We start from the raw sequence: 57,671 nt of genomic DNA on the forward strand, positions 1-57,671 counted from the left end.
TTTTTTGGTTATGTTCTGGCTTTGCCTTAGTGTTACTTATTTTAGTCAAAATAGCCGATCCAGCTAAAACAGCAACCACAGATGTTGTCGACCAAATGGGACTAAATAAACCTGAACCATTTAATTTAAAACTTGCGGTTAATTTACTTAAAATGCCTAAAACTTGGTATTTTATGCTCTACATTATTGGTGTGGCTTGTACTTATGATGTATTTGATCAGCAATTTGCTAACTTCTTCACCTCATTTTTCTCAAGTGAACAAGTTGGTCGTGAAGCATTTGGCTACGTCACAACACTGGGTGAATTTTTAAATGCGACTGTAATGTTTTTTGCTCCAATTATTGTCATGAAAATCGGAAGTAAAAATACTTTACTCGTTGCTGGTGCAATTATGTCAATTCGTATTACAGGTTCAGCATTTGCTAGTAGCGCAGTTGAAGTTATTATTTTAAAAACCTTACATATGTTCGAAGCACCTTTATTGTTAGTTGGTGCATTTAAATATATTACAAAACATTTCCCAATTCGATTATCAGCAACGGTTTACTTAATTGCTTTTTGTTTTGCAAAACAATTATCTATAATGTTTATGTCCACCTTTGCTGGCTTAATGTATGTTAAAATTGGATTTGAAGGAGCATATTTAGTGCTTGGCTTAATTGCATTAAGTTTTACACTTATTTCTGCTTTCACCTTATCAGGACGTGGACCTTTGGATCTTTTCAAAAAGAAAAGCAACGTTGAAATTGAAGAATAGTTAAATAATAACAATTCAAAAAATTAAGGTATCAAAATGAAAATATTAGTAACAGGTGGTTGTGGGTATATAGGCAGTCACACTTGTGTTCAATTAATTCTTGCTGGCTATACTCCTATTATTATTGATAATTTATTTAATAGTAAAGCCTCAGTATTAGAAAGAATAAAAACCATCACAGGAAAATCAGTCGATTTCTATCATGGTGATGTTTGTGATGGAAATTTGCTTGCAAGAATTTTTAAAGAACACGATATTAAAGCTGTTATTCATTTTGCAGGATTGAAAGCCGTTGGTGAATCAGTATATAAACCACTTGAATACTATGAAAATAATGTTTATGGCAGTATTGTTTTAATGAAAGCAATGCGTGATGCTGGCGTTAAACAATTAGTCTTTAGTTCTTCAGCTACCGTATATGGTGAGCTAGCGCCAGTTCCTTACGTCGAAACATTACCACAAGGTTTACCAACTAGTCCGTATGGAAAAAGTAAGCTTATGGTTGAACAATGTATGATGGATTTAGCTATTGCTGAACCTGATTGGTCCTTAACTTTACTGCGATATTTCAATCCTGTAGGTGCTCATCCTAGCGGTTTAATGGGAGAAGATCCGCTTGGCGTGCCCAATAATCTGATGCCTTTCATTACCCAAGTTGCGATAGGTAAACGAGAATCACTATCTGTATTTGGTAATGATTACCCAACAGTTGATGGCACATGTGTGCGTGACTTTATTCACGTTGTGGATTTAGCAGATGGTCATATTGCAGCACTTAAAACTGATAGAAATAAAGCTGGAGTTCATATCTATAATTTAGGTTCTGGTGTAGGCTTCAGTGTACTGCAAGTGATTAAAGCCTTTGAAAAGGCATCAGGAAAATCACTTAATTGGCATTTCGCACCAAGGCGAGCCGGTGATCTACCTGCATTTTGGGCTGACGCTAAAAAAGCTGAACAACAATTAGGTTGGAAAACAAAGTTAACCCTTGATGATATGGTAAAAGATTCATGGAATTGGCAATCAAAGAATCCGCAAGGTTATCCTGATTAAAGTAATGTTTACACCAAAATCGCAGTAAAACTATAATTAAAGAGGCAAATATGGATATTTTTAACCCAGTTGATCATCCTCATCGCCGATATAACCCATTGACCGCACAATGGGTGTTAGTTTCGCCCCACAGAGCAAAACGCCCTTGGCAAGGTCAACAAGAAACCTTAAATGAAGAACAGAAACCCCATTATGATCCTAATTGTTATTTATGTCCGGGCAATAAACGTGTCACTGGCGATATAAATCCTAACTACACTGGAACGTACGTTTTCACGAATGATTTTGCTGCATTAATGGAAGATACGCCTAATTCACCCGATAGTAACGATCCTCTATTTCAAATCCAAAGTGCCAGAGGAACAAGCCGAGTTATCTGTTTTTCACCAGATCACAGTAAAACTCTACCTGAACTTGATTTACCTGCAATTGAAACAGTGATAAAAACTTGGATCACCCAACAACAAGAGCTAGGAAAAAAGTACCCTTGGGTACAAGTTTTTGAAAACAAAGGGGCAGCAATGGGCTGTTCAAACCCTCATCCGCACGGACAAGTTTGGGCTAATAGTTTTATCCCTAATGAAATAGCGCGAGAAGATCTCAATATGCGCAACTATTTTCAAAAAAATGGACGAAATTTATTAGTAGACTATGTAGAAAAAGAGTTGACCAATAAAGAACGTATTGTGGTAGAAACAGAACATTGGTTAGCCGTCGTTCCTTTTTGGGCTATTTGGCCATTTGAAACCCTACTATTGCCAAAGAAACATATTGCTAGATTAACAATGCTTAACCAATCTGAGCAAAAAGATTTGGCCTTAGCATTAAAAAAACTGACCTGTCATTATGATAATTTATTCAATTGCTCTTTCCCCTACTCTATGGGATGGCATGGTGCACCGTTTGTGGAAGGAAATACTGATTATTGGCAAGTACACGCCCATTTTTATCCTCCGCTATTACGTTCAGCTACCGTAAAAAAATTCATGGTAGGTTATGAAATGTTAGCTGAAGTGCAAAGAGATTTAACGCCAGAGCAAGCAGCCGAAAGACTGCGCAACGTTAGTGATATGCATTATAAAGATAAGAAGGATAAATAAATGAAAGCATTAATCAATAAAACCGCGCAAGCATTTGAGGATCAATTTGGTTATAAACCCGATACAATTGTACAAGCACCGGGCAGAGTAAACCTGATAGGCGAGCACACAGATTACAATGATGGTTTTGTATTACCTTGTGCCATCAATTATGAAACTGTAATTAGCTGTCACAAACGTTCTGACAACTTAGTTAGGGTAATAGCGGTTGATTATAATAATGAACAGGATCAATTTTTACTTAATCCTTCAATTGAAAAACATCCAAATTACCAATGGGCGAATTATGTCCGAGGTGTAATTCAATATATCGTAAAATATTCAGAAAATATTAGAGGTGTTGATTTAGCTATCAGTGGTAACGTGCCACAAGGTGCAGGATTAAGTTCATCCGCTTCACTTGAAGTTGCAATTGGTAAAATGTTTCAGGTGCTTTACGATTTACCTTTTGATGGCAAAAAAATAGCCTTAATCGGTCAAGAAGCAGAAAACAAATATGTTGGTTGCAACTGTGGCATAATGGATCAATTAATATCCGCGCTTGGCCAAGCACAACATGCTTTATTAATTGATTGCCGATCATTAGAAGCATTACCTATTTCTATCCCCAAAGATCTAGCAGTTGTAATCATTAATTCCAACATTAAACGTGGATTAGTTGATAGCGAATATAATACTCGTCGTAAGCAATGCGAAGCCGCAGCCAAAGCGCTAGGTGTAAATGCCCTTCGTGATGCATCATTGGTTGATTTACTACAGATCAAATCCTCACTCGATCCGCTAGTATTTAAACGTGCTCATCATGTCATTACCGAAAATGAACGTACACTTAAAGCCGCTTATGCGCTTGCTAATGAAGAGTATCCATTACTCTCAAAATTAATGGCTGAAAGCCACAATTCGATGCGCGATGATTTTGAAATCACAGTACCTGCAATAGACTACCTGGTTAAAATTATACAAGACGTTATTGGAAATGAAGGTGGTGTACGGATGACTGGTGGTGGTTTTGGTGGTTGTGTTGTTGCCTTAGTTCCTAAGAACAAAGTTGATGAGGTAAAAGATGTGGTTAGCCAAAACTATCATAAGAAATTTAATATTAAGGAAGATTTTTATATCTGTCAGCCAAGTGAAGGGGCTCATAAATTATGTCTGTAAAACAAATTATTACCCTTAAAAATAGCCAAGGCATGAAAATTAAATTGTCCAATTGGGGCGCAACTTGGCTTTCTTGTACCATGCAAGTTGAAGGAAAAAACCGAGAACTAATACTTGGTTGCCAATCATTCGAACAATACGAACAACAAGATGCATATTTAGGTGCTACTGTTGGACGATATGCCAATCGCATTGCGAATGCTGAAATAGATATAGCAGGAAAACATTATCAGCTTATTGCCAATCAAGGCGTTAATCAGTTACATGGTGGCAAATCAGGCTTTGATAAAAAAATATGGAAAATTGAATCACAATCGGAACAACAAGTTACATTTGGATTAATTTCTCCAGATGGTGACCAAGGCTTTCCTGGCGAACTTAAAGTTACCGCTAGTTATACATTAACTGACGATAATCAAGTCATCGTCGAATATAATGCGAGCACAACTAAATGTACGCCAGTTAACTTAACTAACCATGCCTATTTTAATTTAGATGGTGAAACTAATGATATACTTGCACACAGTTTAAAAGTAAATGCTAACTATTACTTACCTGTCGATGCCAATGGTATTCCATGCAATGATTTGCTTGATGTTACTCAAGATGATATGGATTTAAGACAGTTACGAGTTCTATCCGATAATTTGCTAACTAGCCCAGCACGAAAAATCACAGGCGGTTATGACCACGCTTACTTATTAGATAAATCAAAACCAGTTGCAGCTCAACTTGTATCATCAGACAAAAAAGTGACAATGGACGTAACAACGTCTTATCCTGCCCTACAAGTCTATACTGGTAACTTTTTAGCCAACACACCAAATCGTCACAATGGTAAATATGCTAATTTTGCAGGAATAGCATTAGAAGCTCAGTTTTTACCCGATAGCCCTCATCATCTAACATGGCCACAACCAAGCTGCTTCTTAGAACCGGGACAAACTTACCATCACCAAATTACCTATCAGTTTTTTATAAGCTGATAAATTTCTCTTTTTATTATTGATGAAAAATAAATAACTTCATCAATAATAAAAATTCAACAAGTTTAACCATACCTCAAATAGATTTATGATAATAAAAAAAGTTGAGGAACGGGGTTTTTGAACATAAAAAACGAAGATTTTGTACGGTTAAACTAACAATCCAAGTCAAAATTAGGTATCATATTCTCCTATTCGCTAATGGATAAGATAAATGAAAAGTAAAAATCTCACGGCTATTTTTCCGGGAACATTCGATCCAATTACTAATGGTCACATTGATCTGATTACCCGTGCATCCCAACTTTTTCCTCGTTTGATTGTCGCAATAGCGGAAAGCCCTAATAAAAAAACGCTATTTACTTTAGAAGAAAGAGTTAACTTAGCCTCAACACCAGTGGAACATTTACTGAATGTTGAAGTGATTGGCTTTGATAATCTTATGGCTGACTTTGCCCAGAAACACGGAGCAACAGTTATTGTTAGAGGTGTGAGAACAACTCATGATTTTGAATATGAAAGACAACTCGCAGAAATGAATCGAGCATTAAAACCAGATTTAGACACCATCTTTTTAATGCCTTCAATTGCAATGGGATTTATTTCATCTACCATCGTTAAAGACGTTGCTTACCATGGTGGTGATATATCCAATTTAGTACCCTTGCATGTTAAAAAAGAGTTATTGAAACGGTTAACATAATATCGATTTATTAATATGGTCAATTTTTATACTCCTCCGAAAAAAAAACTAGCCTCTCAAAAACTGACAGTTACAGTTACAAAATTAGATGCCTTTGGACAAGGGGTAGCAAATCATAAAGGTAAAACAATCTTTATTAAATCAGCCTTGCCGGACGAGACCGTCGATATTCAATTAACCGAAGATAAAAAAAATTACGCTAAAGCCAAAGTAATAAAGTACCATAATTACAGTCAATATCGGGTTAAACCACAATGTAAGTATTTTACCCAATGCGGTGGCTGTGAATTACAACATATTTCGCCAGATCTACAACAACAAGCAAAATATGAAGCACTAATTAAGCTAATACAAAAAGAAACTGGGGCTTTGTTGGAAGATAACACACCTAATATCATTGCTGATCAACCCTATCATTATCGTAGACGTGCTCGGTTATCAATTAATTTCTTCAAAGGTGAATTACTTATTGGTTTCAGACAATCCGAATCGAACAAAATTATAAATATTGACCACTGCCCAGTATTAGTTGAACAGCTAGATGATTTACTCATTCCATTACAATCTTGCTTAAGACAAATCAAACAGAAAAAAGCACTTGGTCATATTGAATTAATTGCAGTTGATAGTGGAATAATTATAGTGTTAAGGCATACTGAGCTATTGACTGAGCAAGATAGTCATTTATTAAAACAGTTTGCTGAAATTCATAACATATCACTCTATTTACATGGTTATAATCTGGTTCATGTTTTTGGCAATAAAGAACATTACTACCTTATCGATCAATTAAAACTAACCTTTAGCCCACTCGATTTTATTCAGGTAAATAACCAGATTAATCAAAAGATGGTAAATAAAGCACTTGAATGGTTAGATATATCATCAAATGACAAAATACTTGACCTATTTTGCGGCATGGGCAACTTTTCATTACCTATAGCAAAATATTGCCAATCTATTACCGGTGTTGAAGGCGTAGAGGAATTAGTCGAAAAAGCTAAACTTAATGCCAACTTAAATCAAGATAAAATTCAGGCTAAAACCCAATTTTTTACCTGTAATTTAGAAGATAAACAACAATTTTCGATATGGAATCAAACAGTATTTGACAAAGTATTATTAGATCCTGCAAGAGCAGGCGCTTATAATGCTACAGCAGAAATTGTTAAATTATCACCATCAAAAATAGTTTATATTTCATGTAATCCTGCTACATTAGCTAGGGACTGTAAACTTTTTATTGAGGAAGGATACAATATTGCAAAGATTGCTATTTTGGATATGTTTCCACAAACTAAGCATATTGAATCAATGTTGATGTTAACCAGATCAGGGTAATAATTATGGTATCAATTAGAGGCGCCCATCAACAAAATGACGAGCATTATACTCTAACACAGTTTGATGTTGAACAATGGGCTAAACATGAACTTTTATTAACCAATTTTGAATCCTATCAAAAGTTTAAGGATATCTGGGATTTTTGTTTTGAACACAGTGCTGGTGCGCCTGAACAAACCTACTGCTTCCAAAATGCAATTGAGATGGTTGAGATTTTATCAACCTTGAACATGGACATTAACAGTTTATGTACAGCCCTTTTACTGCCATTCCTTGATACTAAAATTATCCGCCGTGAAGATCTGCCTGAAAATTTCGATCGCGACATTATTCACATCCTTTCCAGTGTTATCAAAATGAAGGATATCAGGCAACTACGAGCCATCCGTAATGGACATGCAACTACTGAGCAAATTGACAGTATTCGTCGTATGTTATTGGCTATGGTAAATGATTTCCGTAGTGTGGTAATAAAATTAGCAGAGCGTATTACTTATTTACGTAATCTAATGAATGCCCCAAAAGAAGATCAAGTCCTCGCAGCTAAAGAGTGCTTTAATATCTATGCTCCTCTAGCCAATCGATTAGGAATTGGGCAATTAAAATGGGAACTTGAAGATTTTTGTTTCCGTTATTTACATCCAGATCAATATCGTTTCATTGCTCATAAGTTACATGAAAAACGATTGGATCGTGAATCATACATTAATCAATTTGTTAAGAATTTACAGGATATGATGAATAAAGATCATATTCGTGCTGAAGTTTACGGTCGTCCAAAACATATCTATAGTATATGGCGAAAAATGGAACGCAAACATCTACAATTTGAAGAATTATATGATATTCGAGCTGTGCGTATAATTTGTGACCGAATTGAAGATTGCTACAATGCATTAGGGATTGTGCATAGCCATTATAAACATATAGCTAAAGAATTTGATGACTATGTGGCTAACCCCAAACCCAATGGTTATCAATCGATCCATACGGTTGTTTATGGCCCACAAGATAAAACTATTGAAATTCAAATCCGTACTGAACAAATGCACAATGATGCTGAATTAGGTGTAGCCGCACACTGGAAATATAAAGAAGGCAGCACGGATAAAATGACGGCTTACGATCAACGAATTTCTTGGTTGCGTAAACTATTAACATGGCAACAAGAAATGTCCGAAAGTGGCGAAATTCAAGAAACCGTCCGTAGCCAAATTTTTGATGACAGGGTTTATGTATTTACGCCTAAAGGTGATGTAGTCGATTTACCAACTGGTTCAACCCCTTTAGATTTTGCATATCATATTCATAGTGATGTTGGACATCGTTGTATTGGCGCCAAAGTGGGTGGTCGTATAGTTCCGTTCACTTATATTTTGAAAACTGGCGATCAAGTTGAAATTATTACTCAGAAACAACCAAATCCAAGTCGTGACTGGTTAAATCCTAATACGGGGTTTGTTAATAGCAGTCGCGCTCGAGCAAAAATACAAGCTTGGTTCAAAAAGCAAGATAGAGATAAAAATATTGCTGCCGGACAACAAATTTTAGAAAACGAGCTAGAGCCATTAAATATTAGCTTAAAAAGTGTCGAAAAAATTCTTATTAGTAAATACAATGCCCACTCTTTTGATGAGGTACTCGCTGGGATAGGTAGTGGTGATGTTAGGATTAATCAACTAGTTAACTTCATTAACGCCCAATTTAATAAACCGACAGCAGAAGAAGAAGATGAAGCTGTTCTAAAACAAATTACCCAAAAATCAACATCTCAGGCTAAAAATACAGGAAAATCGACCGCTATAAAAGGTGGTGAAATTATTATTGAAGGTGTCGACAACTTACTTTACACCATTGCTAATTGCTGTCGACCTATTCCTGGCGATCCGATTGTTGGCTTTGTAACACAAGGACGAGGTATTTCTATTCATCGAGCTGACTGTGAACAATTGCAAGAGTTAAAAAATCATGCTCCAGAGCGCATTACTAGCGCTATATGGAGTGGCAATCACAATTCAAGTTATACAATGGTTGTTAGAATCATAGCTAACGACAGGAGTGGTTTATTGCGAGATATCACCACTATATTGGCTAACGAGAAAGTAAATGTTTTAGGTGTCTCAAGCCGAATTGAAATGAAACAACAAATTGCGACTATTGATATGGATATGCAAATTTTTGATCAAGATTCACTTGAAAGAGTATTAAACAAAATTAAACAACTTCCAGATGTAATTGAGGCAAAACGGTTTCAAGGGTAGCTATTGATTAAGTTGCCACTAATTCTAGGTGGCAACTCATTTATTTTAATTGATTCGTTTTTTCTAGAATCTCAAATTGATAATCATATTGATTTTTTTCATCAGCTTTATGTTGTTCTGAGTGAATTTGTCGCCATGCTATTTGAGAATAATCTGGAAAATAAGTATCACCTTGTAATTGAGCATCAATATGAGTTAAGTAAAGACGATTCACTAAAGGTAATACCTGACTATATATATTACCCCCACCTATAAAAAATGCCTCTTCAACCGACTGTTTATCGATCAACGATATTGCTTCATCAACCGATTGAACCCAGCTAACATCAGAGTTTATTGAAGCTTTGTTATCAGCTTGACGACTAATGACAATGTTATGGCGATTAGGCAATGGTCTACCAATAGACTCAAACGTTTTTCGCCCCATAATAACTGGCTTATTTAATGTATTTTTTTTAAACCATGCTAAATCTGCTGGCATATGCCACGGCATTTGATTATTTAACCCAATAACTTGATTATCCGCCATGGCAACAATAATACTTAATATCATATTAGTTCCTTTACACATACCCTAAGGATTTTATACGCTCATTCACATTGTCAGGGAATATAGTCTGCTGCCAAAGTCTTTGACTTAAAGATAGTAATGATTCTTTTTGACCTGAAACAATCCAATTAGCTAACTCGGTCGCCACATCTGGATAAACAACTGGTTTCGGAGAAGGCAAGCTAACCCAATATTTAAGCTTCATGCTATTTAGATTTTCCATCACAGTTGCCATATCCAAAGATTGCAAACATTGAGCATTATAAACTTGTTCAAATTGACCTGCTACTGGCTTAGTTAGAATCTTCTTCCCTAAAGATAACGCTTCAGATATTAATGCAAATCCAGTATTTGAAATAATCCCAGAACAACTAAGCAAAGCTTGCGTAAAATTATCTCGGCTTAACGGTTGTAATAATAAATTCTTACGCTCTGTAACTTGTTTTACATCGGGATGGAAACAACAAAATTGATATTGTGGAAATTGAGTAACTAATTCTGCAATTTCATTTAAATCTTCAAAAGGTAAATACACAACAATTTTACCATCTTCAGTTGGTACAGTTTCAAATGAATCAATCATTGGTGGAATTAGTTTATGACCAAAGTGAAACCAATGTAAGCCAATTGGTTTTGTAACAGGTGCATAATATTTCATAATAACATTGGCTATCATGCCGTATTCTTTTGGCTTAAGGTAATGGCAGACAGATTGGTTACTAATCCCTAAACATTCTCGATTTTGATAATGTGCAGCCCATGCACTTACTGGCTCAAAATCACTAATAATGCAATCATATTTTGATAAATCGAGATCACGAACATCTTTAATTAACCTAAAGGCGCGAATTTTTTGGATAGTTTTTCGATAATTAATTTTTCCATTAAGTGTTGCAAAAGATAGACCGCTAAATGTTCGATAATTGCCAAAGGCCTGCATATCAAAATAATCTTTAGGATCACGACCACTGAAAATGTAATCAACATCAGCACCAGCCTTTTTTAAAGCTTTCGCTAAAGTTCTACTACGACTGATGTGGCCATTTCCTGTTCCTTGAACTCCGTAAAGAATTTTCATATCGTTTTTAATCAGAATATTATTTTTATGCAAATATGATACCAGAACCATTTATATTTGGCTTATTTATTTTATGATTATAACAAATAAATGAGTAAGTGATATTTATCATTAAACGTTTGAACAGCTTTAATTCATTGGTATTAAAATCAAATTTTTATATCAAGAGTTAAAACTGTATAAATTTGCTGCTATTTTTAGTAAAATGGATTCGAGGAGATTAATTGTGTGATGAATAATGTCGCAAATCATTAACAAGAAGCAATTTTATATTTTAATTATATTGGCAATATTTTTGCTTTTTTCTTCTATTGGGCATTTTTCTCTAATTATATCTAAACCTTGTTCAGATCATCATTCACCAAATTTAATATCATCTCAGGTGAACGCAAATCTTAATTATGCAAATACAGATTTGCCGACTTCTAAATCAACAAAATCTTTTATTGGTAAATCGGTTAATCATTGTGCCACTTGCAGTACAATTATAACTAATTATATTGTTAATTTTGATTATCCGATTCATAGTGAACAATATCTACTTACTAAATTTATTCCTGAATATAAAGAATTTATTCCTGAGTTAAAGCCACCAAAATTTATCTAATTTACGCAGTTAAATATTAGTAATAAGTACTGGAAATCAATAACACAATCTCACTTTTTATAGTCTTGACGGTTGTATGCAGGTTATTGTTTAACGTAATAAATAATTATAGGAATACTATGAAACGCCGAAATTTTATAATGAATATTACCGCTGCTGTCGGTGGTTTAATTGCAACTAAAGCCATAGCCAAATTGGATAATTCACCAATGTCTGACATGGTTTGTGATGTTAAATCTGATAATTGTGATAAGGGGGACAACATGCACGATCATATGAATATGAATATGAATATGAACATGAATAACAACATGCCACAAAAACTGTTATCGACTACAGCGCTACCACACGGTAAAAACTTACCCGAGTTAACTAATTTAAAAAATACCAGCACCCAAGCTGGCGTATTTGAAGCAACGCTACATTTAAAACCGGTTAAAATAGCCTTAACACCGGAAATTACCACCGAATTTTGGGCATATAATGGCATGATTCCTGGTCCGAAAATCGAAGTATTTGAAGGCGATCATGTTAAAATAACCGTTAAAAATGATCTCTCACAGCCAACAACCGTTCATTGGCATGGTTTGCTGATTCCTTCAGATCAAGACGGCAACCCGCAAGATGCTATTCCGGCAGGTGGCAGCAGAGTTTATGAATTTACCATACCGGAAGGCACTGCCGGAACCTATTGGTATCACCCACATGGACATAATACCGTTGCAGAGCAAGTCTTTCGTGGTTTAGCCGGTACCTTTATTGTGCGCAGTAAAAATGATCCACTTGCTTCGCTACCGGAGCAACATTGGTTCTTTTCTGACTTAAAATTAACTGAAAACGGCGAAATCGCCGAAAATTCCATGACCGACTGGATGAATGGTCGGGAAGGACAATTTGTGTTGATCAATGGCGCTTACCAACCCAATATAAAAGTAGAAGGTGCAACACGAGTCAGAATCTGGAATGCGTGTTCTGGCCGATATTTAAACCTATCAATACCGGATTGTGATGTCTTTTTAGTTGCTACCGACGGCGGTTTCATTGCCGAGCCGCATCAACTCAATAAACCGTTATTACTTACTCCGGCAGAACGGGCTGAAGTGGTTATCGTTCCGAAAAAAACCGCCAGTCTTTATCTGCAAAACATCGGCTACGATCGTGGCAAAATGGGAAATGTACCGCCGGAACCAAACATCATTCTTTCACAGCTCCAGTTAACTCAAACGGCCAGTACAGTTCTACCAACGCATCTAAAACAAGTACCCACTTTAGGCGAAGCCGTCGCCAAAAAATCACTTGAATATACTGAAGTAATGGATAAAAGTGAGCCTCGAGGTGGTATGCTATTTTTAATTAATGGCAAACGGCATGATATGTCACGAATCGACTTGGAAAGTAAACTTCACGATGTTGAAGAGTGGACAATTGTTAATAACTCACATATGGATCACAATTTCCATATACATGGAGCGCAATTTATTGTGCAATCTCGTGAATTAAATGGCACTAAAACTACACCCGAGTTTGTTGCTTTGAAAGATACCACTAACTTACGCCCGCACGAAACGCTTGTTATTAAAATTCAGCAAAATATGCCGGGACTACGTATGTATCACTGTCATATTGTAGAGCATGAAACGCTGGGTATGATGGGGCAATTAATGGTTAAAGAATAAACATTCATTTTTTATTGGATGAAAAAAATTATTAATAAAAAATGAGGAAAATACTATATTTAATACAATGGAGATTGCAATTTTTACTCATGCAATCTCCTTTTTATAATTATGAATGACTTTAGAAATTTTTAATCCAGAAAAAATTAACTATCTGATTAACATAAAATCACATTAGTCTGTTTTTGTAATTCGGCTACTTTAATAACATCAGCTGCATCGTTAGTAATTAAAGCGGTTATCTCATCCCAATTACAAATTTTAAACAGGCTTTTTCGGCTAAATTTAGTATAGTCACCCAAAATATAGCGTTTATCTGCATGGGCAATAATTGCTTTATCAATACAGGCATCAGATGAAGATGGACTTGAAGGACCAGCTAAATTAGCAAAACCGTCAGTACCTAAAAAACAGACATCAACTTGAATTTCACTGATCATCGAAAGCGCCCACCCACCAAATACCGATGAGCTTTTATTACGCAGTTCACCGCCAAATAAAAACACTTGGTTATCTGAGGCAATCAAGGTATTAGCAACAGGCAAAGAATCGGTAAAAATCTTATAACCAGAACGAAAACATAAAAGCTTAGCTAGCTCTAATGTTGTACTTCCTGTGCCAATAATCATCGAACAATTATCCGGGAGCAAGCTCAAAGCTTTTTGTGCAATACTCTTTTTTAAACTGGCATTTTCTTTTTCTCGAATCTGAAATGGATGTTCAATCGCACCTTGCTTTAGTGTTGCTCCGCCATGGCATTTCACTAAAAAGCCTTTTTCTTCTAATTGCGATAGATCTTTTCGAATAGTCTCATAACTTACATCATATTTGCGTGCTAATTCACTAACATATACGGTGCCGGCTGTAATCAAATCTTCTAAAATTAATTCTCTTCTCTCATTCATTAATTGCATAGTTAGCTATCTCTAAGTGTCAAATTCCGGTCGCAATATTAACACTAATCATACTCAATTATTATCGACATTCTACAATAATGTTGCATTTATGCCTCATTAATATCGCATCATTTACTAAAAAAAGTAAATAAAAGCCATAAAACAACAAATGCAATATTGGTTTATATTGGTTTTTATTTTATTTAAAAACAATGTCTTATTAATTATGTGATCTCGATCACATTGACTTACCAACAAAAACCAATTATAAAATTGGTTATCAATTAATTAACACAAGGAAAACCAATGAAAACCAAAATTGCAATTGCTAGCGACGATCTTGGATTTGAATATAAACAAGCGCTTAAAAATTATCTCATTGAGGAAAAAAATGCCGAAGTGGTATATGACCCTGTCAAAGTCAAAGAAGATGGGATTAACACATTTGCCAAATTGGCAGATGAGATGTCGATACTTATTCAAAAAGATGTTTGCCGTCTAGGTGTATACATTTGTGGTACAGGAATTGGATTTACTTGTCAGGCAAACAAACATTGGGGAATACGGGCAACTGCTGTCACTAACCCTTATTCTGCTAAACGTGCAAGGCTTAGTAATAATGCACAAATAATTGGACTGGGATGTCGTGTTAATGGGTTGGAATATACAAAAATGATACTCGATGCTTGGTTTGATGAACCTTTTGATTTTGCCACTGCTCGTGAAAATTCGAAAAAAAACCTATTGCAAGCTGAACGCAATGACAATGCCTTATTAGTTAAACCAGCCCATATCGCTTGGAATATGGGTTTTAGAGCCGATGAATAAGCATCAAAGGAGTAACACATGGAATTAATCACACAATTTATCAACGATTTAGGTAATTTTATTTTTATCCCTATCATCTTTCTTATACTAATGGCCGCACTTGGGCGGCCTATTTCAGAATGTATATCCTCAGCCATGAAAGTGGGTATTGGCTTTATTGCTTTAAGTATGACAATAAAGTTTATGTTGGATAAAATGGCGCCCGCTGTCACCGGACTTGCTGAAAGTACCGGCTCTTCACTGAGCGCAATCGATGTTGGCGGTGCGGCAACAGCGGTAATGGGATTTGGATCGAGTATGGGACCAATAATTATTCCATTATGTGTTGCAGTCAATGTTTTATTGTTGATTTTAAAAATCACCGATTGTGTCAATGTCGATGTATTTAATCTACATCAAAATGCATCAATGGGGGCAATTGTTGGCGTCTATTCAGGCAGTTTTTTATATGGCGTACTAACAGCCGCACTATTTCATGTTTGGGCATTAATTGCCGCAGACCTTGGCGCTAAAAATAATGAAAAATTCTATAATTTACCGGAAGGTGTTTCCATTTCACACCCTGTCGCAAATACTTATCTGATATTTGCTTATCCATTCAATTGGATTTATGACCGAATACCTGGTTTTAGAAATATCAGTATCACGGCTGAAACTATCCAAAAACGCTTTGGCGTATTAGGTGATCCAACTATTGTTGGTTTTATTATTGGCGTTTTGCTTGGTTTTTGTGGTTATTCTTGGCAAAGTCCATATCATACAATCATATCCAGCCTTCAACTTGGCATGTATTTGGCAGCAGTCATGCTTCTACTACCAAGAATGACATCAATAATGATGGAAGGTTTAGTCCCTTTATCCAACGTCGCTCGCAAGAAATTAGTTAAACGATTTCCAAACCGTGATATTACCGTCGGTATGGATACCGCATTGATTGTTGGAAATCCCGCCGTTATCGCTCCTGCTTTATTACTCATTCCGGTTATTGTGATTTTAGCCGTTATTTTACCGGGAAATAAAGTGATGCCGTTAGGCGATTTATCACAATTCGTGTTCTTTATTGCCTGTATGGTGCCTGTATTTAAAGGCAATATTATCCGAACTTGGGTGACATCTATCTTCCTGTTTGGTGGTGGTTTATATATTGCATCATGGATGACGCCTGCAACTAATGAAGTATTTCAGGAATTTGGTAGCAATCCGGATGCATCAGTTATGTACACCTCATTAAATCCGTCAGCAAATCCATTCACAGGGCTATTTGCCGCAACCAGCCATATAGGCGTTCTGGGTTATGTATTAATTGGTTTAATCCTGCTCTCTGTAGGTTACCTATTAAAGAAAAAAGAGAAAAATTCAACTATCAATAGCGAGGTATCAAAATGAAAAAAGTATTAGTTGTTTGTGGAAACGGGATTGCTTCATCATCAATCATGGTGTCAATTTTACAAGACTATCTTAAAGAACAAAAGATTGATGCACAAGTCGATAAATCATCACTTATGGCATGTTCTACCGATACATTCAACAGTTACGATTTAGTGGTGTCTTCCACCAAAATCGATAATCCGGATATTACAACTAAAGTGATTGTTGGTGCCGGTTTATTAACGGGAATCGGTGAAGATGCAATCTTTGAAGCCGTAAAACAAGAACTGACAAAATAAGAGGTAGGTTATGCATATTTTAGTTCATGATCTCGATGAAGGCATCGTTACCTATCAAGATGCTATTAACGCATCAGGCTCTTACTTATTAGAAAAAGATTATATTCAAATTGAATATATTGCAGCATGTATAAATCGGGAGAAATCGTATCCCACCGGATTACTTATGAGCAATGGTATAGGCATTGCCATACCCCATGCAAATTATCAATTAGTAAAAAGTGATGCAATCAGTTTAGTACGCTCAAGGAAAGGGGTTGAATTTCAGCAAATGGAAGATTCTGATTTAAACGTCACTTGCCAATTAATCTTTAACCTCGCTTTATCGACTAGCAATCAGCATTTAACCATATTGCAGCGGTTATTTACGTTATTTCAAAACAAGGAGTTTACTGAAAACTGTCAAAACTTAAGTTGTCAGCAAGTAGAACTATTAATTAGTCAACAAATAACAAAATGAATGACTTAAACAATTATTACAGCTTTTTTATTCTTCATTTATCCCCTAAAGGGTAATGAATAAAAAATGAAGGAACAAATTATGTCCAAACAAATAAATATCATCGTTGCCTGTGGTAGTGGCGTTGCAACATCAACAGTTGCAGTAGATGCAGTAAAAAAGATTTTAGAAAGTGCCTCAATACCCGCAAAAATTAGTAAATGTACTTTAGGAGAATTAGAAGGGAAACAGCAAGATTTTGATTTAGCCCTTACAACTGCTAACTATAAAAAAACGCTAACAATTCCGCATATGAGTGTTTTTGGTCTTATTTCCGGCGTTAATGTTGATTTAGTAACAATCAAGCTGGTGCAACTATGCCAAGAGATTATATCTAAAGCATAAGGAGCATAATTATGATTGAATTATTACAAAATTTTTTTGAAACGGTATCAAAACTAGGCGCAGTCGTATTACTCCCCATAGTGATAATGTTATTAGGGCTTTTTTTCCGCATGAGGATTGGTGCGGCAATTAAATCAGGTTTATTGGTTGGAATTGGTTTTCAGGGGTTAGTGCTGGTATTAAACCTACTAATGGCAACCATAAATCCTGTTATAGCCTATTATGAAAAGCTTGGTTCAGGCTTTACCACAATTGATGTTGGATTTGCAGCAATTGGTGGGGCGGCTTGGTCTATTCCTGCTGTGGTGCTATGTATCCCACTAATTATCCTTTTAAACATTGTGTTAATTAAAATAAAAGTGGTGAATGTCATTAATGTTGACGTGTGGAACTTTATTCATTTTATGATTCCCGGCGCTTTAGCCATTGCGCTTTTTAACAATATAGTTATTGGTGTTTTAGTCACAATTGGCTTATCAGTGATTACCTTATTTTGTGCAAAATGGGTAGCACCAAAATGGGAAAACTATTTTGGATTAGAAGGCACTACCTGTACCACCTTAGCTTTTGTCGCTTTAATTTATCCAATTGCTGTTGTGTTAAATAAAGTGATTGATTTTATCCCTTTTATTAAAAACCTTGAGATAAATATGGATAAAATCGAAAGTAAGTTAGGGATCTTTGGGGATCCAACCTTTATTGGTATCTTTGTTGGGGCTTTTTTAGGCATATTAACCCAACAAAATATCCCTACTATTCTCACTATTTGTATGGGTTTTGCTGCGGTCATGATACTCATTCCTAGAATGGTAGGTTTAATGATGGAGGGAGTCACACCAATAGGCAATGCTGCAAGCACATTTATCAGAAAACATGTCAGTGGTAGTGACGGAAAATTTTATATAGGTATGGACATTGCTTTAGGGCTAGGTGATCCTGCTTGTATAACCGTAACTGCAATCACAATTCCATTTGTTATCGCCTTTGCCTTTATGATACCTAATATGACCTTCTTTCCTTTAGGCTTACTTGCTCAAGTCTGTTATTTAACACCAATGATCGTTTTAGCCAGTAAGGGGAACGTATTTCGTAGCACAATATTATCAATCATTTGCATGTATTTTGTCTGCTTTAGCGCTAACTATTTTGCGCCGGAAGCAACTGCAATGATGAAGTTTGCAGGTCTCGATATTTTTACCTCTAATCCGAATGCAACAGTAACCGATGGCGGTCATTTTGGCTGGAATCCGGGCAGCATATTGGTTTCATTAGTACATCGATTATTAGAACTTTTTTCCTAAACTATTTTTATAAATAAGGAAATGAAATATGAGTAACAAATTAAAACTTTCGCCTTCTGTTTTTGCTGCTGATTTAGGCATGTTAAAACAGCAAATAGCCGAATTAGAAACAAATCAGGTTGATCTTTTACATGTAGATGTCATGGACGGGCATTTTGTTGAACGCATTGCTTTTGGTGCTGATCATATTAAAGCGTTGAAAAAGATGACTCATCTACCACTCGACGTCCACCTTATGGTACAAAATCCAGAAGTGCATCTAGACAGTATTATCGCTGCAGGGGCAGACATTATAACAATTCATCAAGAAGCAACTAACCGTCATGTCAGTTGTCTTAAGAAAATCCGTAAAGCCGGTATAAAATCCGGAATCGTTCTTAATCCCGGCACCAGTGAAGAAAATATTAGATACCTATTAGATGATATTGACATGATTTTACTGATGACCGTTAATCCGGGTGAAGGTGGGCAACATTTTTTAATGTCGGTGGTTGAAAAAATCAAACGAGTTAAAGCGATGATCGACAATCGTAATATCGATATTGAGGTAGACGGTAGCATTGATGACAAAACAATTAAGTATTGCCATGCAGCAGGTGCAAATGTTTTTGTATCTGGAGGATATCTATTCAATGGCAATATCACCGACAACATCACCAAATTAAAAACTGCATTGGCAGAATAACAAAGAGAGGATCTAAAAATGAGTAAATTTACCGGAAAAGTTGCCCTAGTAACCGGTGCGGCACATGGAATAGGTAAAGCTATTGCAGAAAAATTTGCTAACGCTGGGGCTAAAACCGTTATTGTCGATTTCAATCATGAGCTAGGGCTTGAAACAGCTCAACAGATAACCCGTGATTATCAACAGCAGTCTATCTTTATTCAAGCCGATGTGTCTAACGCAAATGATATGCAAAAAGTAAGAGAAGAGACATTTAATCATTTTGGGCGTATTGATATTTTGGTATTAAATGCTGGTGTTGCTTTTGCTAACAAAGTCAATGATATCTCTTATGAGGAGTGGCATAAAACCCTTAATATCAACTTAAGCGGTCTTTTTAATACCGTTAAATCATTTTACAACGACTTCTTAACCAATAAGGGATCGATTGTTTATATCAGTTCAGGATCAGCGTTAAGTGGTACAGGCGGCGGTGTATCTTATCCAGCCTCAAAAGCAGGCGGAGAAGGGTTAATGCGTGGGTTAGCAAAAGAGCTAGGTCCCAAAGGCGTTAATGTTAATTCGATTGCGCCACGATTAATCGACTCAGGCAAAATGATGCGTGTCAATTACCCCACTCAAGAGAGTTTAGATACGGTATTAGAAAAAATACCGGTTAGACGCCTAGGTACCGTTGAAGATGTTGCTAACTTGACGTTGTTCTTAGCAGATAAAGATAATTCATACATTCAAGGGCAAACCATCTTATTAGACGGCGGCAGAACTATTGCTTAAAAGGAGTAAATACCATGCTATCAGAATTAATTATTAATGAATTGAGCCATTCAGTAAAAACATTAACTGAGCAAAACATCACCGATTTAATCGAAAATATAAAACAGCATAAACGTATATTTGTTTACGGGACCGGACGCTCCGGGCTTATGTTAAAAGCCTTTGCGATGAGACTAATGCAGCTAGGACTAAATTCGTTTGTAGTGGGTGAAACAACCACACCTTCAGTGCAAAAAGGTGACCTTTTGATTGTTGCTTCAGCATCAGGCGAAACTGACAGTGTTAACATGATGGCTGAATCAGCAATTAAACAAGATATTGATCTGTTTATTATCAGTGCATCAACCGATTCAACCCTAGCCAAAATTCAAACGCCGGATATAGTGTTACAATCAGGGACTAAATTTTCCCAATCGCAAGTCAGTCAACAACCGCTTGGTAGTCTTTTTGAGCAAATGCTATTAATTATCTTTGATACCGTTATTCTGGCAATGAGTAAACAAGAAAAAGAGAGTAATAATAATATGGCTCATCGTCATGCTAGTTTAGAATAGTATGAAATAAGTACAGCGCTTATCCACTTGTTGGTTATAATACGGCAAGTGGATAATATTTTAGTGAATATTCATTATTTTATTAATTTAACATTCAATTGACTATCTTCTGAATCAAAGACGTTTATCGATTTCTCTTCAGCCATTAAAATGACTCAATGACATTGATGTAATAATTGTTTTAATTTTGGGAAAAAATGCTAGAATGTTGCCACTATGAATGTGATTAGCTATTGTAAAAAACTTCACAAACGCCTCATCATTAAAACAGCCCTATCGCACTTATTATTAGGTGTAATCGCTGCTGGGTTCGGTTTATATGAAGAAAATGCATTACCAGTTCAATCATCTTCCACACAGGTTGGTATTATTGCTATAACAGCAATAGTACAAGATCACCAAGCACCAATAAGAAAAAAATCTCAAACTTCATCTTTGTTAAAAGAAGAGCATTACAATAAACAAATTATCTCACTCAATTATGATGAAGTTACTCCAAATACCGTTATTCGATTATCACCATATAATGGAATAAGAGCGGGTCCTCAAGCTACTGCTTAACGTGTTTTTATATAATTAAATTAATTTATTAAATGAGGTTTATTCCTTATTAGTCCCATTATAAAAAAAGAATAAGAGAACAGTTATGTTATTAAAATTATTAACAAAAGTATTCGGTAGCCGTAATGAACGCGTTTTAAGATCTATGCGTAAACGTGTTGAAAATATTAATGCTCTTGAACCATCTATGGAAGCGCTAACCGATGATGAACTTAAAGCAAAAACCAATGAATTTAAGCAGAAGATTGCAAATGGTACTAAGTTAGATGACATATTAGAAGAAGCTTTTGCAGTAGTTCGTGAAGCAAGTAAACGTGTATTTGGTATGCGTCATTTTGATGTCCAACTCATTGGGGGCATGGTACTTAATGAGCGCTGTATTGCAGAGATGCGTACTGGTGAAGGTAAAACATTAACAGCTACATTACCTGCCTATTTAAATGCATTAACCGGTAAAGGTGTACATGTTGTAACTGTTAATGATTATTTAGCTCAGCGTGATGCAGAAAATAACCGCCCTCTATTTGAATTTTTGGGCTTAACAGTTGGTATCAATTTACCTAACATGCCTCCAGAAATAAAACGTGATGCTTATAATGCTGATATCACTTATGGTACGAATAATGAATATGGATTTGATTATCTACGCGATAATATGGTGTTTAACAAAGAATCACGTGTTCAACGACCGTTACACTATGCTTTAGTCGATGAGGTTGACTCAATTTTAATAGATGAAGCAAGAACTCCATTAATTATCTCAGGTCAGGCTGAAGATAGTTCAGATAAATATATCAGTATTGATAAAATCATCCCTCATCTTATTAAACAAGAAAAAGAAGATTCAGAGCAATTTCAAGGAGATGGAGATTTCTCAATTGATGAAAAATCACGCCAAGTAAATCTTACTGAACGAGGTTTAATTAAAGTTGAAGAACTATTAATAAAACAAGGAATTATGAAAGGTGATGAATCACTTTATGCACCAAGTAATATTGTGTTGATGCACCATGTCAATGCAGCTCTTCGAGCTCATCATTTATTCCATCGTGACGTAGATTATATTGTTAGGGATAATGAAATCATTATAGTTGATGAACATACAGGCCGTACAATGGATGGTCGCCGTTGGTCGGATGGTTTACATCAAGCAGTAGAAGCTAAAGAACATGTAAAAATTCAAAATGAAAATCAAACGTTAGCTTCTATTACCTTCCAGAATTATTTCCGCTTATACGAAAAATTAGCTGGTATGACCGGTACAGCTGATACTGAAGCCTTTGAATTTAACCAAATCTATGGCTTAGATACCATTGTTATTCCAACCAACCGTCCAATGGTTAGGAAAGATTTACCTGATCTTGTCTATATGACAGAAAAAGAGAAAATTAATGCAATCGTTGCTGATGTGCAAGATTGTGTCAAACGAGGACAGCCAGTCTTAGTAGGTACTGCTTCAATTGAGAAATCCGAACTTGTCTCTCATGCATTTAAAAAAGCAGGGATTAAACATAATGTACTTAATGCTAAATTCCATGCTCAAGAAGCTGAAATTATTGCTGATGCAGGTAGTAAAGGCGCTGTAACTATTGCAACAAATATGGCAGGTCGTGGTACCGATATTATGCTTGGTGGTAATTGGCAAAGTGAAGTTGCGAAATTAGAAAATCCAACTGATGTTGATATCCAGAAAGCTAAACAAGCATGGCAAATTAAACATGAAGAAGTCATTCAACTTGGTGGGCTTTATATTTTAGGTACTGAACGTCATGAATCTCGTCGTATTGATAACCAATTACGTGGACGTGCTGGCCGTCAAGGTGATCCAGGTGTTTCACGTTTTTACTTATCATTAGAAGATCCACTTATGCGTATTTTTGCATCAGAGCGTGTTGGTAACATGATGCGTAAATTGGGTATGAAAGAAGGTGAAGCAATCGAACATCCATGGATCACTAAAGCTATTGCTAATGCTCAGAAAAAAGTTGAAAGCCGCAATTTCGATATTCGTAAACAATTACTTGAATATGATGATGTTGCAAATGATCAACGTAAAGCTATATATAGCCAACGTAATGATTTATTAGATAACGTAGATATAAAAGAAACTATTGATTCTATACATGGAGATGTATTTACCACTGTTATTGATCAATATATTCCACCACAATCTATTGAAGAAATGTGGGATATTCCTGGACTTGAAGCAGCATTAAAAAGTGACTTTGATTTAGATTTACCAATTGCAAAATGGCTTGATGAAGAACAAAATCTTCATGAAGAAACTTTACGTGAACGTATTATACAACTTGCACAAAATAAATATCTTGAAAAAGAAAATATTGCGGGTTCTGAAGCCTTCAGACAGTTTGAAAAAAGTGTTATGTTGCAAACACTTGATACATTGTGGAAAGAACATTTAGCAGCAATGGACTACTTACGCCAAGGTATTCACTTACGAGGCTATGCACAGAAAGATCCTAAACAAGAATATAAACGAGAATCTTTCAACATGTTTGCAAGCATGTTAGATACATTGAAATATGACGTAATTGGTATATTAAGCCGAGTACAAATTCGTTCACAAGAGGAAGTTGAAGAAGCTGAACGCCAACGCCAAGCTGAAGTCGAAAAATTAATGGCTAAGCAGCAAGCTAATCATGAATCAATCGGTGGCATGGGCAATGATGAACAATCAGCAAACTCACAACAAGCTGTTGTACGTGCTCAGGCAAAAGTTGGCCGTAACGATCCTTGTCCTTGTGGATCAGGCAAAAAATATAAACATTGTCATGGTGCTGTTAATTAAATCAAAAATTTAGTATGATAAATAATCATTGATGTTTAAATAACCAATTAAGGTAAAAAAACAAATGGGAAAGCAGTTGCTTTCCCAAACTTTAATCACATACAAATTGGATCATGAGAAAACATACTGAAATTGCTGTAGGTATCATTCGTTCGCAAGATTGCCAAATCTTTATCACCCAACGCGGTGAAGACTCTCATCTTGCTGGTTTTTGGGAATTTCCTGGGGGAAAAATCGAAGCCGGCGAAACACCTTATCAAACTTTAGAGCGTGAAATAGCAGAAGAAGTTGATATTCATATTCATCAATCACAATTTTTAAAAACTTTTGAACATAGTTATGATGATCGTGATATCACTATTCATGCTTACCTAGTAGAAGAGTGGGATGGTGTTCCTTTTGCAAAAGAAGGACAACCAAGCCGTTGGATAGATCAGGAAGATCTAAATGCAGATGAATTTCCAGATGCTAACAGACCGATTATCGAAATGCTTAAGAACCTAGACAAACAGATCTAAGTTATTTCCTTATTTAATTTTAATTAGACTCTATAAAAACAATGAAAGAATATAAAGTTGTCATTTATCAAGAAGGGGCTTTGTCTTCATTAGTTTTCGGTACAGCTAATTCAAATGCTGACAAATTTTCCGCTTTTTTAAATAATATTGCCCAAGAAGGCTGGCGCGTAATTACAATGCAAAAAGATATCCGTCGCTTATTTTTATTCTGGCAACGTGAAGCCTATCTAATTGTGATGGAGCGAGATAGAGGACAGGTGAAATAAAAACCACGTTTTCTATTTTAGAATTAATAATTACTTCGTAAATAGCTATTTAATGATTTTATAAAATCATTAAAATAATTTAACTCGAAGAGTTATTGTGTATTCTTTGTTCAGCCAACGCAAGAAAGATAATCCCAACTATAATAGACAAAGCACCTAATAATCGTGAAATGGTAATTTGTTCGTTAAAAGCAATGACCGACACTATCATTACTGTTACCACTTGTAGGTGAGAAGCAGCAAAAGCTGGACCAACTGGTGCTTTTTGCAATAATACCATCCATGTTATAAATGCACCTGCATACCCAATCATAACTAAATATGCCCAACCATGACTAAAAACTCTTAACAACCAAGCAATATCTGGTTCAAATGGCAACGCTGAAATAGCAGTAAGTTTAAAGCTGGTTTGCCCAAAAGTATCAAAAAAAAGTAGTAAAATAAAACCAATAATATAGAACTTTTTCATTAAGTTAATCCTACTAGTACTACGCCAAGAGTTATAAAAAAAATACCAATTAAACGAAATGGCGTTAAATGTTCTTTAAATAAAACACGCCCAGCAATCATTACTGTAATAATATTAAAAGAGCCTAATAGTATGCTTTTAGACAAAGAAACTTCACTCAAAAAAGCCAACCAAAATACAAAACCGATGAAGTAAGCTCCAAAACCTAACCATAACCACATGTTACCAAATAATTTCTGCCAATAATTTAAACCCTTCTCATCATTAGAAGTAATAGCAGCATATTTGAATGCAATCTGCCCTACCGTGTCACAAGCAATATTAATTAACCATAAAAAAAAGATTAAGGTTGACATGAGTGACAAATTCCATGAATTTCAAGCACACTATGCTTTATTAAGAATTGACTTTGGCTAGCAAGTTGTTTAAGTTGCGACTCGATATTCTCAGAATGTTTTTCGATAATTTGCTGACAATTATCACAAATAAATAAGATTGATATATGCTGAGGATCCTGAAAATGAGGGCAAATGATATAGCAATTGGTTGACTCAACTTTATGAATAAAGCCTTGCTCAAGTAGAAACTCAAGAGCTCGATAAATCGTTGGCGGTTTTGCTTGTGGCTCACTAACTTTTAAGAGATCTAAAAGATCATATGCGCTCATAGCTTTATTCGCTTTAAGCATGATATCTAAAACGGTTTTACGCTGAGTTGTCAGCTTAATGCCACGTTTTTTGCATAAAGTTTCAATTTTCTCAATCAGCATATTATGCATTCAGTTAAGTTCCCTTCACTTTATTTGTTACTTTTTCAATGCCGCTTTTTTTCTTCTAATTTCTTTTGGGTCATTGATTAAAGCTCGATATATTTCTATACGATCGCCGTCTTTTACTTGTTCATTCAGTTCACAACGTTTTCCATAAATTCCAACAAGATGTTCATCTAATCGAATTTTACATATTGATAAGATATTGGATTTTGTAATGGCTTGCAAGACATTAGTTTGCTCATCAACTGCACAATCGATAATCGTAGGTTGATTAGGTAGCGCATAGACAACTTGAATATTTATCATATTAATATATCTGCCTTGCTCTTTGAGAAAATGCATTAACCATGTTGGTCATCACCTCCTTAAATATTGGCGTAAAAACAGCACTCATTAATTTATTATTAAACTCAAAGTTTAAATTTAAGCTGATTTTACTTTTTTGCTCATCAATTTCAGTAAATTCCCATCGCCCCTTTAAATGCTTAAATGGACCATCTATCAATGCCATATCAATTGAATTAGGCTCATTAATCTGATTTATGGTGGTAAAAGATTTTTTAAATCCTAATTTTTCAACCTCAATAAATGCAGTTAAAAGATTATCTTGTTTGCTAATAATCCCAGTTGCGATACAATCAGGAACAAACTCAGGGTATCTAGCTATATCATTTACCAACGCAAACATTTGTTGGATTGAATAAGGCTCGATCACTTCATGAAAAACATGTGCCATAATATTAAAAAATTAAAAGTTAAAATTAGTGGCATATAGTATCATGTAACTCTATAATAACGCACATTATGACTAAGAAAAAATCACATAAGCCTGGTTCGGCTACCATTGCATTAAATAAACGTGCGCGTCATGAGTACTTTATTGAAGAGGAAATTGAAGCAGGTTTATCCCTACAAGGTTGGGAAGTTAAATCACTGCGAGCTGGCAAAGCGAATATCAGTGACAGTTATGTGCTACTTAAAAATGGCGAAGCATGGCTATTTGGTGCAACTATAACTCCATTGAGTGTTGCTTCTACCCATGTAGTGTGTGACCCTATACGCACTCGAAAATTACTGCTAAATGAACGAGAATTAAACTCGCTTTTTGGACAAATAAATCGTCAAGGTTACACTGTTGTTGCACTTTCATTGTATTGGAAAAATGCATGGGCAAAAGTAAAAATTGGCGTTGCAAAAGGTAAAAAAGAATACGACAAACGTACTGATATTAAAGAACGCCAATGGCAAGTTGACAAAGCACGCATAATGAAAAATGCGAATCGCTAATCATAACGTTTAAATTAACGATGGCGTATAATTTGTGGCTCAATAAAAAATTCTAGATGTTTTAATTCTTTAAAATTTAGCAAATCATCAACCACATCTACACAAGTTAGCGCCATATTTTCGATATCTTGTACAATAGCATCTATCGGATAATACGAATAGCCAAGATAGTTATTGTAATCATAAGAACACAAATACACCTGCTCAGGATCAATTCTAGCTGTAACCAAATAACCTAAGACCTCTTCCAATAAATTACCTGATGGTGTAAAAATAGCTTTTGGCATTCGGCCTAACCTTTCATGAACACCTTTAAGTAATTCAAAACCTTTATTAGGAGAATAATCATCACTCACAATCCATTCTGGTTTTACAGTTAATCCCACACTTTCTAAGCCACGCCTGAAACCCTCAAGTCTTGCACATATCGAAGTTAACTGAATATCACAACCAATAAAATAAAATTCGTCTAAATTCTTTGCATAAGGCTTAATTAAATCACTTACAGACTGTAATGATTCACTTGTAATAAAGGGTAATACGGTATCTTTGAGATAACGGTCAAAAAGTAGTACCGGTGTATTTTGATTAATATCTACATACAATTTATCACTGTCTAATGAGGTTACAACAATCATCGCATCAACTTTTCGCTCTACTAAGTTTTGAGCTACTTTGATTTCAACCTCTTTATTATAGTGACTACAAGTAATTAATAATTGGATATTTTTTTGCCGAAAAGATGATTCAAGATGATGCAAAAACATAGAAAAAAATGAATTTGACATATCGGGGACAATAACACCAATCGTATTGGTGCTGTTAGCTTTCACCAAATATTGACGAATATGGGGTTGATCGCTATATTTCTCCGCGATCGATAAGACTCTTTGCCGAGTTTGTGGAGAAATACGATATTTTTTATCTCGTTTGTTGAATATATGACTGACGGTCGTTGCCGACACGCCAGCCAAACGAGCAATATCATTAATTTTTAGTTTATTACTCGCCATAGATCACCTTAATACTAACGTGGAGTACGTTGTTGTTTATTCGGGAACACTGGATTGTGGTTCACCGATGGACTTTGATACCAATAAGCAACACTCGCAATATCATCACAACGTTCATATAGTCTTATATCATCATTACCGATTTGTTGAAACGCTAATTTGATATTTTTGTGAAATGCAATTGGATCTGGAAGATGCCAACGATATAAACCATGTGAAGGCAAACCATCATCACCAAAACCATGTACTGGATTAGAATCTCCAGTTTGGAAAAAGTCACGTGTTGCATCACGGTTTGTTTGATATGGATATCCCATAAACATTGTTTGGAAACATTTCGCTTTTGGACGACCTTGGCTATCACGGTTATGAAATGCCCAAGCTCCACCAAAGTAATCTTCTGAACCAGTTGAATGTTGTGTTGGATAATCGCTATCATCATCAAGATAGAATTTAAACTCCCCTTCTCCCCACCAATAACGCTCTAAAGCTGTAAGAGCTAAGTAAGTACCTACATAATAACCATAACCTTGAACATTATCTAATATGACATAATCTTGTGCATGATTAGTCACACGTTGACGACGCCATTGAGCATGAAAGTAAAGTGGATTTTCAAATGGTTTTGGCATCAACGCATAATTAATAGCAAAGAAGAAATGTTGCAAATCAGCTTCATGTTCATTGTGAATTTCAACTCTAGCTTTTTTATTAAATGGCATTCTAAAATAACTATTAAAACCACCTGTTGGATTAACCACTATTGGCATAGAATTAATATCACATCTCGCACCAAAACCATTACAGAAAAAGTCACCAATAGGACTTTCCACTGAAGGAACAGTTTCATCATCCCAATAAATTCGAATCACAACATCACGTAATACAAAGCTTCCACGATGTGTTTTATCAGTTAAAGTAAACCACATATGACGAATTTCCCCTGGGCCAGTAATTTCAGCAATAGTCACTTTTTCACCAGCAGGAATAGATATAAAACCTTGTCCTTTCCTACATGGACCTAAAGCACTAGCTTTCATACACGATTTACCCTTTTCACCAGTCAAATTTTCAGGTGAAATAGTTCTTGTTTGTTCGAAGTGAAACTGTGTTACTGAATCAAATATATTCATTTTGCGTCCTTAATAAGTTTTAACAAATATTATTAATTAAAATATAAATTTCGTTTGCTTAATTACTTTCATTTTCAATTTTGTCTGACTTTCTATCACGACTTAAGAAGGCCATAGCAAATATCATGAAGCCTAAAACAACTAAGCCTAAATAATTAAACGTAGTAGCAGCACCTTCAGTGTCATAAAAATTACCGACAAAGGTAGAAAATAATATTACGCCTACTGAACCGGCTACTTGATAACCGATCAAAAACACTGTAGCTGACAAGCGTGCATTGAAATTGTTATCAATATATTTAAACACTGAGACTAAAATAGTTGAGATCTCTAAACAGTGCATAAGTTTGATTACGGAAATAATTGCGATACTTTCAACATGACCTGTTAAAAATATTCGAGTTGCAGAGATAAATGCAGCAAAGATTAATGCATTTTTTGCACCAACTTTGTTAACCACAAATGGCACACAAAACATAACAGCTGCTTCTAAAAAGACTTGAAATGAATTCAAAATACCATATAAGCGATAACCATCATTTACATCGGTAAACTGCTGAGTAAAAAAGACAGGGAATAATTGTTGGTCATAAATGTTGTACAAGCTATAAGTACCAAGTACATAAACAACAAATATCCAAAACTTTTTCAGTCCAAAGACTGAAACAATTTCATTAAAACTTAGTTTATCTTTCTTCTGAAATACTGCTGCCGATGATTTACTTAAATCTGGTTTGAAATTCAAATTGAGTATCATAAAACAGATACCGACCACTGAAGCAGCCCAAAAGTTAAGATGAGGATTGATACTAATTAAAATACCAGCGATAAAGGTACCCACTGCGTAAGCAATACAACCCCAAGTCCGGCATTGTCCAAATTCAAAATCGAAAGCACGGCTGATTTTTTCACAGTAAGAATCGATCAAGCCCATACCGGCAACCCAACCAAAACCTAAGAAGAAACTGCCAAAGATAACACCAACATAAAAATTATGTCTTAAAAGTGGCTCGTAAACATAGATTAATGCAGGTGCAGCACATGTTATGATGACACTTTGAAACCAAATTAGATGTTTTTTTAAGACTAATTTATCTTGATAAACACCATAAATAATCATGATAATTAACGAAATAAAATAGTTAAAAGAATAGATAATACCCGTCTGTTTTGCTGTTAAACCAATCTCTTTACTAAGCCATATTGCATAAAAAGAAAAAACAAAACTACCCGCCGCGTAATACATAATGCTATAAAACGAAGCAAACCAATAAGTTGGTTTTTTATAAAATGCACTTGTCATAATTTATCCTATAAAGAGTTAAGCACTGTTTTGAGTATGAATAGCTAAAAATTTAGCTTTAACGGCTTTATTAGATAAATGTGATCTACATCAAAATTATTTTAATAGGTAATGATGATGTTCAATAAGAAATGACATTAAAGATTAAAAACAAATAAAAAACAGAAAAATATTAAGCCAAACACAAAACCTCATTTTTTATAACATTAATGTTAATTGTTATTGATAAAATTATTTTCAACAATGCTAATAGATGATAACTATCTGTAAATTAGAAATTTATTACTATTGTATAAAAAGGCAATGTTTTATTTAAAGGTAAATGAGGACAAAAAAATGAAAACAAAAATTGTAGACATTATGGTGAGAGATATTAGATTCCCAACATCTAAAAATTTAGATGGTTCCGATGCAATGAATGCTATATCAGATTATTCTGCAACATATGTAACTTTGATAACAGATTCACCAGACAATATCCAAGGCAATGGTCTTACTTTTACTATTGGAAGAGGCAATGAATTGTGTGTTGAAGCTGTAAAATCTTTATCTGCTTTATTTGTTAAAGATCGATATCTTGAGGATATTACGGAAAATTTTGGCGCTTATTGGCACGAACTTGTGGCAGGTGATTGTCAACTGCGATGGGTTGGACCTGAAAAAGGTGTCATTCACCTGGCAACAGCTGCAATTATCAATGCTATCTGGGATTTATGGGCGAAAAAAGAAGGAAAACCTATATGGAAAATGTTGGTTGATATGTCACCAGAAGAGCTTGTCAAATGTATAGATTTTACTTATTTGACAGATGTTTTAACCCCTGAAGAAGCAATAACATTACTGAGAAAAGTAGAATCTACAAAATCTCAGAGAGAAAAAGAGATGTTAGAGGTTGGTTTTCCTGGTTATACAACTGCAGCCGGTTGGTTAGGGTATTCGGAAGAAAAAATGCGGATGTTAGCAAGAAAAGCTGTTGAAGAAGGATGGACACACTTAAAACAAAAAGTTGGTGCAGATATTGAGCAAGATATGCGCCGAGCTACAATTCTAAGAGAAGAATTAGGATGGGATCGCAAATTAATGATGGATGCAAACCAAATATGGAGTGTTGATGAAGCTGTACAAAATATGCGAAAACTTGCCTTATTTGATCCTTTGTGGATAGAAGAACCAACAAGCCCTGATGATATTTTAGGTCATGCAACGATTAGGGAAAGAATCCATCCGATTGGTGTTGCCACGGGAGAACATGCTCACAACAGAGTAATGTTTAAACAAATGTTCCAAGCTAAAAGTCTAGATTTTTGCCAACTTGATCCAGCTCGATTAGGAGGATTAAATGAAGTTCTTGCCGTAATTCTGATGGCTGCTAAATATAATATCCCTGTTTGCCCTCATGGCGGTGGTGTTGGTCTTTGTCAATATAGCCAAAATATTGTTCTTTTTGATTATATTGCGGTTTCAGCATCATTAGAAAACCGTGTTCTTGAATATGTTGATCATCTACATGAAAATTTCTTAGAGCCTATTGTAATTAAGAAAGGACGTTATATGCCACCAAAACAAGCAGGATATAGCGTAACAATGAAACAAGAATCAATTGAGCAATTTGTTTACCCTAACGGAAAAGAATGGGTAAAGAATTAATGTTGTTTATTTGACATCATGAATAATAGGAGATTTCCATGACGTTAACTAATAATGATTTTATTTTAAAAACAGCAATAAAAAAATCAATAACTCGGTTATTACCTTTTTTAGCTTTAATGTACATCTTAGCATTTCTAGATCGTGCAAATATTGGTTTTGCTCATCATGCCTTTTTAATTGATACAGGTTTGAGTAACGCCGCTTATGCTTTTGGAGCTGGTATATTTTTTATTGGTTATGCCATTTTCGAAGTTCCAAGTAATATATTTATGTACAAATTTGGAGCTAGAGTTTGGCTTGCCCGCATTATGATTACTTGGGGTGTTGTTTCTGCCTTAATGATGTTTGCAAAAACAACTACAATTTTTTATATATTGCGTTTTTTACTAGGAGCATGTGAAGCGGGATTTATGCCTGGGGTTATGTACTATTTGATGCTTTGGTTCCCCATCGATATTAGAGCAAAAGTTGCTGGTTATTTCTGGTTCGGTCCACCGTTAGCATTCGTTTTAGGTGGTCCTCTTTCTGGTTTATTACTTTCTTTTGATGGATTTGCAGGGTTACATGGTTGGCAAATGATGTTTTTAGTCACAGGCGTTTTAACCATCTTAGTAGGAATATGGGCTTGGTTATACCTAGTTGATAAACCTGAAGATGAACGTTGCAAGTGGTTATCTAAAGAAGAGAAAAATGCTTTAATTTCTAAAATGTCACAAGAAGAACATGAAAAGGCTTCTCACGGACCTAAAGGAATTTTGCAAGCCTTACTAGATCCTAAAGTCATATACTTATGTATTATTGCATTTACAATTCAAGTAGGATCTTATGGTGTTACGTTTTTTTTACCATCACAAATCGCTGGGTTAGTTGGTGACGGTAATGTAGGTCTTTTTGTTGGTTTTTTAAGTGCAATACCTTGGTTTTGTGCTCTACTTGCAGCCTTTTTTATTCCTCATTTATCAACCGTTTTAAAGGAAAGACGTATTATATCAGTTTTAACTCTAGGTACAGCTGCCTTAGGTGTTGCGTTATCAGGTACTTTAGCACAATACAGTGCATTACTGGCTTTTATTTCATTATGTATTGGCTGTGCAGGATTATTGGCTGTCCAACCAATATTTTGGACGTTTCCTACAGGATATTTAAGTGGAGCCGCTGCTGCGTCTGGGATTGCTTTAATCAATTCACTTGCAAATCTAGGAGGTTTTGTTGCTCCTAATATTAGAGTCTTAGCTGAAAGTTGGTTTAACTCGCCATTAGCAGGGCTATATTTACTTGGGATAATTGCCTTCATTGGTGCTATCATGATTTTACCAATGTATGCTTTAAAAATAAGTAAAAGATAATTTTATAAGTTAAAATAATTATCTAATATATTTCTATATATTAGATAATTATATCTGAAAGATTTAAAACGTAATATGAGCCGAAGTCAAATCTTAAGACAAAACACAATCAATCAATTCATTGATTGTATTAATAACAATATATTATCTTTCCCATTACAATCGATTTCGATTCTTGCCGATAACTTTAATGTTAGTCGAACAACCATGAGAGCTGTTTTAGAATATTTATGTCAAGTTGATATTTTAATATATAAAAATAATAAATATTATTTAAACCGTAATCCCATACCAAAAGATAAAATCGCTTGTCAGTTTGATAAACGAGCTGTTCAAGATGAAAAATTTGAAGCTTATTTCTACTATTTGATCAATAGTAAAAAATTATTGCCAGGAGAACATTTTAATGAAATTCAATTAGCTAAAGATGCTAATGTTAGTCCTATTGTTGTTCGTGAATTTTTATTACGCTTTTTACACTATGGGCTTATTAATAATGTAAAAAGAGGTGAATGGGAATTGGTCACCTTTGCTAAGGATTATGCTGAAAAACTATATGAATTTCGAAGTGTATTAGAGATATTCGCCCTCAAATCCTTTATGGCACAACCAGATAACCATATTAATTGGATCAAAGCAAGAGAATTATTGCAATGTCACAAAAATCTTCAACAAAATATACAAGATGAATATAAACTTTTTTCAACACTTGACCGTGATTTCCATGAACTCATTTTATCGTGTAAAGAAAATCGTTTTTTTTTACAATCATTTGATTTAATTTCCGTTATATTTCATTTCCATTACCAGTGGGACAGTAGTGATCTTAAAGAAAGAAACAGTATTGCTGTATCAGAACATATTGCAATATTAACTGCAATTCTACAAAAAAACGAACCACTCGCCATTGCAGCGTTGTGTCGTCATTTAAATACAGCTAAAAGGTCAATGCAAGAATCAATTGGACGCGCATTAGAAATAAAAAACAGATAAAAAACAAAAAAATTATATATTCAACACGAAACTACAAAAAAAAAACATACTACTTTTTATCTTCTTCTATAGTTCTCTTTATTTACTACCAATAATTAAAGAGAACAATCATATGACAAAACAATTAAATAGATCCAACTTTCCTGGTCCAATTTACCCTGAAAAAATACTTCAATTTGGTGAAGGAAATTTTTTAAGAGCATTTATAGATTGGATTATTGATAATCTAAATGAAAAAACAAATTTCAATAGTGGTGTTACTATTGTTAGACCTATTGATACACATCAACCATCTATCAATGAACAAGATGGGCTTTACACGACTATTATTCGGGGGCTGAATGAACAAGGTTGCACAATTGCTACACCGCGAATTATTTATTCGGTTAATCGAGAAATACTAATATATCAAGACTATCAATCCTATTTAGCTTGTGCTGAAAATCCTGAGTTGGAATTTATTTTTTCAAATACTACTGAAGCAGGTATTGCATTTAGTGATAAAGATAAAGCTACAGATCTACCCCCAGCAACTTTTCCTGCAAAATTAACCTGTTTTTTACACCATCGCTTTAAATTTTTTAAAGGCCAAAAAGATAAAGGCTTGATTATCATTCCATGTGAACTTATTGATTATAATGGAGAAAAACTAAAAGAATTGGTTCTGGAATATGCTAAATTATGGCAATTAGATCATGATTTTACAATATGGATCAATGAGTGTAATACCTTTTGCTCAACTTTAGTTGACCGTATTGTGACAGGCTATCCAAAAGATGAAGCAATACAACTTGAACAACAACTTGGTTATCAAGATCGTTTTTTAGATACAGCTGAGTATTTTTATCTGTTTGTTATTCAAGGTCCACAATGGTTAAAACAGAAATTAAAATTAGATCAAGTCGACCTAAATATTTTAGTTGTTGATGATATTAAACCTTATAAAGAAAGAAAAGTAGGTATTTTAAATGGTGCTCATACTGCGATGGTGCCTGTTGCTTACCTTGCTGGATTGAAAACCGTTGGCGAAAGCATGGATGATCCGCAGATTGAAACATTCGTTAAAAATTTAATTAATCAAGAGGTGATTCCAACTTTATCTTTAGACAAAGAACAATTAGTACAATTTGCCGATGAGGTTTTAAAACGCTTTAGAAATCCATTCATTAAACACGAGTTAATGTCAATTTCATTAAATTCATTAACAAAATTTAAAACTCGACTACTGCCACAATTACTAACATATAGTCAACGATTTAACAAACCACCAAAGTATATTTCGTTTTCCTTAGCTGCTCTTATTGCTTTTTATCGTGGCCAATACCAAGGTCAAGCTATTCCATTAACTGATGATGCTCATTTACTAGAGAAGTTTAAAGAGTGGCAACCACTTTATCAAAACGACGTAAAAACACTCGTCTCTAACGTATTAAAAATGACTGATCATTGGGGACAAGATCTCAATAATGTTACCGGATTAACTGATTTAGTGACTAAAAATCTGGAAAACATTTTAGCTCAAGATATTAAAAATTATATTCCAAACAACTAAACAGCAGGAGTCAAACATATGACTAAAATGAAATATATTGTTATTCCAGAACCAGGAAAAGTTGAAGTCAAAGAAATGGAAAAACCAACCTTACAAAAAGGTGAAGCAATCCTAAAAGTATTATATGGTGGTATTTGCGGTTCTGACATGGGAACGTATAAAGGAACTTTTCTTTATGCAAGCTATCCGAGAATCCCAGGTCATGAATTTTCAGCCGAAGTGGTTGAAATAGATGAGAATGATTATGGTATCAAAAAAGGAATGATTGTTACCGCCAATCCTTATTTTAACTGTGGTAAATGTTATTCTTGTCGACGCGGTTTTGTTAACTGCTGTACTGGCAATCAAACTCTTGGCGCACAACGTGATGGTATTTTCAGAGAATATTATAGTATGCCAATTGAACGTATTTATGATGGTAAAGGATTAGATGCATTAACGCTATCAATGATTGAACCATTTTGTATTAGCTATCATTCAATTCAACGAACGTCAGTAAAAAAAGGCGATAAAGTATTAGTCGTTGGTGCCGGACCTATTGGTTTATTTGCAGTCATGGCTGCAGTATTAAAAGAGGCTGACGTATATGTAAGTGACGTCATGCAATCAAGATTAGATAAAGCATTATCATTAGGTGCAAAAGGTGTTATCAGAACAGATAAAGAGAATTTTGAAGAAAGAGTAAAAGAGATTACCCAAGGTGATGGTTTTGATGTTTGTATCGAATGCGTTGGATTACCACAAACTTTCCAAAATTGTATTGATGCAGCAGCTTACCGTGGTCGTGTAGGTCTAGTTGGAGTAAGTAAACAAAAATTAGATTTTGCTTTTACACAAATTCAAACTAAAGAGTTAGATATTTTTGGTTCACGTAATGCACTAAAAAAAGACTTTATCGAATTGATTGATTTAGTTAGTTCCGGAAAATGTGATGTTAAAAAAATCATTACCGACATATACGAATTGAATAATGCCGAAAATGCTTTTAAAGAAATGCGAGATGATCCAAGTAATCGACTTAAATCAGTAATAAAGATAGGTTAACTAAATAATTATCTCTCAATTATTCCGCTACTAACAAGTAGCGGAAAGTGTATTTTTAGGAAAGAGTTCATGAAAAAAATAATTAAAATCAATGGTAACGATAATGTTATTATTGCATTAGAAACATTATACCCAGGCGATAAAATAAATAGTGAGCTATTAAAAGATAATCAACAAATTACTGTTTTACAAGAAATTCCTTCAGGTCATAAAATAGCGATTAAACCGATTTTACAAGGTGAAAACATCATTAAATATGGTTTTCCCATTGGTCATGCATCGCAAGCTATTCAAGTTGGTGAACACGTACATACTCATAATGTTAAAACCAATCTTGGTGAACTTGATGAGTATCAATATGAACCTGTTGCTAGTCATATTTCATCATCACTACCGGATAGAGATGTGAATCTTTATCGCCGAAAAAATGGTGATGTTGGTATTCGTAATGAACTTTGGATTATCCCAACCGTTAGTTGCGTTAATGGTATCGCGGAACAAATTCGTAAACGATTTTTATCAGAAATAGCGAAAGACATTGAGTTAGATCACGCTTTTTTTGATGGTGTCCATCTACTTTCACATCCCTATGGTTGTTCGCAATTAGGAGCAGATCATCAAACAACTAAAACTATATTACAAGATATGGTCAAACATCCTAATGCTGGTGGAGTATTAGTTATTGGTTTAGGATGTGAAAATAATCAACTCTCAGCATTTAAAGAAAGCCTTGGTGAATATGATCATGAGCGAGTCCGTTTTATGATTTCACAAGAAGTGGAAGATGAGATTCAACAAGGTGTGAAGTATTTACTCGAAATATATCAAGTAATGAAATTAGATCGTCGCCAAACAGGTAAGCTTAGTGAACTTAAATTTGGACTTGAGTGTGGGGGATCCGATGGATTATCTGGCATCACAGCAAACCCATTATTAGGCAAGTTTTCTGATTATGTAATTGCCAATGGCGGAACTAGCGTTTTAACCGAAGTTCCCGAAATGTTTGGAGCAGAAACAATCCTAATGTCTCATTGTATTAATTCACAAATTTTTGAAAAAACAGTAAATATGGTTAACAATTTTAAAAGATATTTTATGACATATAATCAACCTATTTACGAAAATCCTTCTCCAGGTAATAAAGCAGGAGGAATTACAACACTTGAAGACAAATCATTAGGCTGCACCCAAAAAGCAGGTAATAGTAATGTTATTGATGTATTAGAATATGGTGAAAGACTCCAAAAATCAGGTTTAAATTTATTATCAGCTCCGGGGAATGACGCAGTTGCTACAGGTGCATTAGCTGCTGCTGGTTGTCAAATGGTGTTATTTTCAACCGGAAGAGGCACTCCATATGGTGGCGTTGTACCAACTGTAAAAATTTCAACTAACTCAACACTTGCCAAAAAAAAGAAACACTGGATCGATTTTGATGCGGGGCAATTAGTTAATGGAACACCGATGGAGAAACTTTTAGAGCAATTTATTAATTTAATTGTGCAGCTTGCAAACGGTAAACAAACCTGTAATGAAATAAATGAATTTCGTGACCTATCAATATTTAAAAATGGAGTAACTGAATAATTTTTCTTGAAAAGTCCAAATTTGGAAAAATAAAATAATCATAAAATATAACAACATTTTGATAAAAATAATTTTTTCTTATCAAAGTAATGTATAAAATAAGGTCATATTGAATTAATATTCATCAATAAAAAATAACCGCTACTTAGCGGTTATTTTCAAACACATTATTCAGTTTTAAGTCCAAATAATTGACCATTTTGTTTAACAAAAGATTGTGTTACATGCACGTCATTACTATTTTTAATACAAAGTGGATCACTTAGTACATTATCAATAATCACATTATTAAACAAAATACTATTCGCATTCTCAATAAAGAACCCTTTACCAGCCTCCGGTTTGACATCTTTAAACATATCAACCTCGCCTGCTTGGGCATTTTGTTGCATTGAAACACGGATATTATCAAAAGAGATATTAGAAATAGGAGATTCTGGAATACCATATAAAAAGCCGGCATAAGCACGAACATTTTTAGCAATAATGTTCGAAAAGCTAATATTGTGGCATGCTGGTGTAAACTCATTAACGGGTAGAGCATCTTTATTCCAAACAATTGGATCATTTCCTTTTGGACCACAATAATAATAGTAGTTCATAACAAATGCCGATAAAACTTCATCCATTACAATATTACTAAATGTGATATCAGAAATAGTTCCTCCTCGACCTCGACGAGTTTTGAATCTTACACCTCGATCGGTTTTTTGGAATACACAATTTGTAATAGTTACATTACGAATGCAACCACTCATCTCACTACCAAGAACCACCGCACCATGACCATGAATCATATTACAATTAGTAATTAAAATATTCTCACATGGACTTTTTTCGGCTGTTTCTTCAGTGCCTGCTTTTATTGCAATACAATCATCGCCAACATCAATATAACAATTTGAAATTCTCACATTACGACATGATTCAGGGTTAATACCATCGGTATTCGGTGAATCAGCTGGATTAAGAATTGAAATATTATCGACAACGACATTATTTGATTCCATCGGATGAACAGTCCAGCTAGGTGATTGAGTTAGAAAAACTTTTTCAATCGTAACTCGTTCACAAAAATCAAAACCAATTAAATAAGGTCTTGGATATTTAAGATTGCTTCGATCATGACGGAATGTATGCCACCATTTTTGACCATTACCATCAATTTTACCATTTCCAGTTATAACCACATTTTCAATATGTTGACCGTATATACAAGGCATATACACATCCTGCTTAACCCCTTCCCAACGAGAATTAACAACAGGATAATCTTTAGCATCATCAGAAAATAATAAAGTCGCCCCTTGCTCAATAACAAGCGTTATGTTGCTACAAAGCTTAATTGCCCCAGTAAAATAGGTACCAACAGGAACAATTAACGTTCCACCACCTAGTTGATCAATATGTTGAATTGCTTTTTCAAAAGCTTGAGTATTTATTGATTTTCCGTCACCAATAGCGCCAAAATCTTTTACAGATACAGTCGTCATGAGTTTATCCTTTATATTTTTACAAACCTTTTAATTTACTCTAATGTTTGCAGCTTTAGGTTACAGGATCAGCATACTGATCCTAATAAATATTTTTCTTTAATTAGTTGTGGTCTCTTTTTGCTTAAATCCAATGTTATTATTACCAAAACATTTTTCGTAAGCGATGCCAGATAATTCCTCAACCACTTTTCGTGTTTCAGGCGTAACATCTTCCATTTTGCCACCTTGTCGAATGCGAGCAACTTCATTGATAATAATAGAATGGGTAGAGTGATCGAGCTTCATTCTCCAAGCAAAAAATGCCCCAATTAATGCCATTCCTACAACGCCGTATAAAATAATACCATTAATAGCATCAATTGCGCTTTGTGGCTGTATATGTGATTTCGATTCAAAGCCATAAGCACTTAATATCATACCAAGCACAAAAACAATTGAAGCGCGAACTAGTTTACCTGCCATGGTCATAGCTCCTGCATATACCCCTTCACGACGTCGATTAGTTACAACCTCATCTACATCAGCTAAGAATACATATACACTCCAAGGAATATAGTAAACACCACCAGTACCCAAACCAAACCAAATTGTAATACCCACTACAATCCAAGTGATATGAGGCAGATTAAAGTAATAAATACCGACATAACCAATCATCGATGAAATAACGATGAGTAATGCGATAATAAATGGTTTTTTGAAGCCCTTCTTAGCACAATACATCATAAAAAATGCGGTTGAAACCAACTGACAAATACTACTTAATGAATTCATTGAAGCAACAAATGAACGAGGTTCACCTAAACTAAATACGATGAAATAGGTAAATACCGCTGTAAATAACCATTCAGCACCAAATCCAAATAGATACATTCCTAAATGCGTTCTAAAAGTTTTAACACGGAATGTTGACAAGATATCGATAAAAAGCTTTTTAATTGCTTCAAAAAAGCTATGTACAGATTCATCTTTTACTTCTTCTTTAGGTTTTTCCCAACTATTACAATAAAGCAAAATCAAAGCTAACATCATGATAGTGGCATATGTGATCCCAGTTAATAAAAATGGGGTTGCTGATTCCTTACTATAGAAATAAAAGAATACGCCTGGTATTGCCGCACCTAAGAAATTAGCTACTTTACCAAACATTGCTTTTGAACCAGTTAAATAAGTACGTTCTGAAAAGTTAGATGTCATTTCTACAGGTAACGTATTAAATGGAATCATGATGCTGGTATAAATAATCTCAAATAAAATATATGTTACTAAGTAATACCAAAATCCCATACCATCAATCCATAACATAGGATAAATGACCATTAACGGAATACCAATCAAAATAAAAAATCGACGTCGCCCAAAGCGTTGCCCTATTTTAGTTTGATAGAAATTATCTGTAATAAAGCCCATCAATGGATTCAGTATGACATCCAAATAAGTAGCGATGGAAAAAATCAACGCAGCTTGCACCACACTTAATCCACAAAAAGTGGTATAAAAATAGAGAAGCCAAGCACCACTAATTGCTAATGCACCACTACCAATTAAATTACCACTGCCATAAGAAAATCTTACTAACCATGTAATTTTATTCTTTTTTTCCTTACTCATAAAAGATACCTATAATATTTAAAAAAAACGATCCCTCGCATCAAGTCCCGAAGGACTTAATGACGTGGATATTTATTCTTGGATTTTTATCTATAGAGTTACGCCACTTTTCAAAATGGCTAAATTTCTAAAGTTGTTAATTTCGTTACGAGTTTTTTTCCCGCTAGCAATAAGAACGATATAGTCAATAAACTCTATCAACAAAGATTGCATAGAAACTCCTTGTATAAGTTTACCGGCATTAAAATCGATCCAATTGGCTTTCTTATCAGCTAATTGTGTATTAGTCGCAATTTTGACTGTTGGCACAATGCCGCCGTATGGAGTGCCTCTTCCTGTGGTGAAAAGCACCATATGACATCCAGCTGCTGATAAAGCACCAGTAGCTACTGCATCATTACCAGGTGCGCTTAGTAAATTTAATCCATGTCTAGTTAACATTTCACCGTATTTAAGAACATCAATAACTTCACTACCACCCGCTTTTTGCGTACAACCTAAAGATTTTTCCTCTAAAGTTGTAATGCCACCAGCCTTATTCCCAGGAGAAGGGTTTTCATAGATTGGTTGATTATTTGAAATAAAATATTGTTTAAAATCATTGATCATGTGTACAGTCTTGTCGAAAGTCGACTCATCAATACAATGTGACATCAAAATGTTCTCAGCACCAAACATTTCTGGTACTTCAGTAAGAACACTTGTTCCACCATGAGCAATAACATAATCAGAAAACAGACCAAGCATTGGATTAGCTGTAATACCTGAAAAACCATCAGAACCACCACACTCCAATCCAAATTTCAATTCACTTAAATGCCCTACTTCACGTTTATCCTGCTTCATAATGGCATAAAGTTCTCTTAAATGAACCAATGCTGATTCAACTTCATCGGTTTCTTGCTGAGCGATTAAAAATCTAACTCGAGATTCATCATATTCACCTAAACTAGCCTTAAATTCTGAAACCTGATTATTTTCACAACCAAGTCCGATGACCAATACAGCACCAGCATTAGGATGTTTAACTAAATTTTGTAAAATTGTCTTAGTATTTTGATGATCTTGTCCAAGCTGGGAGCAGCCATAAGGATGTTCAAGTACAGTTATACCATCAATTTCTAATTGATTATTTAACTCATCACAAAACTGTTTAACAATTTGTTCTGCTATCCCGTTTATACAAGTTACAGTTGGAATAATCCAAAGTTCATTACGAATACCAACTTCACCATTTTTACGTCGATAAATTTGTACTTCCTTATCGGCAATCTCATGTAACAGATCATTTTTCGATAAAGTAGGTTGATATTTGTAATCATTAATATCACTTAAATTGGTTTTTAAATTATGAGAATGAATATGCTCTCCAGCTTTAATTAAACGAGTAGCATGACCAATTGGTAAGCCATATTTAATAATATTTTCATCTTGCTCAATATCGATAAGGGCAAATTTATGCCCTTGTTTAATAGGATCTTTTAGATCAATTATCTGTCCATCAACGACGATATTTTCTTCATGTGCTTCTAAATCAGATAATGCCACACCGACATTATCTTTATTGTTTATTTTTATATATTTAACCATTGAATCACTCATGTTATTTGCTACCATTAACACATTTTTCAATTGCTTGACGCATTCCCTCTTCGGTTATGACGGTTAAATATTGTGTTAACGTTTGCGCTAATTGAGGAATAGTTAATAGATCATGCTCCCAATGAGCAGTATCTCCTAAAACAACTTTGATTAAATCCTCTAATGAGCTTTTCCCTTCTGCAATGGCTGCCCAACTATTACTGAAGCGTTCTAACCAGATTGCATCATCTTGTAACGGATAACTTTGTCCATTACGCACACCACGATAAAATGCGATCAATGCAGCAAAAGAGAACACCAAATGTTTAGGCAATGTTCCTTTTTCTTTCTGATAATTAATTAATTGAGGAAGAATACGTGTTTTAAACTTAGTCATACTGTTTAAAGCAATTGACATCAACTGATGTTCAATAAATGGATTTTTAAAACGACTAATAACTGATTGAGCAAAATCAACCAATTCTTGATGAGGTAAATCTAAAACAGGGATAATTTCATCAAAAATGGTTTCTTTTATATAAGATAAAATCTGAGCGTCATTCATTGATTCGCCAACAGTATCAATACCTGATAAATAAGCAACAGGAACTAATGCAGTATGAGCACCATTTAAAATAGCTACTTTACGCTCTTTATACGGTTTAATATCATCAACAATTTTGATGTTCATATTGCATTTATCAAGGCATAATTTTTCAGCTAGCCATTGCGGTCCTTGAATAACAAATAGATAAAAATATTCCGCTGAATCAATAAAGTTATCTTTATAACCTAATTCAGTCTCAAGCTCAGCGATTTGTGTTTTTGGGTATCCTGGAACAATTCTATCTACTAAAGTTGAGCAGAATAAATTATCATTTTCAAGCCAATTGATAAATTGGTCTGACAAGTTCCACTGATTCGCATATTTAAGTACTAATTTTTTAAGTGCATCGCCGTTATAATCAATTAATTCACAAGGAATAATAATCAAACCACTTTCTTTACTGCCGGCAAAGTGAACAAATCTTTCATATAAAAATGCAGTCAATTTTGCTGGATAACTCGTTGCAGGTTTATCTGTTAATTTGTCACTTTCAACATAACTAATGCCAGCTTCGGTAGTATTTGAAAAAATAAACTGAATATTCGGATCTTTAGCTAACTCAAGATATTCATCATATTGAGTATATACATTGATTTCGTTATTAACTGAACGAATCAATCTAAACTCTTTCACTGTTTCATTTTGTTCATTTAAACCACGAACAAGCGTTGTATACAACCCATCTTGAATACTTAATGATGGTGGGAAGTCCGTATTTAACGGACGAACCACAACAATACCAGCATCAAGATCAGTTTTTTCATTAAGAATATCTAACTGCCAATCTAAAAATGCACGTAAAAAATTACCTTCGCCAAACTGAACAACACGTGTCGTATATTTTGCACCCGGAAAATCATTTCTGTTTAATGTTTTCATTACTCTAACTCTTCTTTAATTAATCTAATCACAACGACTTAATGCTTTTTAGCTTAGTTCAATACCAAAATAGTTTTTAGCATTATCAAAACTAATATTTTTAACCATTTGACCTAATAATTGGATATCACGTGGTGCTTCGCCATCTTCAACCCAGCGTCCAATCATTCGACATAAAATACGTCTAAAATATTCATGGCGAGTGTAAGATAAGAAACTACGACTATCGGTTAACATACCAACAAAACGGCTTAATAATCCAAGTTGAGCAAGCTGTGTCATTTGACGAATCATGCCGTCTTTTTGATCATTAAACCACCATCCTGAACCAAATTGCATTTTTCCTTGAATACCTGCTCCTTGGAAGTTACCAATCATCGTACCAAGAATTTCATTATCAGAAGGGTTTAAACAATACAAAATCGTTTTTGGCAATGCATCTTGTTTTGCTTGAGCATCTAATAGACGAGAAAGTGGTTGAGCAATAGGTGAATCATTAATAGAATCAAACCCAACATCAGGCCCCATTAAATTAAACATTCTTGAATTATTATTACGCAATGCACCTATATGATATTGTTGAACCCATTCACGTTTGTTGTATTCAACACCTAAGAAAATAAGTACAGCAGTTTTAAATTGAGCAACTTCTTTAGCGGTTAAAACTTCGCCAGATAAACGTTTAGTTAAAATGGTATCTAACTCTTTTTCAGTAGCTTCTTCATAAACAACTGTATCTAATGCATGGTCAGAAATCTTACAACCATGAGCAGCAAAATGATCCATACGTTTTGATAAAGCCTGACAAAGCGCTTGGAATGATGAAATTTCAACATCGGCTACTGCAGAAAGTTTTTCCATATATGCCGCAAAGAATTCTGAATCAATATTGAATGCTTTATCTGGACGCCAGCTTGGTAAAACTTTAACATCAAATGAACTATCTTCTGCAACAGTTTTATGATGAGCTAAATCATCAATAGGATCATCTGTTGTACCTGCCATCTTAACATTCATTTTTTTCATGATGCTACGAGCTGTAAACTCTGGAGTCGCTAACATCTCATTACAAGTATTCCAAATTTGCTCTGCTGTAGAAGGAGATAATAGAACGTTATCAATACCGAAAGGACGACGAAGCTCTAAATGAGTCCAATGATATAAAGGATTACCAATAGTATGAGGAACAGTTTCTGCCCAAGCCTTGAATTTGTCTAAATCACTAATATCAGTACCAGTACAGAATTTTTCGGCAACACCATTGGTACGCATTGCACGCCATTTATAATGATCACCTTTTAACCAAATATCGTATAAATTCTTGAATTGATAATCTTTAGCAATTTGTTCCGGTGGTAAATGGCAGTGATAATCAAAAATTGGCTGATCAGCAGCAAAATCATGATAAAGCTGACGAGAAAATTCGGTATCTAGTAAAAAGTTTTCAGTTAAAAAACTCATTTTATTCTCCATAAATAGTAGTTAACTATTAAAAGATTACAGGAAAATACATCCTGTAATCTTATTAATTTATTGATTAATTTTGATCTGATGATGGTTCTTTCAAAATAGTCCAAACCGCTAAGGCAGCTAAAAGATCTAAACAAGATAAAATTACAAATAAAGGACTAAAGCCAACAGTATCAGCAAGTGCACCAACAATAAGTGCAAAAATAGTACTAGCTAGCCATGCAGCCATGCCGGTAAATCCATTCGCTGTTGCCACTTCATTACGGCCAAATACATCAGACGATAAAGTAATTAATGCTCCTGATAATGCTTGGTGAGCAAAACCACCAATACAGAATAAAAAGATAGCAACATAAGGACTTGAAAATAGACCTATCAGACCAGGTGCAATCATAAGCACACCACCAACCGTCACTACCATTTTTCTTGAATTAATTAAGCTTACTTTAAAATGTTTTTGGAAAAATGGTGACATATAACCACCAAGAACACATCCGACATCAGCAAAAAGCATTGGCATCCAAGCAAAAATAGCGATTTGTTTTAAATCAAAGCCATAAGCTGTGAACATGAATAATGGAATCCATGCATTAAAGGTACCCCATGCAGGCTCTGCTAAAAATCTTGGTAAAGCAATTCCCCAAAAACGGCGGCTGGTTAAAATTTTACTCGCTGGTAATTTTTCATTATTTGAAGTTTGATGACTTGCTTCTTGACCAGATAAAATATATTTTTTCTCTTCTTCAGAGAGACGTTTCTGTTTTGTAGGGTGGCGATAAAGGATTAACCAAAAAATTCCCCAAATAAAACTTAATAAACCACACAATATAAATGCCCATTGCCAGCTATGGAACCAAATTGCCCATGCAACTAATGGTGGTGCGATCATGGCCCCCACTGATGAACCTAAATTAAACCAACCAACCGCGATCGACCTTTCTTTTGCCGGAAACCATTCACTAGTCGCTTTAAGTCCCGCAGGGATCATTGCTGCTTCTGTTGCACCAACAGCACCTCGAGCAAAAGCCAGTCCGATCCAACTACCTGAAAATGCGGTACTAACACAAAATACTGACCACAAAATAGCAAAAACCGCATATCCCGCTCTCGTGCCTAACAAGTCCAAAATATATCCGGCAACTGGTTGCATAATGGTATAACAAGCTGAATAAGAAGCTACCACATATGAATATTGCTGCGTTGTTAATCCCATTACTTCATTAAGAACTGGGGCGGCTACCGCTATCGAATTTCGCGTAAGATAACCAAGAATTGTCCCTACAGTGACTAATGCTATCATATACCATCGTAGGTTTTTTATCGTTTTGTACATCTTTAATTGCTCCTAAATATATAGATATTTTGGCGCATAATAACATGCCTGACAACTAAAAAAGTTGACATACATCACAAAAATGAACTATATCCCTAATAATTAAAGGGATATTTTTTAAACTAAAAAGTTTGTAACTAAAAAATTTAATTAAAAAAATTGGAACAACATTATTTAATTTGAAGCAATTAGATGTTATTTTAAAAGTCTAAAAAAACTTAAAGGATTTATGCAAAATTCATCATGACCCAAGAACAGCACGAGTATCAAAGACTTTATCAAGTTATCGCAACTGAACTTAAAAACCGAATTATTGACGGCATTTATCCAGTAGGAAGCAAATTACCATCTGAAAGATTGATATGTGAAGAACTAAAAGTAAGTCGTTCAGTTGTCCGTGAAGCTATTATTATGCTTGAAGTTGAAGGTTATGTTGATGCAAGAAAAGGCTCTGGAATTCATGTTATAGCTAATAGTTTACAGACCAATATTCTAACCTCACAGAAAGGATTAAATTTTTCTACGACAGGGCCTTTTGAATTATTGCAAGCCCGCCAACTTATTGAAAGTAACATTGCCGAATTTGCAGCAACACAAATTACTAAAGACGACATCGTCAAATTATTAGAAATTCAACATAATGCTAAAAAAGAAGATCATTATCGTGATTCTGATTGGGATCTAAAATTCCATACACAGATTGCCATGATCACACGGAATACCGCTTTAATTACTATCGTTCAAGAAGCTTGGCAGCAAAGAACATTAAACCCATTATGGAAAAAACTTCATGAACATGTACAACAACAAGACATTGAAAGCTGGTGGGATGAACATGACAAAATATTAGATGCGCTAATTAATCGTGATCCCAAAGCGGCTAAGTTAGCCATGTGGCAACATCTAGAGAACACAAAAAAAATGTTATTTGATGCTGCTAGCGAAGATTTTGAAACAAAACGAGATCACTATCTATTTTCAGATAACCCCGTTATTAGTATTAATGAAAATGAGTAGATTCTATTAAAGGCAATACACTTTGCGCCATTGCGCAAAGTGTATTAATTCGCAAAAGTTAAATAATTAACTATTGTTTAAACTATTAACGCTGATCATCAACCGTTACTCCAGCTGGTGGAGTAAACTTAAACTTATCAAGTGCTACCTTACCTAGGGTTTGACGAGATAAATCATAAAAACTACGCTGACCATCTTCCTCGATAATCGTAAAATTTGAAATCATCCCAGTAGGCAAAACAGAAATAACAAAATCTTGGTTAGAACCATCAGTTGGTTTCAATGTAAAAGAGTCTTGTTTACGTGTAACAGTATATGCATTCCAAATAGGATTATGACTATCCGTAATCAAAAGCATTAAACGATTATCCACCGATTTTTTTAAGCTCATTACACTAACTTGTTCAACGGCAGGAGTATAGACCCACATGTTACGCCCATCTGAAATGATTGACGTCTCGTCTGGCTCAGTCATTGTCCAATTAAAGTAATAAGGCCTTGTTACCCACAAATCACCTTTACCTTGTTGAACTGGTTGTTTATCGGCTGTTTTCACATCTTGTGAAAATCGAGCATAAAACCCATCAATTTTAGCTAATCGCTCTTGCAACACCTCTTTATCACCAGCCCATGCTGCACAGCTTGTCATTAACCCAATTAAAATTAAAAACTTCTTCATTACCAATCCTTATGCATTTTGTTTAATACAATAAATTAAACAATCATTTTAATTTAGTTCAAAATATTACCGTTTTTCTGTTAGCTGTGAAAGATATTTTCTTTTCTTTTTCACTTATCAGTTAAGCAGTATATAATAACTGTATTTTGTAAATTTGGATGGTGTAGCATGCCTAGTCTCTCTTTTGAATTTGGGTCAGATGAATTTAAACCTTTAGCGGCAAGGATGCGTCCACGTAATTTATCTGAATATATAGGTCAAAGCCAACTACTTGGTAAAGATAAACCCCTGCCTAAAGCAATTGAAGCAGGTCATTTACATTCTATGATCCTTTGGGGACCACCTGGAACCGGCAAAACCACTTTAGCAGAAATTATTGCGCATCATGCTAATGCCAAAGTAGAACGAATTTCAGCAGTAACTTCAGGGATTAAAGATATTCGCGAAGCGATTGAACGCGCCAAAATTAATCAACAATCCGGAGTAAGAACCATTTTATTTGTTGATGAAGTTCATCGTTTTAATAAAAGCCAACAAGATGCTTTTTTACCTTATGTCGAAAATGGTACAGTAACCTTTATTGGTGCTACCACTGAAAACCCCTCTTTTGAGTTAAATTCAGCACTACTATCCCGTGCCAGAGTCTATCTGCTTAAATCATTAACTAATGAAGATATTGAGCAAATTTTACAACAAGCGATGGATGATCCGGAACGTGGTTATGGCAACCAAAAAATTACGCTACTTGAGGAAACCAGAAAACAGATTGCCGAATTTGTTGGTGGTGATGCAAGACGCGCACTCAACACGCTTGAATTGCTGGTTGATATGTCTGATGGAAAACCATTAACGCCTGAATTACTAAAAGAAGTCATCGGCGAACGTAGTGCAAGATTTGATAATCAAGGTGACCGTTATTATGACCTAATCTCGGCGGTTCATAAATCAATTAGAGGATCTGCACCTGATGCAGCACTTTATTGGTATGCAAGAATCATTTCCGCGGGTGGAGATCCGCTATATGTCGCTCGTCGATTATTGGCTATTGCATCAGAAGATATCGGTAATGCCGACCCAAGAGCAATGCAAGTCGCTTTAGCAGCATGGGACTGTTTTACTCGAGTTGGACCAGCAGAAGGCGAACGAGCTATCGCACAAGCAATTGTTTACCTAGCATGTGCACCTAAAAGTAATGCGGTTTATCTTGCATTTAACCAAGCGATGAAAGATGCAACATCCAAACCTGACTATGATGTTCCAGAACACCTACGCAATGCGCCAACCAGTTTAATGAAAAATTTAGGTTATGGCGCACAATATCGTTATGCACATGATGAACCTAATGCCTATGCAGCAGGTGAAAACTACTTCCCACCAGAAATGGCCGACAGCAAATATTACCACCCAACACAACGGGGTGCTGAGAAAAATTACTCGGAAAAACTGGCTTGGCTAGAGTCTCAAAATAAAGCTAGCACAAATCAGCGCTACAAAAAGAATTAGATTGAATATATTAATAGTTACCGAAAGTTCTTGCTTGAGCAAACATGTTGACTGATCTTAAATTGATCAAACTAAATCATGCATGTTTAAACAAAGTTTTTGGTAAAGTTGTATATACCTAAAAAATTGATTCACTGATAGGTAAATGAGAGATCCTTAGCAAAGGCTTATCCTAGTTCTTGAGCATATTTAATTAAAATTGTATTTGGGAGATAGCCTTAAACAGCTATTATGCTTTATATCCTTATAAAGCTAAATAGCATTATAAAAGCAAATCTCAAGATAAAAATGAATAATATATTGCTAAATATATATAGCTCAATAAACGAAATAGATTCATATTTATGATATGAATTTCGAGTTGTAATTATAGATAGGTAGATCTTATCATTCCCCAATATCTCATTTAGTAAGTAACTACCTATCATTGCCTTTTTTGACAAAAAAAGTTCATATTTCTAAATATCACCCGTAGTCATTGATTTTCGTCAATAAATTAAAGATCACCGCTTATTAAATACACTATATATAGTAATAAAATGATTAATAGGCACTATATATTGTATATTTTGATAAATATCAATTATTATAATCACCATTAAAAACCACAAAAATGGATGGAAAATGAATAAATCAATACTAGTCACAAAACGTGATGGAAAAAAAGAACCTATAAACCTAGACAAAATCCATAAAGTCATTACATGGGCTGCTGAAGGATTAGAAAATGTTTCGGTTTCTCAAGTTGAATTACGTTCGCATATACAGTTTTATGATGGTATTCGCACTTCCGACATTCATGAAACAATCATTCGTGCAGCAGCAGATCTCATCTCTCAAGATGCACCAGATTACCAATACTTAGCTGCTCGATTAGCGATATTCCATTTACGTAAAAAAGCCTATAACCAATTTACCCCCCCACCGCTTTATGAACATGTAAAAAAACTTGTTGCCAGCGAACGTTATGACAAGCATCTTCTTGAAGATTATAGCCAAGAAGAGTTTGAACAAATGGATAAAATTATCGATCACTGGCGTGACATGAACTTCTCTTATGCAGCGGTTAAACAACTTGAAGGTAAATATTTAGTTCAAAATCGAGTGACTGGGGAAATTTATGAAAGCGCCCAATTCCTATATATTTTAGTGGCAGCATGTCTGTTTGCAAATTACCCTAAAAATACTCGACTAGATTATATCAAACGCTTTTATGATGCCGTTTCGACATTTAAAATCTCACTACCCACACCAATCATGGCGGGTGTCCGTACTCCAACTCGTCAATTTAGTTCTTGTGTACTAATTGAATGTGATGACAGTTTAGATTCCATCAATGCTACCGCAAGTGCTATCGTAAAATATGTTTCTCAACGAGCTGGTATCGGTATTAACGCGGGTCGAATTCGGGCATTAGGTAGCTCTATTCGTGGTGGCGAAGCATTCCATACTGGCTGTATCCCATTTTATAAGTATTTCCAAACCGCGGTTAAATCTTGTTCGCAAGGTGGTGTTCGTGGTGGCGCGGCTACCGTATTTTATCCAATTTGGCATTTAGAAGTTGAAAGTTTATTAGTATTACGTAACAACCGAGGTGTTGAAGAAAACCGCGTTCGACATCTGGATTATGGTGTACAAATCAATAAATTAATGTATCAGCGCCTCATTAAAAATGAAAACATTACACTATTTAGCCCATCAGATGTACCAGGGCTTTACGATGCGTTTTTCGCCGATCAAGAGAAATTTGAAGCGCTTTATCATCAATATGAACAAGATGTTAATATCAGAAAACGCGTAGTAAAAGCAGTAGAACTCTTCTCATTATTAATGCAAGAACGCGCATCGACTGGTCGAATTTATATACAAAATGTTGATCACTGTAACACGCATAGTCCGTTTAATGCACAACTTGCGCCGGTACATCAATCTAATTTATGTATGGAAATTGCGTTACCAACCAAACCACTTAATAATGTCAATGACGATAAAGGCGAAATCGCACTTTGCACCCTATCTGCCTTCAATTTAGGTAAAATCGAATCGCTTGACGATTTTGAAGAACTTGCCGACTTAACTGTTCGAGCCCTTGATGCATTACTTGATTATCAAGATTATCCTGTTCCTGCGGCTAAAAACGCATCACTTAATCGCCGTACGCTTGGTATTGGTGTGATTAATTATGCTTATTATTTAGCAAAACATGGCGTTAAATATTCTGACGGCAGTGCTAATAATTTAACGCATCGTACTTTTGAAGCGATGCAATATTATTTATTAAAAGCATCGAATAACTTAGCCAAAGAAAAAGGCGCCTGCCCACTATTTAATGAGACGACTTATTCACAAGGGATCTTACCTATTGATACCTATAAACAAGATCTCGATACAATCACTAAAGAGCCACTACATTATGATTGGGAGTCTTTACGTGAATCAATAAAAACTCATGGTTTACGTAATTCAACTTTATCAGCATTAATGCCTTCTGAAACATCATCCCAAATCTCCAATGCCACTAACGGTATTGAACCTCCACGTGGTTATATCAGCATTAAAGCGTCCAAAGATGGCATCTTAAAACAAGTTGTACCTGAATATAATAAATTAAAAGATCTATATGAATTACTTTGGCAAATTCCAAATAATACAGGTTATCTGCATTTAGTAGGCATTATGCAGAAGTTCATTGACCAATCAATTTCGGCAAATACTAATTACGATCCAACCAAATTTCCGAATGACAAAGTACCAATGAAACAACTTTTAGCTGATTTACTAACTGCTTATAAATACGGTGTAAAAACCCTTTATTATCATAATACACGTGATGGTGCTGAAGATATTCAAGGCGATATTGAACTCACATCAAGTGATGATGGTTGTGAAGGCGGAGCATGTAAAATTTAATGGCCCTGTTTAGCACTATAACAAAAGTGAAGGATAGCGATAAGTTATCCTTACTATTCCTACTTTTTCCGAATATTTAGTGAAAAAGTAAACAAAATTAGGAGTTCGACTATGAGTATGAATTATAGCACCTTCTCACACGTCCATAATGATCAACTTAAAGAACCAATGTTTCTTGGTCAACCGGTGAATGTTGCTCGTTATGATCAGCAAAAATATGAAATGTTCGAAAAATTAATAGAAAAACAACTTTCTTTCTTTTGGCGCCCTGAAGAAGTCGACGTTTCACAAGATCGTATCGACTATGCGGCTTTACCTGAACATGAAAAACATATCTTTATTAGCAATTTAAAATATCAAACATTGCTTGATTCAATACAAGGACGAAGCCCCAATGTTGCCTTACTTCCCCTAATATCTATCCCTGAACTAGAAACATGGGTAGAGACTTGGTCGTTCTCAGAAACTATCCATTCTCGTTCTTATACGCATATCATCCGCAACATCGTCAATGATCCTTCTGTAGTGTTTGATGATATTGTTACCAATAAAGAAATCCAAAAAAGAGCTGGTGATATTGCAGGTTACTACGATGACCTAATTAGCTACGCAAGTTATTACAACCTATTTGGTGAAGGTAAACACACTATCAATAATCGAACCGTCACTATCGACTTGCGTGAACTTAAAAGACGACTTTATCTCTGCTTAATGAGCGTTAATGCCCTTGAAGCTATTCGTTTTTATGTGAGTTTTGCTTGCTCATTTGCCTTTGCAGAACGAGAATTAATGGAAGGTAATGCAAAAATAATCAAATTGATAGCTCGTGATGAAGCGCTTCATTTAACTGGTACTCAATTTATGATCAACACCCTAAGAAGTGGTGAAGACGATCCTGAAATGGCCGAAATCGCCAAAGAGTGCGAACAAGATTGTTATGACCTGTTCTTACAAGCAGCCAATCAAGAAAAAGAGTGGGCAGAATACCTATTTGAAGGTGGCTCAATGATTGGATTAAATAAAGATATCCTTTGCCAATATGTTGAATACATCACCAATATTCGTATGCAAGCTGTTGGGCTTAAATTACCATTTGAAGTAAAATCCAACCCAATCCCTTGGATCAACAATTGGCTTGTTTCCGATAACGTACAAGTCGCACCACAAGAAGCAGAAATGAGCTCATATCTTGTTGGTCAGATTGACTCAGAAATCAGCGAAGATGATTTAAGTGATTTCAAATTATAATTGATAGTAGCTTGCATGGATTGAAAAAATAAAACTGTGCAAGCTATGTTTAATTATTCGCAATCAGTGCCAAACTAAACATTTATCATTTTGATAAATTTAAGTAATTTAGTTCTTCCAAATTTATCTACCCTATTCTTAAGATTAAATAAAATATCAGCAAATGGTATAGACTCCTCAATTATTTTTACACAAAGTATCAAATTACCTTATTCATTAAGTATGAAATGAACTAAGTCATGATTTATTAATACTTATTCTAAGTAACAAAGGATTTGTATTAGGTGAATGTATCCTCAATAAATATTTTAAAACGGTATACACTCCTCAATTATTTTTACACAAAGTATTAACTTACCTTATTCATAAAGTATGAAATGAACCAAGTCATGATTTATTAATACTTATTCTAAGTAACAAAGGATTTGTATTAGGTGAATGTATCCTCAATAAATATTATAAAACGGTATACACTCCTCAATTATTTTTACACAAAGTATTAAATTACCTTATTCATAAAGTATGAAATGAACCAAGTTATGATTTATTAATACTTATTCTGAGTAACAAAGGATTTGTATTAGGTGAATGTATCTTTAATAAATATAATCAAACGGTATACACTCCTCAATTATTTTAACAAAAAAATCAAAAATCAATTTTAAAAGGTGCAAATGCTCTTTAATTAAAAGTAAAGGTATTCTAACTTGACACTCTTTTAAAATCGGGAGACGATATGACAATTGAATTATCTCAATTTGATATGATGACTATGACTAATGCGCATTTGTTTTATTCTGTCTCTCCGCTTAATTTTAATGATAACCAAATCACAGTTCCTTATATAAAACAGCAACTCAATGCGTTTCAACAATGGTCGATTACTCAATTCGAAAACAATGCGGATATTGATGATTTAGTACACCTGCGTAGTCAATTTATCGATCAGCTACTTGAACGTTTATGGCATTACTATCAAATTCCAGAACAAATTTCATCGCTATTTAAAAAAAATCGGATTGCACTTATTGCTGTTGGTGGTTATGGCCGTTGTGAACTGCATCCTTTGTCTGATATCGATATTTTGATACTAAGTGATAACTCACTCACCAAAGAGCTTGAAAAACAGATAGGTGATCTAGTTCGTTTACTTTGGGATCTTCATCTTGATATTGGTCACAGCGTCAGAACATTAAAGACCTGCCTGCAAGAAGCTAAAAATGATATCACAATTATGACAAACTTAATTGAATCAAGATTGATTGCAGGAAGTGAGTCATTACTTAAGGAGCTCCAAACACAGATTTTTAGCGATAAAATTTGGCCTTCGCCAGCGTTTTATCGCGCAAAAATCAAGGAACAACAAGAAAGACATCAGCAATATCATAGCACTACCTATAATTTAGAGCCCGATTTAAAAAATAGTCCTGGTGGCTTGCGTGATATGCAAATTATCCAATGGTTAGCTATTCGCCATTTTGGGGGAGAGTTTTTGCAAAAAATTGGACATTTTGATTATCTCACACCCGAGGAAGTCGAAGAATTCAAAGCCTGTCGCAAATTTTTATGGCGGATGCGTTTTGCCCTGCATTGTGTTATTAACCGCTATGACAACCGCCTACTATTCGATCGCCAGTTAAGCATCGCTAAAATGTTAGGTTATAGTGGAGAAGGAAATGCCCCGGTTGAAAACATGATGCATGATTATTATCGGGTAGCACATAATATTACTGAACTCAATCAAATGCTTTTACAGTTATTTGATGAATCAATATTGAAAAGTTACTCACAATATAAAACTTATGATATCGATGAGCATTTCCAAAGTAGAGATAACCTTATTGATGTTAAACATAATAGTGTTTTTACTGATGATCCGGTAACGATTCTTAAGCTGTTCTATACGCTTTTACTTAATCCTCAAATTACCGGACTTTACTCTAATACCATTAGACAACTCCGTTCTGCAAGGCGAAAACTCACGTATTTATTATGTGAAAAGCCAGAGGCAAGAACGTTGTTTATGAAGATCATCAAACATCCTGATGCAATCAAAAAAGCCATTTTACCCATGCATCAATATGGCATTCTGGCGGTTTATATTCCCGGTTGGCAACAGATTTCAGGAATGATGCAGTTTGATTTATTTCATGCTTATACCGTAGATGAACATACTATCCGTTTATTGCTAGAACTGGATCTTTTACGTTC

The 57,671-nt window shown here is 34.8% G+C and carries 53 protein-coding genes (2 of these 53 running past the window's edge); 35 read left to right on the top strand and 18 right to left on the bottom strand.

Annotated features, from left to right (window positions below; translation table 11 throughout):
* From J3U24_RS04805 to relA, 8 genes are all read left to right on the top strand, one after another.
* Window positions 1–758 carry the 3' portion of an MFS transporter gene (locus J3U24_RS04805; protein ID WP_256122109.1) on the top strand. The gene continues 517 nt to the left of window position 1, outside the view, so only the last 758 of its 1,275 coding nucleotides appear in the window; the start codon falls outside the window, past its left edge; its stop codon occupies window positions 756–758.
* A 36-nt stretch (window positions 759–794) separates the two neighbouring features.
* Window positions 795–1,811 carry a UDP-glucose 4-epimerase GalE gene (gene galE, locus J3U24_RS04810; protein ID WP_065563641.1) on the top strand — a complete coding sequence of 339 codons (1,017 nt, stop codon included), beginning with the start codon at window positions 795–797 and terminating at the stop codon, window positions 1,809–1,811.
* 50 nt (window positions 1,812–1,861) lie between these two features.
* A complete protein-coding gene (galT, locus tag J3U24_RS04815) occupies window positions 1,862–2,911 on the top strand; it encodes a galactose-1-phosphate uridylyltransferase (RefSeq protein WP_065734700.1) in 1,050 nt (349 codons plus the stop codon).
* Window positions 2,912–4,069, top strand: a complete 1,158-nt coding sequence (galK, locus tag J3U24_RS04820; RefSeq protein WP_267337075.1) for a galactokinase — start codon at window positions 2,912–2,914, stop codon at window positions 4,067–4,069.
* Window positions 4,060–5,055, top strand: coding sequence for a galactose-1-epimerase (galM, locus tag J3U24_RS04825; RefSeq protein WP_267337076.1), 996 nt, complete (start codon window positions 4,060–4,062; stop codon window positions 5,053–5,055). The genes galK and galM overlap by 10 nt, the downstream gene beginning before the upstream one ends.
* Before the next feature lie 214 nt (window positions 5,056–5,269).
* The gene (gene coaD / locus J3U24_RS04830) at window positions 5,270–5,758 is read left to right on the top strand and encodes a pantetheine-phosphate adenylyltransferase (RefSeq protein WP_267337077.1); all 489 of its coding nucleotides are present in this window, start codon (window positions 5,270–5,272) and stop codon (window positions 5,756–5,758) included.
* 15 nt (window positions 5,759–5,773) lie between these two features.
* Window positions 5,774–7,099, top strand: coding sequence for a 23S rRNA (uracil(1939)-C(5))-methyltransferase RlmD (gene rlmD / locus J3U24_RS04835; protein ID WP_267337078.1), 1,326 nt, complete (start codon window positions 5,774–5,776; stop codon window positions 7,097–7,099).
* A 5-nt stretch (window positions 7,100–7,104) separates the two neighbouring features.
* Entirely contained in the window at window positions 7,105–9,363 is a 2,259-nt protein-coding gene (relA, locus tag J3U24_RS04840; protein WP_065563647.1) for a GTP diphosphokinase, read from the top strand.
* Between the two features lie 40 nt (window positions 9,364–9,403).
* On the opposite strand, the gene folA is transcribed toward relA, so the two are convergent.
* Entirely contained in the window at window positions 9,404–9,916 is a 513-nt protein-coding gene (folA, locus tag J3U24_RS04845; RefSeq protein WP_416380475.1) for a type 3 dihydrofolate reductase, read from the bottom strand.
* 10 nt (window positions 9,917–9,926) lie between these two features.
* Window positions 9,927–11,024: an MJ1255/VC2487 family glycosyltransferase gene (locus tag J3U24_RS04850; protein ID WP_267342480.1), complete on the bottom strand. Its 1,098-nt coding sequence runs from the start codon at window positions 11,022–11,024 to the stop codon at window positions 9,927–9,929.
* A 205-nt stretch (window positions 11,025–11,229) separates the two neighbouring features.
* Between J3U24_RS04850 and J3U24_RS04855 the strand changes: the two genes are divergently transcribed.
* Both J3U24_RS04855 and J3U24_RS04860 read left to right on the top strand, forming a co-directional pair.
* Window positions 11,230–11,598, top strand: coding sequence for a hypothetical protein (locus J3U24_RS04855; protein WP_065563649.1), 369 nt, complete (start codon window positions 11,230–11,232; stop codon window positions 11,596–11,598).
* Between the two features lie 119 nt (window positions 11,599–11,717).
* Complete coding sequence (locus J3U24_RS04860; RefSeq protein ID WP_065734707.1) at window positions 11,718–13,274, top strand: multicopper oxidase family protein; 1,557 nt, start codon at window positions 11,718–11,720, stop codon at window positions 13,272–13,274.
* A gap of 158 nt (window positions 13,275–13,432) precedes the next feature.
* Here the strand turns inward: J3U24_RS04860 and J3U24_RS04865 are convergent, their stop codons facing one another.
* Window positions 13,433–14,188 (bottom strand): DeoR/GlpR family DNA-binding transcription regulator, encoded by a 756-nt coding sequence (locus J3U24_RS04865; RefSeq protein WP_267337079.1) that lies wholly within the window; start codon window positions 14,186–14,188, stop codon window positions 13,433–13,435.
* Between the two features lie 288 nt (window positions 14,189–14,476).
* Here J3U24_RS04865 and J3U24_RS04870 point away from each other — a divergent pair, with 288 nt between their 5' ends.
* The 13 genes from J3U24_RS04870 to J3U24_RS04930 all read left to right on the top strand — a co-directional run bounded on the left by J3U24_RS04870 (window position 14,477) and on the right by J3U24_RS04930 (window position 24,977).
* The gene (locus J3U24_RS04870) at window positions 14,477–14,998 is read left to right on the top strand and encodes an RpiB/LacA/LacB family sugar-phosphate isomerase (protein ID WP_267337081.1); all 522 of its coding nucleotides are present in this window, start codon (window positions 14,477–14,479) and stop codon (window positions 14,996–14,998) included.
* An 18-nt stretch (window positions 14,999–15,016) separates the two neighbouring features.
* On the top strand, window positions 15,017–16,384 hold the full coding sequence (locus tag J3U24_RS04875) for a PTS galactitol transporter subunit IIC (protein ID WP_267337082.1): 1,368 nt from the start codon (window positions 15,017–15,019) through the stop codon (window positions 16,382–16,384).
* On the top strand, window positions 16,381–16,665 hold the full coding sequence (locus tag J3U24_RS04880) for a PTS sugar transporter subunit IIB (RefSeq protein ID WP_267337083.1): 285 nt from the start codon (window positions 16,381–16,383) through the stop codon (window positions 16,663–16,665). The genes J3U24_RS04875 and J3U24_RS04880 overlap by 4 nt, the downstream gene beginning before the upstream one ends.
* 10 nt (window positions 16,666–16,675) lie before the next feature.
* Window positions 16,676–17,125 (top strand): PTS sugar transporter subunit IIA, encoded by a 450-nt coding sequence (locus J3U24_RS04885; RefSeq protein WP_267337084.1) that lies wholly within the window; start codon window positions 16,676–16,678, stop codon window positions 17,123–17,125.
* An 81-nt stretch (window positions 17,126–17,206) separates the two neighbouring features.
* A complete protein-coding gene (locus J3U24_RS04890; protein ID WP_267337085.1) occupies window positions 17,207–17,509 on the top strand; it encodes a PTS sugar transporter subunit IIB in 303 nt (100 codons plus the stop codon).
* Between the two features lie 14 nt (window positions 17,510–17,523).
* Window positions 17,524–18,810 carry a PTS transporter subunit IIC gene (locus J3U24_RS04895; protein WP_416380107.1) on the top strand — a complete coding sequence of 429 codons (1,287 nt, stop codon included), beginning with the start codon at window positions 17,524–17,526 and terminating at the stop codon, window positions 18,808–18,810.
* A 28-nt stretch (window positions 18,811–18,838) separates the two neighbouring features.
* Complete coding sequence (gene rpe / locus J3U24_RS04900; protein WP_267337087.1) at window positions 18,839–19,495, top strand: ribulose-phosphate 3-epimerase; 657 nt, start codon at window positions 18,839–18,841, stop codon at window positions 19,493–19,495.
* A gap of 18 nt (window positions 19,496–19,513) precedes the next feature.
* Window positions 19,514–20,269 (top strand): SDR family NAD(P)-dependent oxidoreductase, encoded by a 756-nt coding sequence (locus J3U24_RS04905; protein WP_267337088.1) that lies wholly within the window; start codon window positions 19,514–19,516, stop codon window positions 20,267–20,269.
* Window positions 20,270–20,283: 14 nt separating this feature from the next.
* A complete protein-coding gene (gene hxlB, locus J3U24_RS04910) occupies window positions 20,284–20,823 on the top strand; it encodes a 6-phospho-3-hexuloisomerase (RefSeq protein ID WP_267337090.1) in 540 nt (179 codons plus the stop codon).
* Between the two features lie 216 nt (window positions 20,824–21,039).
* Window positions 21,040–21,384 (top strand): hypothetical protein, encoded by a 345-nt coding sequence (locus J3U24_RS04915; protein ID WP_267337091.1) that lies wholly within the window; start codon window positions 21,040–21,042, stop codon window positions 21,382–21,384.
* A gap of 85 nt (window positions 21,385–21,469) precedes the next feature.
* Window positions 21,470–24,193: a preprotein translocase subunit SecA gene (secA, locus tag J3U24_RS04920; protein ID WP_267337092.1), complete on the top strand. Its 2,724-nt coding sequence runs from the start codon at window positions 21,470–21,472 to the stop codon at window positions 24,191–24,193.
* Window positions 24,194–24,306: 113 nt separating this feature from the next.
* Window positions 24,307–24,711 (top strand): 8-oxo-dGTP diphosphatase MutT, encoded by a 405-nt coding sequence (gene mutT / locus J3U24_RS04925; protein WP_065563652.1) that lies wholly within the window; start codon window positions 24,307–24,309, stop codon window positions 24,709–24,711.
* A 41-nt stretch (window positions 24,712–24,752) separates the two neighbouring features.
* Entirely contained in the window at window positions 24,753–24,977 is a 225-nt protein-coding gene (locus J3U24_RS04930; protein ID WP_065563653.1) for a DUF4177 domain-containing protein, read from the top strand.
* 79 nt (window positions 24,978–25,056) lie between these two features.
* Here J3U24_RS04930 and J3U24_RS04935 read toward each other — a convergent pair whose 3' ends face one another.
* Genes J3U24_RS04935 through J3U24_RS04955 form a run of 5 tightly spaced genes read right to left on the bottom strand, consistent with a single transcriptional unit; the run spans window position 25,057 to window position 26,954 of the window.
* Complete coding sequence (locus J3U24_RS04935) at window positions 25,057–25,446, bottom strand: DMT family transporter (protein ID WP_220225671.1); 390 nt, start codon at window positions 25,444–25,446, stop codon at window positions 25,057–25,059.
* Window positions 25,446–25,802 (bottom strand): EamA family transporter, encoded by a 357-nt coding sequence (locus tag J3U24_RS04940; RefSeq protein ID WP_065563655.1) that lies wholly within the window; start codon window positions 25,800–25,802, stop codon window positions 25,446–25,448. The genes J3U24_RS04935 and J3U24_RS04940 overlap by 1 nt, the downstream gene beginning before the upstream one ends.
* Window positions 25,790–26,224, bottom strand: coding sequence for a zinc uptake transcriptional repressor Zur (zur, locus tag J3U24_RS04945; protein WP_065734711.1), 435 nt, complete (start codon window positions 26,222–26,224; stop codon window positions 25,790–25,792). The genes J3U24_RS04940 and zur overlap by 13 nt, the downstream gene beginning before the upstream one ends.
* Before the next feature lie 27 nt (window positions 26,225–26,251).
* A complete protein-coding gene (locus tag J3U24_RS04950) occupies window positions 26,252–26,560 on the bottom strand; it encodes an RnfH family protein (protein WP_081299573.1) in 309 nt (102 codons plus the stop codon).
* A complete protein-coding gene (locus J3U24_RS04955) occupies window positions 26,526–26,954 on the bottom strand; it encodes a type II toxin-antitoxin system RatA family toxin (protein ID WP_065563658.1) in 429 nt (142 codons plus the stop codon). Before J3U24_RS04955 ends, J3U24_RS04950 begins: the two co-directional genes overlap by 35 nt.
* Before the next feature lie 68 nt (window positions 26,955–27,022).
* Here J3U24_RS04955 and smpB point away from each other — a divergent pair, with 68 nt between their 5' ends.
* Window positions 27,023–27,505: an SsrA-binding protein SmpB gene (gene smpB, locus J3U24_RS04960; RefSeq protein ID WP_065563659.1), complete on the top strand. Its 483-nt coding sequence runs from the start codon at window positions 27,023–27,025 to the stop codon at window positions 27,503–27,505.
* Between the two features lie 14 nt (window positions 27,506–27,519).
* Here the strand turns inward: smpB and J3U24_RS04965 are convergent, their stop codons facing one another.
* Genes J3U24_RS04965 through J3U24_RS04975 form a run of 3 tightly spaced genes read right to left on the bottom strand, consistent with a single transcriptional unit; the run spans window position 27,520 to window position 30,954 of the window.
* Complete coding sequence (locus J3U24_RS04965) at window positions 27,520–28,518, bottom strand: LacI family DNA-binding transcriptional regulator (protein WP_065734713.1); 999 nt, start codon at window positions 28,516–28,518, stop codon at window positions 27,520–27,522.
* 14 nt (window positions 28,519–28,532) lie between these two features.
* Window positions 28,533–29,651 (bottom strand): glycoside hydrolase family 172 protein, encoded by a 1,119-nt coding sequence (locus tag J3U24_RS04970; protein ID WP_065563661.1) that lies wholly within the window; start codon window positions 29,649–29,651, stop codon window positions 28,533–28,535.
* 58 nt (window positions 29,652–29,709) lie between these two features.
* Window positions 29,710–30,954: an oligosaccharide MFS transporter gene (locus tag J3U24_RS04975; RefSeq protein WP_065563662.1), complete on the bottom strand. Its 1,245-nt coding sequence runs from the start codon at window positions 30,952–30,954 to the stop codon at window positions 29,710–29,712.
* 336 nt (window positions 30,955–31,290) lie between these two features.
* Here J3U24_RS04975 and J3U24_RS04980 point away from each other — a divergent pair, with 336 nt between their 5' ends.
* From J3U24_RS04980 to J3U24_RS05005, 6 genes are all read left to right on the top strand, one after another.
* Window positions 31,291–32,601, top strand: coding sequence for an enolase C-terminal domain-like protein (locus J3U24_RS04980; RefSeq protein WP_065734715.1), 1,311 nt, complete (start codon window positions 31,291–31,293; stop codon window positions 32,599–32,601).
* A 38-nt stretch (window positions 32,602–32,639) separates the two neighbouring features.
* Entirely contained in the window at window positions 32,640–33,950 is a 1,311-nt protein-coding gene (locus J3U24_RS04985) for an MFS transporter (RefSeq protein ID WP_267337093.1), read from the top strand.
* 75 nt (window positions 33,951–34,025) lie between these two features.
* Window positions 34,026–34,943, top strand: a complete 918-nt coding sequence (locus tag J3U24_RS04990) for a GntR family transcriptional regulator (RefSeq protein WP_267337094.1) — start codon at window positions 34,026–34,028, stop codon at window positions 34,941–34,943.
* A gap of 112 nt (window positions 34,944–35,055) precedes the next feature.
* The gene (locus tag J3U24_RS04995; protein ID WP_267337095.1) at window positions 35,056–36,495 is read left to right on the top strand and encodes a tagaturonate reductase; all 1,440 of its coding nucleotides are present in this window, start codon (window positions 35,056–35,058) and stop codon (window positions 36,493–36,495) included.
* A gap of 27 nt (window positions 36,496–36,522) precedes the next feature.
* Window positions 36,523–37,539: a zinc-binding alcohol dehydrogenase family protein gene (locus tag J3U24_RS05000; protein ID WP_065734742.1), complete on the top strand. Its 1,017-nt coding sequence runs from the start codon at window positions 36,523–36,525 to the stop codon at window positions 37,537–37,539.
* Between the two features lie 69 nt (window positions 37,540–37,608).
* Window positions 37,609–39,126, top strand: coding sequence for a UxaA family hydrolase (locus J3U24_RS05005; RefSeq protein WP_267337096.1), 1,518 nt, complete (start codon window positions 37,609–37,611; stop codon window positions 39,124–39,126).
* Between the two features lie 167 nt (window positions 39,127–39,293).
* On the opposite strand, the gene J3U24_RS05010 is transcribed toward J3U24_RS05005, so the two are convergent.
* The 6 genes from J3U24_RS05010 to J3U24_RS05035 all read right to left on the bottom strand — a co-directional run bounded on the left by J3U24_RS05010 (window position 39,294) and on the right by J3U24_RS05035 (window position 48,103).
* On the bottom strand, window positions 39,294–40,619 hold the full coding sequence (locus tag J3U24_RS05010) for a glycoside hydrolase family 28 protein (protein ID WP_267337097.1): 1,326 nt from the start codon (window positions 40,617–40,619) through the stop codon (window positions 39,294–39,296).
* Between the two features lie 99 nt (window positions 40,620–40,718).
* Entirely contained in the window at window positions 40,719–42,233 is a 1,515-nt protein-coding gene (locus J3U24_RS05015) for an MFS transporter (RefSeq protein ID WP_065734720.1), read from the bottom strand.
* A 90-nt stretch (window positions 42,234–42,323) separates the two neighbouring features.
* Window positions 42,324–43,823: a UxaA family hydrolase gene (locus tag J3U24_RS05020; RefSeq protein WP_065734743.1), complete on the bottom strand. Its 1,500-nt coding sequence runs from the start codon at window positions 43,821–43,823 to the stop codon at window positions 42,324–42,326.
* A gap of 13 nt (window positions 43,824–43,836) precedes the next feature.
* Window positions 43,837–45,300, bottom strand: a complete 1,464-nt coding sequence (locus tag J3U24_RS05025) for a tagaturonate reductase (protein ID WP_267337098.1) — start codon at window positions 45,298–45,300, stop codon at window positions 43,837–43,839.
* 48 nt (window positions 45,301–45,348) lie between these two features.
* Entirely contained in the window at window positions 45,349–46,761 is a 1,413-nt protein-coding gene (gene uxaC / locus J3U24_RS05030; protein ID WP_267337099.1) for a glucuronate isomerase, read from the bottom strand.
* A 76-nt stretch (window positions 46,762–46,837) separates the two neighbouring features.
* A complete protein-coding gene (locus tag J3U24_RS05035) occupies window positions 46,838–48,103 on the bottom strand; it encodes an MFS transporter (RefSeq protein ID WP_065734723.1) in 1,266 nt (421 codons plus the stop codon).
* Window positions 48,104–48,346: 243 nt separating this feature from the next.
* On the opposite strand from J3U24_RS05035, the gene exuR reads away from it, so the two are divergent.
* Window positions 48,347–49,120 (top strand): transcriptional regulator ExuR, encoded by a 774-nt coding sequence (exuR, locus tag J3U24_RS05040; RefSeq protein ID WP_065734724.1) that lies wholly within the window; start codon window positions 48,347–48,349, stop codon window positions 49,118–49,120.
* An 85-nt stretch (window positions 49,121–49,205) separates the two neighbouring features.
* Here exuR and lolA read toward each other — a convergent pair whose 3' ends face one another.
* Entirely contained in the window at window positions 49,206–49,799 is a 594-nt protein-coding gene (gene lolA / locus J3U24_RS05045; RefSeq protein WP_065563669.1) for an outer membrane lipoprotein chaperone LolA, read from the bottom strand.
* A 168-nt stretch (window positions 49,800–49,967) separates the two neighbouring features.
* Here lolA and J3U24_RS05050 point away from each other — a divergent pair, with 168 nt between their 5' ends.
* The 4 genes from J3U24_RS05050 to glnD all read left to right on the top strand — a co-directional run.
* A complete protein-coding gene (locus J3U24_RS05050; protein ID WP_267337101.1) occupies window positions 49,968–51,302 on the top strand; it encodes a replication-associated recombination protein A in 1,335 nt (444 codons plus the stop codon).
* A gap of 624 nt (window positions 51,303–51,926) precedes the next feature.
* On the top strand, window positions 51,927–54,212 hold the full coding sequence (nrdA, locus tag J3U24_RS05055; protein ID WP_267337102.1) for a class 1a ribonucleoside-diphosphate reductase subunit alpha: 2,286 nt from the start codon (window positions 51,927–51,929) through the stop codon (window positions 54,210–54,212).
* A 117-nt stretch (window positions 54,213–54,329) separates the two neighbouring features.
* Entirely contained in the window at window positions 54,330–55,460 is a 1,131-nt protein-coding gene (gene nrdB, locus J3U24_RS05060; RefSeq protein ID WP_065563756.1) for a class Ia ribonucleoside-diphosphate reductase subunit beta, read from the top strand.
* A gap of 736 nt (window positions 55,461–56,196) precedes the next feature.
* Window positions 56,197–57,671 carry the 5' portion of a bifunctional uridylyltransferase/uridylyl-removing protein GlnD gene (gene glnD / locus J3U24_RS05065; protein WP_267337103.1) on the top strand. The gene runs 1,210 nt beyond the window's last position, so only the first 1,475 of its 2,685 coding nucleotides appear in the window; it begins with the start codon at window positions 56,197–56,199; its stop codon lies off the right edge, out of view.

The sequence above is a fragment of the Gilliamella sp. B2785 genome (assembly GCF_026537005.1).
In the GTDB taxonomy this organism is placed as follows: domain Bacteria; phylum Pseudomonadota; class Gammaproteobacteria; order Enterobacterales; family Orbaceae; genus Gilliamella; species Gilliamella apicola_E.

Bases quoted from the DNA above. Each gene is read 5' to 3' on its own strand.
- galE (WP_065563641.1), top strand. From the start codon at position 795: ATGAAAATATTAGTAACAGGTGGTTGTGGGTATATAGGCAGTCACACT.
- galT (WP_065734700.1), top strand. From the start codon at position 1,862: ATGGATATTTTTAACCCAGTTGATCATCCTCATCGCCGATATAACCCA.
- galK (WP_267337075.1), top strand. From the start codon at position 2,912: ATGAAAGCATTAATCAATAAAACCGCGCAAGCATTTGAGGATCAATTT.
- galM (WP_267337076.1), top strand. From the start codon at position 4,060: ATGTCTGTAAAACAAATTATTACCCTTAAAAATAGCCAAGGCATGAAA.
- coaD (WP_267337077.1), top strand. From the start codon at position 5,270: ATGAAAAGTAAAAATCTCACGGCTATTTTTCCGGGAACATTCGATCCA.
- rlmD (WP_267337078.1), top strand. From the start codon at position 5,774: ATGGTCAATTTTTATACTCCTCCGAAAAAAAAACTAGCCTCTCAAAAA.
- relA (WP_065563647.1), top strand. From the start codon at position 7,105: ATGGTATCAATTAGAGGCGCCCATCAACAAAATGACGAGCATTATACT.
- folA (WP_416380475.1), bottom strand. From the start codon at position 9,916: ATGATATTAAGTATTATTGTTGCCATGGCGGATAATCAAGTTATTGGG.
- J3U24_RS04855 (WP_065563649.1), top strand. From the start codon at position 11,230: ATGTCGCAAATCATTAACAAGAAGCAATTTTATATTTTAATTATATTG.
- J3U24_RS04860 (WP_065734707.1), top strand. From the start codon at position 11,718: ATGAAACGCCGAAATTTTATAATGAATATTACCGCTGCTGTCGGTGGT.
- J3U24_RS04865 (WP_267337079.1), bottom strand. From the start codon at position 14,188: ATGCAATTAATGAATGAGAGAAGAGAATTAATTTTAGAAGATTTGATT.
- J3U24_RS04870 (WP_267337081.1), top strand. From the start codon at position 14,477: ATGAAAACCAAAATTGCAATTGCTAGCGACGATCTTGGATTTGAATAT.
- J3U24_RS04875 (WP_267337082.1), top strand. From the start codon at position 15,017: ATGGAATTAATCACACAATTTATCAACGATTTAGGTAATTTTATTTTT.
- J3U24_RS04880 (WP_267337083.1), top strand. From the start codon at position 16,381: ATGAAAAAAGTATTAGTTGTTTGTGGAAACGGGATTGCTTCATCATCA.
- J3U24_RS04885 (WP_267337084.1), top strand. From the start codon at position 16,676: ATGCATATTTTAGTTCATGATCTCGATGAAGGCATCGTTACCTATCAA.
- J3U24_RS04890 (WP_267337085.1), top strand. From the start codon at position 17,207: ATGTCCAAACAAATAAATATCATCGTTGCCTGTGGTAGTGGCGTTGCA.
- rpe (WP_267337087.1), top strand. From the start codon at position 18,839: ATGAGTAACAAATTAAAACTTTCGCCTTCTGTTTTTGCTGCTGATTTA.
- J3U24_RS04905 (WP_267337088.1), top strand. From the start codon at position 19,514: ATGAGTAAATTTACCGGAAAAGTTGCCCTAGTAACCGGTGCGGCACAT.
- hxlB (WP_267337090.1), top strand. From the start codon at position 20,284: ATGCTATCAGAATTAATTATTAATGAATTGAGCCATTCAGTAAAAACA.
- J3U24_RS04915 (WP_267337091.1), top strand. From the start codon at position 21,040: ATGAATGTGATTAGCTATTGTAAAAAACTTCACAAACGCCTCATCATT.
- secA (WP_267337092.1), top strand. From the start codon at position 21,470: ATGTTATTAAAATTATTAACAAAAGTATTCGGTAGCCGTAATGAACGC.
- mutT (WP_065563652.1), top strand. From the start codon at position 24,307: ATGAGAAAACATACTGAAATTGCTGTAGGTATCATTCGTTCGCAAGAT.
- J3U24_RS04930 (WP_065563653.1), top strand. From the start codon at position 24,753: ATGAAAGAATATAAAGTTGTCATTTATCAAGAAGGGGCTTTGTCTTCA.
- J3U24_RS04935 (WP_220225671.1), bottom strand. From the start codon at position 25,446: ATGAAAAAGTTCTATATTATTGGTTTTATTTTACTACTTTTTTTTGAT.
- J3U24_RS04940 (WP_065563655.1), bottom strand. From the start codon at position 25,802: ATGTCAACCTTAATCTTTTTTTTATGGTTAATTAATATTGCTTGTGAC.
- zur (WP_065734711.1), bottom strand. From the start codon at position 26,224: ATGCATAATATGCTGATTGAGAAAATTGAAACTTTATGCAAAAAACGT.
- J3U24_RS04950 (WP_081299573.1), bottom strand. From the start codon at position 26,560: ATGCATTTTCTCAAAGAGCAAGGCAGATATATTAATATGATAAATATT.
- J3U24_RS04955 (WP_065563658.1), bottom strand. From the start codon at position 26,954: ATGGCACATGTTTTTCATGAAGTGATCGAGCCTTATTCAATCCAACAA.
- smpB (WP_065563659.1), top strand. From the start codon at position 27,023: ATGACTAAGAAAAAATCACATAAGCCTGGTTCGGCTACCATTGCATTA.
- J3U24_RS04965 (WP_065734713.1), bottom strand. From the start codon at position 28,518: ATGGCGAGTAATAAACTAAAAATTAATGATATTGCTCGTTTGGCTGGC.
- J3U24_RS04970 (WP_065563661.1), bottom strand. From the start codon at position 29,651: ATGAATATATTTGATTCAGTAACACAGTTTCACTTCGAACAAACAAGA.
- J3U24_RS04975 (WP_065563662.1), bottom strand. From the start codon at position 30,954: ATGACAAGTGCATTTTATAAAAAACCAACTTATTGGTTTGCTTCGTTT.
- J3U24_RS04980 (WP_065734715.1), top strand. From the start codon at position 31,291: ATGAAAACAAAAATTGTAGACATTATGGTGAGAGATATTAGATTCCCA.
- J3U24_RS04985 (WP_267337093.1), top strand. From the start codon at position 32,640: ATGACGTTAACTAATAATGATTTTATTTTAAAAACAGCAATAAAAAAA.
- J3U24_RS04990 (WP_267337094.1), top strand. From the start codon at position 34,026: ATGAGCCGAAGTCAAATCTTAAGACAAAACACAATCAATCAATTCATT.
- J3U24_RS04995 (WP_267337095.1), top strand. From the start codon at position 35,056: ATGACAAAACAATTAAATAGATCCAACTTTCCTGGTCCAATTTACCCT.
- J3U24_RS05000 (WP_065734742.1), top strand. From the start codon at position 36,523: ATGAAATATATTGTTATTCCAGAACCAGGAAAAGTTGAAGTCAAAGAA.
- J3U24_RS05005 (WP_267337096.1), top strand. From the start codon at position 37,609: ATGAAAAAAATAATTAAAATCAATGGTAACGATAATGTTATTATTGCA.
- J3U24_RS05010 (WP_267337097.1), bottom strand. From the start codon at position 40,619: ATGACGACTGTATCTGTAAAAGATTTTGGCGCTATTGGTGACGGAAAA.
- J3U24_RS05015 (WP_065734720.1), bottom strand. From the start codon at position 42,233: ATGAGTAAGGAAAAAAAGAATAAAATTACATGGTTAGTAAGATTTTCT.
- J3U24_RS05020 (WP_065734743.1), bottom strand. From the start codon at position 43,823: ATGGTTAAATATATAAAAATAAACAATAAAGATAATGTCGGTGTGGCA.
- J3U24_RS05025 (WP_267337098.1), bottom strand. From the start codon at position 45,300: ATGAAAACATTAAACAGAAATGATTTTCCGGGTGCAAAATATACGACA.
- uxaC (WP_267337099.1), bottom strand. From the start codon at position 46,761: ATGAGTTTTTTAACTGAAAACTTTTTACTAGATACCGAATTTTCTCGT.
- J3U24_RS05035 (WP_065734723.1), bottom strand. From the start codon at position 48,103: ATGTACAAAACGATAAAAAACCTACGATGGTATATGATAGCATTAGTC.
- exuR (WP_065734724.1), top strand. From the start codon at position 48,347: ATGACCCAAGAACAGCACGAGTATCAAAGACTTTATCAAGTTATCGCA.
- lolA (WP_065563669.1), bottom strand. From the start codon at position 49,799: ATGAAGAAGTTTTTAATTTTAATTGGGTTAATGACAAGCTGTGCAGCA.
- J3U24_RS05050 (WP_267337101.1), top strand. From the start codon at position 49,968: ATGCCTAGTCTCTCTTTTGAATTTGGGTCAGATGAATTTAAACCTTTA.
- nrdA (WP_267337102.1), top strand. From the start codon at position 51,927: ATGAATAAATCAATACTAGTCACAAAACGTGATGGAAAAAAAGAACCT.
- nrdB (WP_065563756.1), top strand. From the start codon at position 54,330: ATGAATTATAGCACCTTCTCACACGTCCATAATGATCAACTTAAAGAA.